46 protein-coding genes, 4 tRNA genes and 1 pseudogene (1 of these 51 running past the window's edge) are annotated in these 57671 nt (G+C 66.2%); 23 read left to right on the top strand and 28 right to left on the bottom strand.

From position 1 onward, the window contains the following. The 4 genes from ASF16_RS07695 to ASF16_RS07680 form a co-directional block, all read right to left on the bottom strand. A protein-coding gene (locus ASF16_RS07695) for a PepSY domain-containing protein (RefSeq protein ID WP_056164981.1) crosses the window boundary here: on the bottom strand, positions 1-670 show its 5' portion. It extends 521 nt beyond the left edge of the window; the window shows 670 of its 1191 coding nt (coding positions 1-670); the start codon lies at positions 668-670; the stop codon falls past the left edge of the window. 192 nt (positions 671-862) lie between these two features. Continuing rightward, positions 863-3415, bottom strand: coding sequence for a TonB-dependent siderophore receptor (locus tag ASF16_RS07690; RefSeq protein ID WP_082516800.1), 2553 nt, complete (start codon positions 3413-3415; stop codon positions 863-865). A 184-nt stretch (positions 3416-3599) separates the two neighbouring features. Then, complete coding sequence (locus ASF16_RS07685) at positions 3600-4664, bottom strand: FecR domain-containing protein (protein WP_235507291.1); 1065 nt, start codon at positions 4662-4664, stop codon at positions 3600-3602. Continuing rightward, positions 4640-5149, bottom strand: coding sequence for a sigma-70 family RNA polymerase sigma factor (locus ASF16_RS07680; protein ID WP_056164978.1), 510 nt, complete (start codon positions 5147-5149; stop codon positions 4640-4642). The genes ASF16_RS07685 and ASF16_RS07680 overlap by 25 nt, the downstream gene beginning before the upstream one ends. A 362-nt stretch (positions 5150-5511) precedes the next feature. Here ASF16_RS07680 and ASF16_RS07675 point away from each other — a divergent pair, with 362 nt between their 5' ends. The 8 genes from ASF16_RS07675 (at position 5512) to ASF16_RS07640 (ending at position 14363) form a co-directional block, all read left to right on the top strand. Beyond that, on the top strand, positions 5512-6081 hold the full coding sequence (locus tag ASF16_RS07675) for a spore coat U domain-containing protein (RefSeq protein ID WP_369817123.1): 570 nt from the start codon (positions 5512-5514) through the stop codon (positions 6079-6081). A 100-nt stretch (positions 6082-6181) separates the two neighbouring features. Further along, positions 6182-6781, top strand: a complete 600-nt coding sequence (locus ASF16_RS07670; RefSeq protein WP_056164976.1) for a spore coat U domain-containing protein — start codon at positions 6182-6184, stop codon at positions 6779-6781. A 23-nt stretch (positions 6782-6804) separates the two neighbouring features. Beyond that, positions 6805-7602, top strand: coding sequence for a molecular chaperone (locus ASF16_RS07665; RefSeq protein ID WP_056164997.1), 798 nt, complete (start codon positions 6805-6807; stop codon positions 7600-7602). After that, complete coding sequence (locus ASF16_RS07660; protein ID WP_056164974.1) at positions 7574-10066, top strand: fimbria/pilus outer membrane usher protein; 2493 nt, start codon at positions 7574-7576, stop codon at positions 10064-10066. Before ASF16_RS07665 ends, ASF16_RS07660 begins: the two co-directional genes overlap by 29 nt. Further along, positions 10063-11154, top strand: coding sequence for a spore coat U domain-containing protein (locus tag ASF16_RS07655; protein ID WP_235507289.1), 1092 nt, complete (start codon positions 10063-10065; stop codon positions 11152-11154). Before ASF16_RS07660 ends, ASF16_RS07655 begins: the two co-directional genes overlap by 4 nt. A gap of 146 nt (positions 11155-11300) precedes the next feature. Continuing rightward, positions 11301-12098 carry a lectin gene (locus ASF16_RS07650; protein WP_056164969.1) on the top strand — a complete coding sequence of 266 codons (798 nt, stop codon included), beginning with the start codon at positions 11301-11303 and terminating at the stop codon, positions 12096-12098. A 17-nt stretch (positions 12099-12115) separates the two neighbouring features. Then, a complete protein-coding gene (locus ASF16_RS07645; RefSeq protein WP_235507288.1) occupies positions 12116-12691 on the top strand; it encodes an EF-hand domain-containing protein in 576 nt (191 codons plus the stop codon). A 238-nt stretch (positions 12692-12929) separates the two neighbouring features. Beyond that, complete coding sequence (locus tag ASF16_RS07640) at positions 12930-14363, top strand: TAXI family TRAP transporter solute-binding subunit (protein ID WP_056164967.1); 1434 nt, start codon at positions 12930-12932, stop codon at positions 14361-14363. 64 nt (positions 14364-14427) lie between these two features. Here ASF16_RS07640 and ASF16_RS07635 read toward each other — a convergent pair whose 3' ends face one another. Then, a complete protein-coding gene (locus tag ASF16_RS07635; RefSeq protein WP_056164965.1) occupies positions 14428-17058 on the bottom strand; it encodes a DUF1631 family protein in 2631 nt (876 codons plus the stop codon). A gap of 89 nt (positions 17059-17147) precedes the next feature. Further along, positions 17148-18809, bottom strand: a complete 1662-nt coding sequence (gene ettA, locus ASF16_RS07630) for an energy-dependent translational throttle protein EttA (protein ID WP_056164963.1) — start codon at positions 18807-18809, stop codon at positions 17148-17150. Positions 18810-19129: 320 nt separating this feature from the next. Here ettA and ASF16_RS07625 point away from each other — a divergent pair, with 320 nt between their 5' ends. The 4 genes from ASF16_RS07625 (at position 19130) to ASF16_RS07610 (ending at position 24806) form a co-directional block, all read left to right on the top strand. Continuing rightward, positions 19130-20956: a DEAD/DEAH box helicase gene (locus ASF16_RS07625; protein WP_056164993.1), complete on the top strand. Its 1827-nt coding sequence runs from the start codon at positions 19130-19132 to the stop codon at positions 20954-20956. 43 nt (positions 20957-20999) lie between these two features. Next, positions 21000-21563: a nucleoside-diphosphate sugar epimerase gene (locus ASF16_RS07620; RefSeq protein ID WP_369817122.1), complete on the top strand. Its 564-nt coding sequence runs from the start codon at positions 21000-21002 to the stop codon at positions 21561-21563. Positions 21564-21619: 56 nt separating this feature from the next. Next, entirely contained in the window at positions 21620-22789 is a 1170-nt protein-coding gene (locus ASF16_RS07615) for an endonuclease/exonuclease/phosphatase family protein (RefSeq protein WP_082516795.1), read from the top strand. Between the two features lie 130 nt (positions 22790-22919). Next, positions 22920-24806 (top strand): M14 family metallopeptidase, encoded by a 1887-nt coding sequence (locus ASF16_RS07610; protein ID WP_056164960.1) that lies wholly within the window; start codon positions 22920-22922, stop codon positions 24804-24806. Positions 24807-25160: 354 nt separating this feature from the next. On the opposite strand, the gene ybaL is transcribed toward ASF16_RS07610, so the two are convergent. Further along, positions 25161-26903, bottom strand: a complete 1743-nt coding sequence (ybaL, locus tag ASF16_RS07605) for a YbaL family putative K(+) efflux transporter (RefSeq protein ID WP_056164957.1) — start codon at positions 26901-26903, stop codon at positions 25161-25163. Between the two features lie 244 nt (positions 26904-27147). On the opposite strand from ybaL, the gene ASF16_RS07600 reads away from it, so the two are divergent. After that, positions 27148-27224: transfer RNA gene (locus tag ASF16_RS07600), tRNA-Arg, on the top strand. A gap of 326 nt (positions 27225-27550) precedes the next feature. Here the strand turns inward: ASF16_RS07600 and ASF16_RS07595 are convergent. The 6 genes from ASF16_RS07595 to uvrC form a co-directional block, all read right to left on the bottom strand. Continuing rightward, positions 27551-27626 (bottom strand) — tRNA-His (locus ASF16_RS07595). 49 nt (positions 27627-27675) lie between these two features. After that, positions 27676-29604 carry a SurA N-terminal domain-containing protein gene (locus tag ASF16_RS07590; RefSeq protein ID WP_056164956.1) on the bottom strand — a complete coding sequence of 643 codons (1929 nt, stop codon included), beginning with the start codon at positions 29602-29604 and terminating at the stop codon, positions 27676-27678. A 61-nt stretch (positions 29605-29665) separates the two neighbouring features. Continuing rightward, a tRNA-Val gene (locus tag ASF16_RS07585) sits at positions 29666-29741 on the bottom strand. 15 nt (positions 29742-29756) lie between these two features. Further along, on the bottom strand, positions 29757-30029 hold the full coding sequence (locus ASF16_RS07580; RefSeq protein ID WP_056164954.1) for an HU family DNA-binding protein: 273 nt from the start codon (positions 30027-30029) through the stop codon (positions 29757-29759). A 565-nt stretch (positions 30030-30594) separates the two neighbouring features. Then, the gene (gene pgsA / locus ASF16_RS07575) at positions 30595-31161 is read right to left on the bottom strand and encodes a CDP-diacylglycerol--glycerol-3-phosphate 3-phosphatidyltransferase (RefSeq protein ID WP_010460895.1); all 567 of its coding nucleotides are present in this window, start codon (positions 31159-31161) and stop codon (positions 30595-30597) included. A gap of 97 nt (positions 31162-31258) precedes the next feature. Next, complete coding sequence (gene uvrC / locus ASF16_RS07570) at positions 31259-33271, bottom strand: excinuclease ABC subunit UvrC (RefSeq protein ID WP_056164952.1); 2013 nt, start codon at positions 33269-33271, stop codon at positions 31259-31261. 225 nt (positions 33272-33496) lie between these two features. On the opposite strand from uvrC, the gene ASF16_RS07565 reads away from it, so the two are divergent. Next, complete coding sequence (locus ASF16_RS07565) at positions 33497-34318, top strand: NADPH-dependent oxidoreductase (RefSeq protein ID WP_056164950.1); 822 nt, start codon at positions 33497-33499, stop codon at positions 34316-34318. Positions 34319-34470: 152 nt separating this feature from the next. On the opposite strand, the gene ASF16_RS07560 is transcribed toward ASF16_RS07565, so the two are convergent. The 4 genes from ASF16_RS07560 to ASF16_RS07545 form a co-directional block, all read right to left on the bottom strand. Continuing rightward, positions 34471-35472: a tripartite tricarboxylate transporter substrate binding protein gene (locus ASF16_RS07560; RefSeq protein ID WP_056164949.1), complete on the bottom strand. Its 1002-nt coding sequence runs from the start codon at positions 35470-35472 to the stop codon at positions 34471-34473. Between the two features lie 206 nt (positions 35473-35678). After that, positions 35679-36680 carry a tripartite tricarboxylate transporter substrate binding protein gene (locus ASF16_RS07555; protein WP_056164947.1) on the bottom strand — a complete coding sequence of 334 codons (1002 nt, stop codon included), beginning with the start codon at positions 36678-36680 and terminating at the stop codon, positions 35679-35681. Positions 36681-36733: 53 nt separating this feature from the next. Further along, entirely contained in the window at positions 36734-37744 is a 1011-nt protein-coding gene (locus ASF16_RS07550) for a hydroxymethylglutaryl-CoA lyase (protein WP_056164945.1), read from the bottom strand. After that, the gene (locus ASF16_RS07545) at positions 37741-38970 is read right to left on the bottom strand and encodes a CaiB/BaiF CoA-transferase family protein (protein ID WP_056164943.1); all 1230 of its coding nucleotides are present in this window, start codon (positions 38968-38970) and stop codon (positions 37741-37743) included. Before ASF16_RS07545 ends, ASF16_RS07550 begins: the two co-directional genes overlap by 4 nt. A gap of 291 nt (positions 38971-39261) precedes the next feature. Here ASF16_RS07545 and ASF16_RS07540 point away from each other — a divergent pair, with 291 nt between their 5' ends. The 3 genes from ASF16_RS07540 (at position 39262) to efp (ending at position 42046) form a co-directional block, all read left to right on the top strand. Continuing rightward, the gene (locus ASF16_RS07540; RefSeq protein ID WP_056164942.1) at positions 39262-40146 is read left to right on the top strand and encodes a LysR family transcriptional regulator; all 885 of its coding nucleotides are present in this window, start codon (positions 39262-39264) and stop codon (positions 40144-40146) included. A gap of 10 nt (positions 40147-40156) precedes the next feature. Next, the gene (earP, locus tag ASF16_RS07535) at positions 40157-41329 is read left to right on the top strand and encodes an elongation factor P maturation arginine rhamnosyltransferase EarP (protein WP_056164938.1); all 1173 of its coding nucleotides are present in this window, start codon (positions 40157-40159) and stop codon (positions 41327-41329) included. 162 nt (positions 41330-41491) lie between these two features. Then, positions 41492-42046, top strand: a complete 555-nt coding sequence (efp, locus tag ASF16_RS07530; protein WP_056164937.1) for an elongation factor P — start codon at positions 41492-41494, stop codon at positions 42044-42046. Positions 42047-42320: 274 nt separating this feature from the next. Here efp and rimO read toward each other — a convergent pair whose 3' ends face one another. Together rimO and phaR are read right to left on the bottom strand one after the other, a co-directional pair. Next, positions 42321-43712 (bottom strand): 30S ribosomal protein S12 methylthiotransferase RimO, encoded by a 1392-nt coding sequence (rimO, locus tag ASF16_RS07525; protein WP_056164935.1) that lies wholly within the window; start codon positions 43710-43712, stop codon positions 42321-42323. A 188-nt stretch (positions 43713-43900) separates the two neighbouring features. Then, complete coding sequence (gene phaR / locus ASF16_RS07520) at positions 43901-44437, bottom strand: polyhydroxyalkanoate synthesis repressor PhaR (protein ID WP_056164933.1); 537 nt, start codon at positions 44435-44437, stop codon at positions 43901-43903. A gap of 237 nt (positions 44438-44674) precedes the next feature. On the opposite strand from phaR, the gene ASF16_RS07515 reads away from it, so the two are divergent. The 3 genes from ASF16_RS07515 to ASF16_RS26030 all read left to right on the top strand — a co-directional run bounded on the left by ASF16_RS07515 (position 44675) and on the right by ASF16_RS26030 (position 46365). Beyond that, positions 44675-44884: a hypothetical protein gene (locus ASF16_RS07515; protein ID WP_056164932.1), complete on the top strand. Its 210-nt coding sequence runs from the start codon at positions 44675-44677 to the stop codon at positions 44882-44884. Positions 44885-44989: 105 nt separating this feature from the next. Next, on the top strand, positions 44990-46072 hold the full coding sequence (locus ASF16_RS07510; RefSeq protein ID WP_056164930.1) for a mechanosensitive ion channel family protein: 1083 nt from the start codon (positions 44990-44992) through the stop codon (positions 46070-46072). A gap of 149 nt (positions 46073-46221) precedes the next feature. Beyond that, positions 46222-46365 (top strand): hypothetical protein, encoded by a 144-nt coding sequence (locus ASF16_RS26030; protein ID WP_156371981.1) that lies wholly within the window; start codon positions 46222-46224, stop codon positions 46363-46365. A gap of 138 nt (positions 46366-46503) precedes the next feature. On the opposite strand, the gene ASF16_RS07505 is transcribed toward ASF16_RS26030, so the two are convergent. The 5 genes from ASF16_RS07505 to ASF16_RS07490 form a co-directional block, all read right to left on the bottom strand. After that, complete coding sequence (locus ASF16_RS07505) at positions 46504-46704, bottom strand: hypothetical protein (RefSeq protein WP_056164927.1); 201 nt, start codon at positions 46702-46704, stop codon at positions 46504-46506. Between the two features lie 90 nt (positions 46705-46794). Next, positions 46795-46953 carry a hypothetical protein gene (locus ASF16_RS26025; RefSeq protein ID WP_156371980.1) on the bottom strand — a complete coding sequence of 53 codons (159 nt, stop codon included), beginning with the start codon at positions 46951-46953 and terminating at the stop codon, positions 46795-46797. Positions 46954-47203: 250 nt separating this feature from the next. Continuing rightward, positions 47204-47280: transfer RNA gene (locus ASF16_RS07500), tRNA-Val, on the bottom strand. A 113-nt stretch (positions 47281-47393) separates the two neighbouring features. Then, entirely contained in the window at positions 47394-49607 is a 2214-nt protein-coding gene (locus ASF16_RS07495) for a bifunctional (p)ppGpp synthetase/guanosine-3',5'-bis(diphosphate) 3'-pyrophosphohydrolase (protein WP_056164925.1), read from the bottom strand. Beyond that, positions 49604-50563 carry an alpha/beta fold hydrolase gene (locus ASF16_RS07490; protein ID WP_056164991.1) on the bottom strand — a complete coding sequence of 320 codons (960 nt, stop codon included), beginning with the start codon at positions 50561-50563 and terminating at the stop codon, positions 49604-49606. The genes ASF16_RS07495 and ASF16_RS07490 overlap by 4 nt, the downstream gene beginning before the upstream one ends. A gap of 72 nt (positions 50564-50635) precedes the next feature. On the opposite strand from ASF16_RS07490, the gene ASF16_RS07485 reads away from it, so the two are divergent. Beyond that, the gene (locus tag ASF16_RS07485; protein WP_056164923.1) at positions 50636-51418 is read left to right on the top strand and encodes a 3-hydroxybutyrate dehydrogenase; all 783 of its coding nucleotides are present in this window, start codon (positions 50636-50638) and stop codon (positions 51416-51418) included. Positions 51419-51548: 130 nt separating this feature from the next. On the opposite strand, the gene ASF16_RS07480 is transcribed toward ASF16_RS07485, so the two are convergent. Beyond that, a complete protein-coding gene (locus ASF16_RS07480; RefSeq protein WP_056164989.1) occupies positions 51549-52265 on the bottom strand; it encodes an SIMPL domain-containing protein in 717 nt (238 codons plus the stop codon). Between the two features lie 217 nt (positions 52266-52482). Here ASF16_RS07480 and ompR point away from each other — a divergent pair, with 217 nt between their 5' ends. Together ompR and ASF16_RS07470 are read left to right on the top strand one after the other, a co-directional pair. Then, a complete protein-coding gene (ompR, locus tag ASF16_RS07475) occupies positions 52483-53214 on the top strand; it encodes a two-component system response regulator OmpR (RefSeq protein WP_010460834.1) in 732 nt (243 codons plus the stop codon). A gap of 10 nt (positions 53215-53224) precedes the next feature. Next, positions 53225-54754, top strand: a complete 1530-nt coding sequence (locus tag ASF16_RS07470; RefSeq protein ID WP_056164921.1) for an ATP-binding protein — start codon at positions 53225-53227, stop codon at positions 54752-54754. Between the two features lie 139 nt (positions 54755-54893). On the opposite strand, the gene gudD is transcribed toward ASF16_RS07470, so the two are convergent. The 3 genes and pseudogenes from gudD to ASF16_RS07455 all read right to left on the bottom strand — a co-directional run. Then, positions 54894-56246: a glucarate dehydratase gene (gene gudD, locus ASF16_RS07465; protein ID WP_056164919.1), complete on the bottom strand. Its 1353-nt coding sequence runs from the start codon at positions 56244-56246 to the stop codon at positions 54894-54896. A 168-nt stretch (positions 56247-56414) separates the two neighbouring features. Beyond that, entirely contained in the window at positions 56415-57398 is a 984-nt protein-coding gene (locus ASF16_RS07460; protein WP_056164917.1) for a tripartite tricarboxylate transporter substrate binding protein, read from the bottom strand. 90 nt (positions 57399-57488) lie between these two features. Continuing rightward, positions 57489-57671 (bottom strand): annotated as a pseudogene (locus tag ASF16_RS07455) (5-dehydro-4-deoxyglucarate dehydratase); the annotation flags it as partial.

Here is a 57671-nt window from a genome sequence, read left to right as displayed (position 1 = left end):
CCGACGAGACGGCCAGCACCAGCATGAGCGCCCAGGTCCACACGCCGCCCGAGCGTTGCAGGTCGAAGTTGATCGCCTGCCCGCCCCGCGCCCACCGGAATCGCAGCGACTTGCGCCAGGCCGACAGGCGCGGGAACGACAGCCACAGCGCGATGAAGCAGTCCACCGTCCACAGCATCGCCACCGCGCCCAGAAACCACACCGCCCAGTCCACACCCCAGGCGCGCGGCAGGAACAGGGTGTGGTGCAGCTTGTACAGAAAGGGCACGATGTTCTCGCGCGCCAGCGATGCCTCGCCCCAGGTGCGCCGGCCCTGCACCTGCGCGGTGGCAGGGTGCACGGCGATCTGGTCGAACCCCAGCGTGTACGGCTTGCCGGTGGCGGGGTCGGTGCGGGGCTCCACCATCATCACCAGTGTCTGCCCCGGCGGCGCGGCCAGGGGCAGAAAGCTCACCTGCCATTGCGGGTGCGCGGCCTCCACGCGGCGCGCGACTTCGGTGGCGCTCAGCAGCGGCGCGTCCGAGGGGACCGCACGGTGAAAACCGGGGTTGAGCCAGCGGTCGAGTTCATGCTCCCACGCGATGACGGAGCCCGTGAGCCCGGCCACCGCCAGGAACACGGCCATGAACAGGCCCGCCCAGCGGTGCAGCAGTACCAGCAGCTTGCGCATCAAGTGGTCAGATAAAGGTCGCACCCGCCTGAGGCCTGCGCGCTGGGCGAGGCCCACGCCAGCGACCGCCGCGCAAGGGCGGCCCCAGCTGCACAGCAGCGCTTCACGTGCATGCACTGGCGGTGTTCCCTTCCCGAATGGCGCAGCCATTCGAGAGAAGGGGGAAGGCGCGAAGCGACTCAGGGGGATGCTTTAGAACCGGTACGCGGCGGCCACACGCACTTCACGCCCGAAGCCCAGCGCGCAGAACTGCGCACCGCCCCGGAAGGTGTTGCACTGGGTCTTGTAGCGCTTGTCGGCCAGGTTGGTCACGTTGACCGACAGGCGCCAGGCGCCGACGCCGTAGGCGGCCATGGCATCGAACAAGGTGTAGCTGTCATTCATAGGCAGCGGGCTGGTGGCCACGCGCAACTCGCCGGGCGCGGCGCTGATGTGGCGCGCGCCCAGGGCCAGCTCCAGCGGGCCGCGCTGGTACTTGCCCCACAGCGACGCCACGTGCTCGGGCGTGGCGCCGGGGCGCTCGCCCACCTCCAGCGCGTTGTTGCTGCGGGTGACCTTGGCGTTCAGGTACGTGTACGCGCCGATCACCGAGAAGCCGCCGCCCACGTCGCCCGAGCCCTGCAGCTCCAGCCCGCGGCTGCGCACTTCGCCAGTCTGCACATCAAAGCGCGGGTTGATGGTGGACGGCGTGCGCACGTTGCGCTTGCGCAGGTCGAACGCCGCGGCGCTGAGCGTGTAGCCCGCGTTGGCCGGCGCATAACGCACGCCCACCTCGGCTTGTTTCGCCGTCTCGGGCTCGTACGGCGCGCCGTTGGCGTCCACTGCCGTCACGGTGGTCAGCGGCGGCTGGAAGGCGGTGTTGAAGCTCACGTACGGCGCCAGGCCGTTGGGCGCCAGGTAGATGGCGCCGGCGCGGCCGGTGAAGGCGCTGTCGCGCCGGTCCACGTGCGTGGTGGCGAAGGGCGCGGTGCCGGTCAGCCGCGCGTCGTACTGCGTGTCGATGTGCGCCGTGTCGTAGCGGCCGCCCAGGCTGACCACCCAGCGCTCGGAGAGCTTGATCTGGTCCTGCAGGTACAGGCCCACCTGGGTGTTGCGCGCCAGGGCCCGGTCGCTCAGGAAGTTGTTGCCCCAGTCGGGCTGCACGTACACGGGGTTCACCAGTTCGATGGGCGCCACCGCGCCGTTGAGCGACTGGATGCGCCAGTCAAGCTTGGAGTGGTAGTAGTCCAGGCCCGCCAGCAGCTGGTGCGAGACATCACCGCTCTTCAAGCGCGCCTCGACGTGAGTGTCCACCACCAGGGTCTTTTCGGCATCGGGCCGCACCATGGCCAGGCGCGCCATGCTGCGCTGGTCGGCCAGCAGGCCGCGGTTGCGCATCTCCAGGCGGTGGTTGCTGCCGTCGAGGTAGCGCAGGTTGTGGCGCACCGTCAGCGCGTCGTTGAAGGAATGCTCGAGCAGGTAGCCCAGCGAGTACGCACGCTTGTGGTGGCCGGAGCCGGGGCCGTTGACGTTGATGCGCTCGTTGGCCGCGCCGAACGGCGTGTTGCGGTAGTAGGGAATGATGTAGCCGGTGTCGTCGTCCTGGTAGTGCGCCAGCAGCGTGAGCGTGGTGCGGTCGCCCTGCAGGGTGAGCGCGGGGGCCACGTAGGTGCGGTCGGCGCGCAGGCCGTCCCATTGCGTGCCGGCCTCACGCTTGAGCACCGTGAGGCGGCCGAGCACGGTGCCCGATGCGTTGAAGGCGCCGCCGATGTCGGCAGTGACCTGGCGCCGGTCATGGCTGCCCAGCTCCAGCCCCACCTCGCGCTGCATGCCGGCACGCGGGCGCTTGGTCACCGCGTTGATCAGGCCGCCCGGGGCCGACTGGCCGTACAGCACCGAGGCCGGGCCATGCACCACTTCGAGCCGCTCCAGTCCATAGGGCTCGAGGTTGGTCATGAAGCCGTTGTGGATGAGGCGCATGCCGTCGCGGTACAGGCCGGTGCCGGTGAGGTAGAAGCCGCGCACGGACACATCGTCGTCGGTGATGCCGTAGTCCGCCGGGCGCACGCCCGCGCTGTACCGCACGGCCTCGGCCACGCTGGAGATGGCCTGGTCGCGGATCTGCGTGGCACCGATGGTGGAGACCTGCTGCGGGGTCTCCAGCACGGGCACGTCCATCTTGGTGGCGCCCGCGCCGCGCGTGGCACGGTAGCCCTCCACCGGGCCCCAGGCGGATTCGCGCTCGGCCGTCACGCGCACGGCGGGCAGCTGGGTGTCGGTGCCGGATGGCGACGACGCTGCGGCCGGACTGGCGGCTGCGCGGCGCAGCGTGTAGCCGCCACCCGAGCGCGCCACCGCCTCCAGGCCCGTGCCTGCCAGCAACCGAACAAAGCCTTGTTCCACCGCCACGCTGCCCTGCAGCCCGCCGCTGCGCAGGCCTTCGGTCAGCGCAGGCTCGAACGACAGCGTAACGCCTGCAGCCCCCGCAAAGCGCGACAGAGCCGGGCCCAGGGGGCCTGCGGGAATGTCGTAGGTACGCGGAGCCGGGGCGGCCACGGTGCCTGCAGCGCCGGCGCCAGATGACTGGGCACCTTGGGCCATGGCGTGGAATGGCAGTGCGGAGGCCGTCAGCGCCAGGCCGAGACACAGTGCCTGCGCGGCGCGTGCGGGCGCTGTGGCAGCAGCAGGGCGTGGATGGTGGTGGGCCAGTTGCGGCTGGCCGCGCAAGGCGTGTGGCCGGTGCGATGGGTGCGATGGGTGCGCCATGCGCGTTCTCCTCGGAGGTTGGTATCGGTCAGAAAGCGGTGTTCCGATACCTGCCGTGTGAACGCGAAAAAAGTGACACGGTTTGACCGATATTTTTCAAAGACCGTTCATGGCGATGGACCCAAAAGCCCTGAACGCCCCTCCCCTCGCCGTAGGCTTCGACCGCTCGCAGGGCCGGGCCCCGTCAGGCCGGCAGCAGCGTGACCCAATAACGCGTGCGCATGACCACCTGCACGGGCAGGGTCTCGCGCAGCATGGCCAGGATGTATTCGGTGTCCTGCAGTTGGAACGCGCCGGAGATGCGCAGCCCGGCCACCTGCGGGTCGCAGCGCACCACGCCCGGACGGTAGCGCGAGAGCTCGCTCGCAAAGTCGCTCAGCCGCATGCCGTCCGCATACAGCACGCCCTGCGTCCATGCCAGCGCCTGTTCGCTCAGCGCCGCCACGGCCTGCACGCCATCGTGGGTGAAGCTGCACTGCTCTCCAGCCCGCAGCACCCGGCCCGTGCCCTGGTGCGGCGTGATCTCCACCGCACCCTCGGCCACCCCCACGCGCGCCTCGCCGGCATCGCCCAGGCGTACGGCAAACCGCGTGCCCAGCGCCCGCAGCCAACCCTGGGGTGTCTCCACGCGAAAGCTGCGGTGGCCGCCCGCATCGGCCCCGGTGGTAATGAGCACCTCGCCCGCCCGCAGGCGCACCAGGCGCTCCTGCGGGCTGAAGGCGGCGTCCAGTGCGGTGGCGGTATTGAGCATGACGCGCGAGCCGTCGGCCAGGACCACGCTGCGCTGCTCGCCGACCGCTGTGCGGTGGGCCGCCGTCCATTCCTGCCAGGGCAGGTGGCGCCAACCCAGGAAGGCGGCGGTGGGGGCCGTGCCCACCCATGCCAGCACGCGCAGTGCGGCGCGCCGGTTGGTCCCGCGCCGCGCGGTGGCCAGCACGGGCATCCCCAAAGGCGCGGGCACTGCGCCAAAAGTGCGGGACATCCGCTCTGCCCGCTGCCAGGCCATTTCGTGGGCAGCGTCCTGGGCGCGCCAGTGTGCAAGCGCCTGCCAATCGGCCGGCTGGGCCTGGCCCGAATGAAGGCGCACCAGCCATTGCGCGGCCTCTCGCAGCACGGCGCGGCCAGGCGCGCTGGGGTCGTTGTCTAGCGGGCGGGCATGGGATGCGCCCGGCCCTCGCCCTGCTCCTTGCGGGTCTGCGTGTGGCGGCCCGCCGGCGCGGCCGTTCATGCCATCGCGAGCAGGCAGCATTCAAACCCCTGCGCCATGTAGCGCTTGACGGTGCGCTCGCTCACCTGCAGCTCCTGCGCGATCTCGGCATAGCCCAGGCCTTCGAGTTGCGACAGCAGGAACGCGTGCCGCGCCTTGGGTGCCAGGCTCTCCAGCATGGCGTCGATGGCATGGAGTGCCTCCAGAATGAGCGCGCGCTCTTCGGGAGATGGCGCCATCGGTTCGGGCATGAGCGCCAGCGCATCCGCGTAGGCCAGCTCCAGCGCCTGGCGGCGCCAATGGTCGGACACCAGGCCCTTGGCGATGGTGGTGAGGTAGGCCCGCGGCTCCCGCACGCCCTGCAGCACCTGCGGGCGCAGCAGCACCCGCACAAACGTGTCCTGCACCAGGTCGGCCGCCTCGTCCCTGCAGCCGAGCCGCCGGTACAGCCAGGCACGCAGCCAGCCGCTGTGGTCGCTGTACAGGGTGTGCGGGGAGTGAACCTGGCTGGCGTCGGCGGCGGTCATGCAGATCCAAGTGCAGGGGTGGTGATGACGCCATTATATTGAGAATAATTCTCAATACCAAATGATATCAAACTCCTACTTCACCCTCTGCATGTAAACGCACGGAATATTCGAGCAAACAAATGTAAAAAACAATACAAACAACTGATTATTCGCCGCAACTATCAATTAAAAACTGGACGTACGCACCGTTGCAGTGCACCCTGAGGCTGGACAGGTTCACCACGCAGGGCGCGCATCACGTGTGTCTTGGCGTTTCTTCTTCAATTTTCCTTGAGGAGAAGGCAATGCAAGCATCACGACGAGCGCAACCACCGGTTGGTTCATCAACGACAAGCGCTAGCGCGCACGGTCTGCACACAGTGCAGAAGCTGCGGGGGGCCGGCATCATCCTGGCCTGCTGCGCATGGGCTTGCACCGCTGGCGCGGACACGCTCACCGGCACTCTGCAATCCCAGATCCAGCTTACGGCCGGCTGCATGATTGCCGGCAGTTCCGGGGCGGCATCGGGGGTCAACTTCGGTACGCTGGACTTCGGCACACGGCCCAGCACGTTTACCGGCACGGTGCAGGCCACCGCATCCGGCGGCGAAAGCGTGTCGGGCCCCACACAGCTGGTGTGCTCGCCGGATGTGCTGGGTATCAGCATCCAGGTCGGCCCTGGCAACTATGCGGGCCTGGGCGGTGCCATCGGTGCCGGCACCCGGGCCATGCGCAACGGCAACACCGCCGCGTACATCCCCTACGACGTGTACCGCGACTCCGGCCACACGCAGGTCTACCCGCTGGCCGCAGCCATCGCAGGTATCGCGGTGCCCGCCAATGGCGCGGCGTTTCCGCTGCCGATCTACGGCCAGATCAACAAGACCGACCCCACGGCACTCCCAGCAGGCATGTACATGGATACGCTGCAGGTCACTGTGACCTACTGATTCTTTCGCGCCTCTTCCACCGCAGGGCACGGGCGGGACCGCCCACCACCCAGCCCGCGGCAACACCACGGCTGCGCACAACAGCCACAGGGAGATCCCGATGAAGAAAATCATGCAAGCCATTGCAGGGGTGAGGCTGCGCGCGAAGCGCCTCACCACTGCGCAAACACCGCTCAAGCTGGTGCGGGCATCCCGCCTGGCGCTGCTGCTGCTTCCAGCGGCTGCCCTGGCGGCCACCATCCCTACCAGCCCTACGTTCACGGTGTCGGCGTCCGTGGTGCGTGGCTGTGTGGTCTCCGGTAGCACCAGCCAGGTTAGCGGTATTGCGTTTGGCAGCATCAACTTCGGCAGCCACCCCGCGCTGCAGACGGGCAGCATGCAAACCATGGCCGGCAGCAGCATGGGGGGCCAGGCCAAGCTGGTGTGTACCCCGGGGACGGCCGTGCAGATCAGCATCGATGGCGGGCAGCACGGACAGGGTGTGCAGCGGCGCATGTCCAACGGCGCAGGCAAGTACGTGCCCTACCAACTCGATCTCGTGCAGGGCGTCACCGCTCCGCTGGTGCCCAATGTGCCGGTGGGCCTGGTGATCGACGCCACGCCGCTGGCCCTGCCCGTGCGCGGCACCGCCACGCTGCCGGGCTCTACGGCCGCAGCGGGCATCTATGCGGACACCGTGCAGGTGACGCTGTCATGGTGAGCGCAAGCACCACCAATAGCCGCTTGCGCCCGTGGCACGCCGCGGCGCCGTGGCTCTGCGCACTGTGGCTGGCCCTGGCCTCTGCGGCGCCCGTGAATGCCGCCACGCCGCTGATGATCTGGCCGGTGGACCCGATGATCACCGAGGAGCAGCAGGCGGTGGCCGTCTGGGTGGAGAACCGGGGCGTGGCTGCGGTGTCGCTGCAGGTGCGTGTCATGGACTGGAGCCAGACCGAAGGCGAGGAGTTTCTCTCGTCCCAGAAAGAGGTCGTGGCAAGCCCCCCGATCAGCGTGATCCCGCCGGGCAAGCGGCAGATGGTCCGCCTGATCGCGTCGCAGCCGGTGCCACCGGAACTGGAAGTGGCCTACCGCGTGCTCATCGACGAGCTGCCCGCGCCCGATGACCAGGCTGCATCGGATGCGCAGAGTGACGCGGGCATGGGCATACGGCTCAAGGTGCGCTACGCCATCCCGCTGTTCGTATACGGCCGCGGCGCGCAGCCATTCAGGGCCACGCATTCGCAGGCACAACGCGGCAGCAAGGGCAAGCCGCTGCCACCGGACCTGACCTGGAACACGGTCAAGGACGGCAAGGCGCACCGCCTGGTGGTGCGCAACAAGGGCAAGGGGCACGCGCGCATCACGGCCGTGCGCTGGGGCACCCGCGCACCGCGGCCCGATGTGACCGTCAATGAAGGGCTGATGGGCTATGTGCTGCCCAACAGCCTGATGCGCTGGGAACTGGAGGCGCCACCGCCCGGCGACCCGGTGCTCAAGGCCAACATCAACGGGCATGAGACCCTTGTGCCCCGTGGCGAGTAGTGAGCGCGCCTCCCTGTGGATCCGCGCCGGGCGTGCCCTGGTGGCCAGCAGTCTCGTGCCGGCGCAGATATCGGCCGGCACCGTGACGGCACCGGCCCCGCCCGCGGGCCACCCTGCTGCGGCACCGGTGCAGCATGCGCTGGCGGTGCCGCCCGCCATGCCGTCCGCTGCATCGCCCCAGTCGCCGTGGGATGCACCTGCGACCGCGTGGCCGCCGCCTCCGGGCGCTTCGCTGCTGTACCTGGATGTGCAGATCAACGGGCAGCCCCAGGGGCAGCTGGTGGAGGTGGTGCAGAACGGGGACGACTTCGAGATCGAGGCCGAGACGCTGCGGCGCATGCACATCCACAACGCGCAGCCCCGCAACACGCGCCTGGCCGTGAATCGGCTGCCCGGTGTGTCGGTGGAATACGAGCCGCTCACCCAGCAGCTGTCGCTGACGGTGCCGCCGCAATGGCTGCCCATGCAGCGGCTGGCCGACGAAACGCCGCAGGAGTCGCCCGACAGCACGACCGGCAGCGGCTGGCTGTTGAACTACGACATCTACAGCACGCATTCGCGCAGGCACTCCCTCACATCGCTGTGGTCGGAGCAGCGGTACTTCAGCCCCGACGGGGTGGTCTCCAACACTGGGCTGGTGCGCCTGCAGGTGCGCGACGCCACCCGAGGGTATGTGCGCTACGACACGCGCTGGACGCGCACCGACACAGGCACCGCCACCGAGGCAATCTACGGCGACATCGTCAGCGGCTCCCTGCCCTGGAGCACGTCGGTGCGCCTGGGCGGGGTGCAGTGGTCGCGCAACTTCGGGGTGCGGCCCGACCTGGTGACCTACCCCCTGCCCCAGTTCGCCGGGCAGGCCGCAGTGCCGTCGGCGGTGGACCTGTTTCTCAATGGATTCAAGGCCTTCAGCAACCGGGTGGCACCGGGCCCTTTCACGCTCAGCGAGATGCCGCTGGTCAGCGGCGCGGGCACTGCGTCGGTGGTCACCACCGACGCGCTGGGCCGACAGGTGTACACCACCATCCCGTTCTATGTCCACCGCGAACTGCTGCGGCCCGGGTGGACGGACTATTCGCTGTCGCTGGGCGCGCTGCGCCGCGACTACGGCGTGCGCAGCTTCTCGTATGGTCGGCCCGTTGCCACGGGCGTGTACCGCCAGGGGCTGTCGGATGTACTCACGCTGGAGGCCCAGGCCCAGGTGGGCAAGGGCCTGGGCGTGGCCGGTGTGGGGGGGCTGGCGGGGCTGGGCATGATGGGCATCGCCAACGCGTCGATCACCCGCGGCTACACATCGCGCTCAGGCAGCGGCTGGCAGTACAGCACCGGCTGGCAGTACAACACGCAGCGCGCGGGCATTTCGCTGCAGCAAAGCGGGCGCACGGCGCGCTTCGGCGACGCCAGCACCTATGCGGACGACGGCTATCAACTGCCCCGGCGCACCCGCCAGTTGAACCTGAGCTGGACGCTGGGCAACGGGGCCATTTCCGCAGGCTGGATCGACACGCGCAGCGCCCGCAGCGAGCGCAGCCGCATCGCGTTTGCGAGCTACAGCGCACCGGTGCGCAGCAACACCTACCTCACCGTGACGGCGGGGCGTACGCTGGAAACCGGCGAGAACCAGTTGCGGCTTCAGCTGACCTACTTTCTCGGCAACAACGCCACCGTGCAGGTGGCGTCCGGCAGGACGCGCGGGTCGACGCAGACCTATGCCAGCTACCAACGCTCTCTGCCCACGGAAGGCGGGTGGGGCTGGAACGCGGCGCACACGCTGTCGGGCGGGCCAGAGCGCTACGGCCAGGCCGCGGTGCAGTACCGCAACGGCACCCTTGCGGTGGAAGGCGGGGTCAGCACCAGCGCGGGCCAGACCACGCAGTGGGGAGGATTGGCCGGATCGCTGGGCGTCATCGACGGGCACCTGTTTGCGGCCAACCGGGTGCACGACGGTTTTGCGCTGGTGTCCACCCAGGGCATGCCCGACGTGCCGATCATGTACGAGAACCAGCTGGCGGGTTACACCAACGCCCAGGGCTACCTGCTGGTGCCGAGCGTGCCCGCCTACTACCCAGGTCGTTACGCCGTGGACCCGCTGACGCTGCCGCCCGACGTGGACATCCCGGCGCTGGAGCGGCGCATGGCAGTGTCGCGCAATGCGGGCATGCTGGTTCAGTTGCCGGTGCTCAAGATGCGCACCGCCACCATCACCCTGGTAGACCAGGACGGCAAGCCTGTGCCCGCTGGAAGCGCAGTGCACCATGCGCCCGGGGGCACCCACACCGTGGTGGGCTGGGACGGCGTGGTCTACCTCACCGTGCTTCACCCTCGCAACCAGCTGGTGGTGCGCACGCCCGAAGGCGCCGAGTGCCGGGCCGAATTCAGCGAGGCCGACTACGCCGCGGCCCGCGACCTCGTCGTGCCATGCGCAAAGCCCACGGGCGCTGCGCAGAAAGGAGCCACCCGTTGACCCGACCTGCCGCCCCGCTTGCCCCGCCCGCCCGGCCCATCACCACAGCCGCTGCGCACACGCCGCATGGCAGCCCCGCACGTCCGCCGGCCGTGAGGGGATGGCTAGCCGTGTGGGTGGGCCATGTCTTGCGCAAGGCCTGTTCAGCGCACTGGTGGCGCCTCGGGCTTGCCGCGGCCCTGGCGATGTGCTCGCTGCAGGCCGCCGCCGTGTGCACGCCGGTGGAAAGCAGCGGCGTGCTGGGTTCACACCCTTCGCAGCGCGTGCGCACGGGCTCGCCCATCACGTCCACGGCGGAGTTCCGGTTTGGTTGCGGCGCAGTGGTGCTGGCGCTGCTGTCGACACCGACCCTGAAGGCCAAGATCACCACACCCGTGACCGGACTGACCCTGAAGAACACCACGAACAGCGCCATCACCGTGCCCTATGAAATATCTCCTTTGGGCGGTGGCACGTTCACATCAGGGCTGCTGATCCTGGACCTCAACAACATCAACGTGGTGTCCTTGCTGAGCAACAACCAGGCGATCATCGGCATCAAGATCAGCACGCTCCCGGGCGCCAACGTGCCGGCCGGTACGTACACCGACAACATCACCGTGAACTGGACGTACGCCAACATCTGCGAGGGCATTGCGGTGGGCAACGCCTGCGTGGGCAACCTGCGCACGGGCAGCACGGACCGCACCATCACTGTCACGCTGGTGGTGACGAACGACTGCACCATCACGGCGCCCAACGTGCAGTTCGGCTCGGCACCGCTGCCCAGCGCCTTTGGCACCGTCTCGCAGAGCATCACGCTGCTGTGCACCAAGGGCATCACCTACACGGTCGGGCTGGACATGGGCTCCTATGCCAGCGGCGCGCGGCGCCAGATGGCCAGCGGGGTCAACCGGCTGCAGTACAACATCTTCAGGCAGGACCAGTCGGTCTGGGGGCCACTGGCCGGCGCACGCGTGCCCAGCTTGGGCGTGGCCGACGGGCTCACGCCCCAGGTGATCCCGTACACCGCCACCATCTATGCCGACCAGCCCGCCGTGCCGCAAGGCAGCTACAGCGACAGCGTGAAGGTGGACGTGCAGTTCTGAACGCCGCGTGGTACAGAACTTTCAACAAGGCCCGCGAACCGCAGCACAATAGCCAGACCGAACCTCGGCCCGATGCGCCAGCACACAGGCCCTGCGCAACGCATCGTGATGGCCTCCCCCCACAGACTGCAAAGAAGGAGAACTCCATGAAAGACCCCGCTCTTCGGAAACACGCCTGGCTGCTGTGCCTGCCCTTGCTGGTGAATCCTCTGGGCGCTCAGGCCCAGGACCAGCTGGTGGATCTGCGCTCCAACGGCAGCTACACCTCCTACCGCCTTGCAGACGACACCACCCAGGTGGACCTGGTGGAGCAGACGCAGGGAGCGTGCCGCTTCAACCGCACCTGGGGCTACGACCTCACCAACCGCGAGCTGTGGACCAACGGCGGCTGCGGCGGGCGGTTCAAGGTCTCGCGCAGCTATGCGTCCGGCAACAGCAACGGCAGCGGCTCCAACGCCGGTGCCGCGGTTGCCGCGGTGGCTGCCATTGCGGGCATCGCCCTGTTGGCCAACCACAACCGGCACGACGACGACCGGCGCCCCGAGTACCCGGACCCTGGCTACGGCGGCCGCGGTGGCGAAATCCGCGTCGACGGGCGCCTGTGCCTGGACGTGCGGGGCGGCAAGTTCCAGCCCGGCACCTCGCTTCAGGTGTATGAATGCAACGGCACCGCGTCGCAGCGGTTTGCCGTGGGTCGCGGGGGTGAGATCCGCGTGCGCGATTTGTGCGTGGACGTGGACCGTGGCGACCCGCGCGATGGCGCACGGGTGGTGCTGTGGTCTTGCTCGGGCTCGCGCAGCCAGAGCTGGACATCGCGCGGCGGCCAGATCGTGAGCAACCTCAACGGCAAGTGCCTGGACGTCGAAGACGGCCGCGTGCGCCAGGAAGCGGCTGCCATGGTGTGGTCCTGCAACCGCAGCCCCAGCCAGCGCTGGTGGTGGTGAGCGAGGAGACAAACACCATGAAAAGCACCCAGACCATGACTTACTCTTCCCTCCGGGCGGTCCGCGCAGGCCGCGCAATTCAACTGAGCATCGGTGCTCTGGCGGTTGCGACAGCGTGGCTTGCCCTGTCCGGCGCAGCGCGTGCTGCAGACGCCCCGGTGTCGTCCCCTGCAGTGCCACAACGCACCGCCGCCGTAGCCCCAGGCCATGGGCATGGGCACGGCCACAAGGCGCCCGCCAAGCCGCGCGGGCAGCGGCTGCAGGCCATCTGCTCTGCAGCGGACCTGAACCACGACGGCAGCGTGTCGCTCGACGAGTTCCACCAGGACATCGTCCAGAGCTGGCACAGCCTGTCGCCCGACGCCACAGGCTATGTGCAGCTTGCAGATCTGGCCCAGGTGCCGGGCATGGGCAAGGGCCGTGTGAAGCGGCTGGCCGCCAGCGACAAGGACGGCGACGGCAAGCTGTCGTTCAAGGAAGTGGTCGAAACCCGCATGGCTTACTTCGAAGCGGCGGATACGAACCAGAACGACGAGTTGTCGATTGACGAGTGCGTGGCCTACGAGCGCCAGCGGCGCGGCAGCAAGCAGTAGGCGAACTCTGGGGCGGCACCGCCCCCCCTCCCCGCCTCCGCCCCTATCGCCTCTCGGGACTTGCGCGCAGCTCACGCCGAACTGGAGTGGCCCCGTGTTCTTCAAGGCACGGATAATCCCAGCAACCCGCCACACCTCGCGGCTCCGTAGCCCTGCCTGCGCCGCATGAGCCACCCGCAGCCAGGCTGGCAGCGAAACCGCCGCTCAGAGATCGCGCTCCAATCTCCATCTGACACCCATGCCCCAGGCTTTTCGAAATACCTTTCTGACCTTGCGCGATCTCATTGCTTCGGCAGGCCCGCTGGCCTTTCTGGCGATCGGGCTGCTGATACTGGCGTACTGGTGGCTCAACCCCAACCCGCCCAAGACCGTCACCCTGGCCACCGGCCCTGCGCAAAGCGCGTACGAGGAATTCGGCAAGCGCTACCAGAAGGCACTGGCGGCCGACGGCATCGAGGTCGTGCTGCTGCCCAGCGACGGTTCTTCGCACAACCTGCAGTTGCTGCGCGACGGCAAGGCGGACGTGGCGTTTGTGCAGGGCGGCACGGCCCAGTTGCTGCCCGACGATGCGGATCAACTCGTGTCCCTGGGCAGTTTGTTCGTGGAGCCGGTCTGGCTGTTCTACCGCGCCGATGCCGCTGAGCGCGCCTACAACACGCCCCGTCTCGACAGCCTGCGCCAGTTGCGCGGTTGGCGGGTGAATGTGGGCTCTGAAGGGAGTGGCGTGCCCAAGCTGATGGAGACGCTGCTGGAAGCGAACAAGGTGGAGCCCGGCACCGTGAGGATGTCGCGGCTGGAGCAGACGCCGGCTACCGTGGATTTTTTGGCTGGCAAGCTGGATGCGCTGGTGTTCGCCTCGGCCCCTGAATCGCTGATGGTGCAGATGCTGCTACAGACGCCCGGCGTCCAGTTGCTCGATTTTGCGCAGCACGAGGCGTATGCCCGGCGCTTTCCGTTTCTGACACCCGTGACGCTGCCGCGCGGTGTGGTCGACCTGGCCTCCAACGTGCCTACGCGGGACGTGCGCCTAGTGGCGTCCACCACGTCTTTGCTGGCGCGGGATGGCACGCACCCGGCGCTGCTCACGCTCTTTGCGCAAAACGCGCAAAAGCTGCACGGCGGCTCGGGCTGGTTCAACCGCGCGCGGGAGTTTCCCAACTCTCGCGCGAGCGAGCTGCCCATCGCCAAGGAAGGCGACCGCGCGATGAACGAGCCGGTCCCGATGCTGCAGCGCTACCTGCCGTTCTGGATTGCCAACCTGATCGATCGCATGTGGCTGGTGATGGGTATCTTGCTGGCCGTGATGCTGCCGCTGTCGCGCGTGGTTCCGCCGCTGTACCAGTTCCGGGTGCGCTCGCGGGTGTTCCGGTGGTACGGACGGCTGCGTGAGATTGAAAACGACATGGAAACCGGACGGACGGACCCTGCGGACCTGCTCACGGCCCTGGATGCGCTGGAGACACAGGCGGAGAAGGTGAGCGTGCCTCTGTCCTATGCCGACGAGCTGTACGCGCTGCGCAGCAACATCCACCTCATCCGCAAGAAATTGCTGCGTCTGCAGGCCGGTGGCAGTGCGGCCCAGGCGCCGACGCCTGACGCTACCCCAGGGGCGGCCAATGCTGCGTTGGCGGCAGGGACAGCCGCGGCGTCATCACCCACACAATCCCGCTGAAGAAGCAGCGCCAGCGCTGCATGCAAGCCCGGCAGGGCTGGACCGCTCTGCCGGAACGGCAGTCTCAGCGCCCTTTGCTGGCCGACTTGCCGCCGCTCGACAGGGGCGCGGCCTTGGACAGGGGCGCTGACTTGGACAGCGGGGCCAATTTGGAACTGGAGGCTGAGCGGCTGGACGACGAACGCCGTGAATCGCCCCCCAGATCCGCCAAGCCGGTGTCGACGCTGCGATTGCCGGCGGGCCTGGCTGCCGGGGCCGGTATCACCCGCAGCGCGCCCTCGGACGCCAGCTTGTCCCGCATGCGCCGCGTCATCGACTGTGTGCTGGCGTCTGGCGCTGTGAACAAAAACAGCGTGCCGTGCGGGCTCGACCAGGTGAGCTGGGTACGCACCAAGCGACCGTTGGTCACCAGCTCGACCCAGGCACCGATCACGAAATCAGCGTATGGGTCGGGCAGTGCTTCTGCGGGCGCCTGGGCGCTGTCCTGCGGCTCCCCGGCCACTTCAGGTGCAGGGGCTGGCTCCTGCTGCAAAGCATCCTGCACGGCAGGCTCGGCCACAGGCTCTGGTTCAGGCTTGGCAACGGCCGCCGGGGGGGCCTTTTCGAAAGCCTCCTGGTGCAGCCCGACCAGCCGCTGCAGCAAAGCACTGGTCTGCACCGCGGGGTAGCCGATGGTTTTCAGGCCCTTGCGCAGCTTGGCCAGCAGACCGGGAATGGAATCGTTGAGGCGGTCGGGGTCCTGGCGGGTGAGGTCCGGTTGCGAGCTCCACAGCAACACAGGCACCAGGGCAAGATAGCCGCCCGGGTCGTCGTCTGGCGAATCGGCGGGCTTGAGCACCTGGGCCAGGGCCACCACATCGGCCCACGGCCCGGCAGCAAAATCGACGATGTCAGCGGGAACAGAGGCCACATCGGCCAGCTTGCGGATGTCGGCAGCGATCTTTTCGGCCAGCATCTCGCGTTGCTCCGCATGCAGCAGCGCCTTTTGCTGTGCCTCCTGATGGGCCTTGAGTTTCTTTTCCTGGGTGTCCCAGGCCGACTGCAGGGCCTTGAGCACGGTATCGAATGGCCCCGCATCCTTGATCTCTGAACTGGACAGATGATCGACCGCGCCTTTGACCAGCCGCATGAAGCTGCTGAAGCCGGGCGCCGTTTCGCCGGTGAAGGCCAGACTGCGCTGGGTCAGCTCGTCGAGCAGACGGCGCGCCGGGTGGTTGCTTTCCGTGAAGAAACGGGCATCGTGCTGCACCAGTTGCTTGAGCGCGGGCTCCAGCGTCTGCACGGCCTTTTGCACCGGCGGGAGCAGCCGCGCATCCTGCGCGATGTTGAACATCATGCGCCCCACCACCTCGGTCGCAACGGCGGTGGACTGCGCGACCCCATCCATGGGCATGGTGGCGTACACCACCGGCGCCACGCCGGGCGGCAACCGCCAGCCGGACAGCGGCACCGACAACGAACCCGGCTGGCTCATGCTGCCGCTGCCGGAGGCACCGCCTGCCAGACGGCCGACCAGCCGCTCCAGCTGGGCCATGTCTTCCATCGCCTCTGCTGCCGCGCCGGCAGGGTAGTACGCCCCGCCTGCACCCGCTGCACCCACAGCGCCAACAGGACCGGCAGGAACGCCAGCGCCAGGGTACGAGCCGTTGACAGGCACAGCCGCAGCTTGCACTGGCACGCCCCCTGCAGGCATGGCGCCATAGGACCGCGGATCGAAGGGGTCACCGCCCGCCAGCATCTGCCGCAGGATGCCCACCGTCAGCAAGGCTTCTTCGGCAGAAGGCATCATGCCGCCCTGCTGCGAATCGCCGCTCCATCCGGTATTCGGCCCCATGCCGCTGCGCCCGTAGCCACCATTGGCCGGATCACCCATGGGGCCGTTCATCGAAGGGCCGTAACCCGAGTAGCCGCTGCCATACCCAGTGCCTGGGCCGCCATAGCCGGTCCCTGCACCGGAGCCCATGCCGTTGCCGTAACCCGTACCGGCGTACCCCGACCCGCCACCGCCTACAGGTCCGCCCCGTCCACTGCTTCCAGGGGTGCCGAGCACGGCATATCCGACGGGCTGCACGCCATGCTCACGCAGGCTGGCTGCGGTGCGGCGGTATTCTTCGACCAGAAGTTTGCCCAGCAGGTCGCGCATGTGCTGCATCCACAGCTGGCGCACCTCCGGCGACACGGTGGTATCACCCACCACCTGCTGCAGGGCGCGAATGTAGCTTTCGGGCCGCAACGGGTTGCGCTCCGGCTGAACGCTGCGCAGGCCCTGCGCAGAGCTCACCAGGGTATTGAGTTCGGCCAGCACGGCATCTGTGGCGTGCAGGGCCGATTGCTGTGCTTTGGACAGCTCGACCTGCGCCTGCATCTCGTTCTCGTCCATGAGCGAGAGCTCGCCGAAGTCCATGCCGGTGTCTTCGGCCGTGCTGCGGCCCTTGGCGATGGACGGGCCTTCGGCAAAAGTCTCCAGCAGCGCCATGGGATACCCCTTGACCATGGCGGCTTCGTGCTGGTTCAGCAAGCGCAGGCTGTCACTGACGAGGTTGCGCTGCTGAATGTTGCGGACGCTCGATTCTTCCTCGGTCAAGGCGCTTTGCGTCACCTTCACCAACTGCTGCATCAACGCTTCGCCCCCGCGCACGGCGTTGACGACGCAGGCACGGAAGACGGTTCTCGACTGAGAAGCAGGCTGGGACATGGTGGGGAAGAATCGGGCGAGAGGTTTCCAGATGCAATCCTACTTGACCTGAAAGCTTATTTCAGGTCTTCGAACCAGCTCCTGACGGCTTATTTCAGGGCTTTGTAGCGCATGCGCTTGGGTTTGGCGCCTTCTTCGCCCAGTCGCTTCTTCTTGTCGGCCTCGTACTCCTGGTAATTGCCGTCAAAGAACGTCCACTGGCTGTCACCTTCGGCCGCGAGGATGTGGGTGGCGATCCGGTCGAGGAACCAGCGATCGTGGCTGATAACCAACATGGTGCCCGCAAATTCCAGCAGCGCATCTTCCAGCGCCCGCAGGGTTTCCACGTCCAAGTCGTTCGACGGCTCATCGAGCATGAGCACGTTGCCGCCAGCGATCAGGGTCTTGGCCAGGTGCAGACGGCCGCGTTCACCGCCGGACAGCATGCCCACCTTCTTTTGCTGGTCGCTGCCGTTGAAGTTGAAGCGGCCGCAATAGGCGCGGCTGGCCATCTGGAACTTGCCCACGTTGAGGATGTCCAGGCCGCCCGAGACGTCTTCCCAGACCGTCTTGTCGTTGGCCAGGTCGTCACGGTGTTGGTCCACGAAGGCCATCTTGACGGTGGAGCCGATGACGACTTCGCCCGAATCGGGCTTTTCCTTGCCGGCGATCAGCTTGAACAGCGTGGACTTGCCGGCGCCGTTGGGGCCGATGATGCCGACGATGGCGCCCGCAGGGATGTTGAAGCTCAGGTTGTCGATCAGCACCCGGTCGCCGAAGGACTTGGTGACGTTCTTGAACTCGATCACCTGGCTGCCGAGGCGGTCGGCCACGGGGATGAAGATTTCGTTGGTTTCGTTGCGCTTTTGGTATTCGAAGTCGCTCAGTTCTTCAAAACGGGCCAGACGGGCCTTGCTCTTGGCCTGGCGGGCCTTGGGGTTCTGGCGCGACCATTCCAATTCCTTCTTCAGGGCCTTGGCGCGGGCTTCTTCACCCTTTTGCTCGGCCTCCAGGCGGGCGCCCTTCTGGGTCAGCCAGTCGGAGTAGTTGCCCTTGTACGGAATGCCGGAGCCACGGTCCAGTTCCAGAATCCATTCGGCGGCGTTGTCCAGGAAGTAGCGATCGTGGGTGATGGCCACCACGGTGCCGGAATAGCGCTGCAGGAATTGCTCGAGCCAGTCGACCGATTCGGCGTCCAAGTGGTTGGTAGGCTCGTCGAGCAGCAGCATGTCGGGCTTGGACAGCAGCAGGCGGCACAGCGCCACACGGCGCTTTTCACCACCGGACAGCACGCCGATGTTGGCGTCCCACGGGGGCAGGCGCAGCGCGTCGGCTGCAATCTCCAGCTGGTGCTCGGAGTCGGTACCGGCCGTGGCGATGATGGCTTCGAGCTCGGCCTGCTCGGCCGCCAGCGCGTCAAAGTCAGCGTCTTCTTCGCCATAGGCGGTGTAGACCTCTTCCAGGCGCGCCTTGGCGGAGTACACCTTGCCCATGGCGGCTTCCACGCTTTCGCGCACCGTCTGGGTCGGGTCGAGTTGGGGCTCCTGGGGCAGGTAGCCGATGTTCAGGCCCGCCATGGGAATGGCTTCGCCTTCGATTTCCTTGTCCAGCCCCGCCATGATCTTGAGCAGCGTGGACTTGCCGGAGCCGTTGGTCCCGAGCACGCCGATCTTGGCGCCCGGGAAGAAGCTCAGGGAGATGTCTTTCAGGATTTGCCGCTTGGGCGGCACGATCTTGCCGACGCGGTTCATGGAGAAAACATACTGCGCCATTACATGATCCTCCGCGAGCAAACCGAGTGGGCGCCGCCGAAGGCGGGCAGTTGTGTCGACAAAACGTATTGGGCCATTGAGTGTCTAACCTGCAAAAGTGAGCAGAAATTCTGCGTGCAAACCGAGATTATCAGGCCATGCGACAATACGCCTCGTGACGGGCTCCAGTTGCCCGACGCATCAGCACGCTGCTGGGGACGAAGGAAGCACCCAAACTTCCGGGCTCCCACTCATGAACCTCATCGGCTTGAGACTGGCTCGGCAACCTCCGGTTGCACGACAGGCCGATACCAGCGCCCCGGATGGGCGCATTCAACGACATGACATTTGACGAATTGAACCTGGCTCCTGCCATCCTGAAGGCCGTGCACGAAACGGGCTACGAGACCCCCACGCCCATTCAGGCCCAGGCCATCCCCGCCGTGCTCGCAGGCCACGACCTGCTGGCCGGCGCGCAGACAGGCACCGGCAAGACCGCCGCGTTCACCCTGCCGCTGCTGCACCGCCTCTCGCAAGGCGCTGCCCCCAAGAACAAGTTCGGCGGCAAGGGCATCCGCGCCCTGGTGCTGACGCCCACCCGCGAGCTCGCCGCCCAGGTGGAAGAGTCCGTGCGCGAATACGGCAAGTACCTCGACATCAACTCCACCGTGGTCTTCGGCGGCGTGGGCATGAACCCGCAGATCGACCGCATCAAGCGCGGCGTGGACATCCTGGTGGCCACCCCCGGCCGCCTGCTGGACCTGCAGCAGCAGGGCTTCCTGGACCTGTCGACCGTGCAGGTGCTGGTGCTCGACGAAGCCGACCGCATGCTGGACATGGGCTTCATCCACGACGTGAAGAAAGTGCTGGCCCTGGTGCCCCGCGAAAAGCAGAGCCTGCTGTTCTCGGCCACCTTCAGCGACGAAATCCGCGACTTGGCCAACACACTGCTCAAGAACCCCCAGAGCATTCAGGTCACGCCCAGCAACACCACGGTGCAGCGCATCACCCAGGTGATCCACCCCGTGGGCCGCGGCAAGAAGAAGCAAGTGCTGCTGCACATCATCCAGCAGCACAACTGGAGCCAGGTGCTGGTGTTCACCCGCACCAAGTTCGGCGCCAACAACGTGGCCGAGTTCCTGACCAAGAACGGCGTGAACGCCATGGCGCTGCACGGCAACAAGAGCCAGAGCGCCCGTACGCAAGCCCTGGCCGGCTTCAAGAGCGGTGACATCCGCGCCCTGGTGGCCACAGACATCGCTGCCCGCGGCATCGACATCGACGAGCTGCCGCACGTCGTGAACTACGAAATCCCGAACGTCTCGGAAGACTACGTCCACCGCATCGGCCGTACGGGCCGCGCCGGCAACAGCGGCGAAGCCGTCAGCCTGGTCTGCATGGACGAAGAAGGCTTCATGATGGACATCGAGCGCTTTACCAAGCAGCAGATTCCCGTGCAGGTCATCGAAGGCTTCGGCCCCGACGCTGGCGAAAAAGCCGAGCCCATCGCCATGGGCCGCCAGACCATCTGGGGCGGCGCAGGCAAGCCCCCGAGCCGTGACGTGATGCAGGCTGCCGCCAAGGCCGCCCGCAGCGAAATGATGGAACGCATCCGCACCAACAAGGCCGGCCAGGGTGCCGGCGGTGGCGGTGGTGGTGGCGGCGGCGAGCGTGGCCCCCGCCCTGCGGGTGGCGGCAACGGTGGCGGCCGTGGTGGCCGCGCTGGCGGCGGTGCCAGTGCTGGCGCTGGTGGCGGCGGCGGTGGCAACGGCCCGCGTGGCGGCCGTGCCGGTGGCGGTGGCGGCGGAGCACGCGCCGGCGGCCAGGCACCTGCACGCGGTCGCTCCGGCGGCGGCGGTGGTGGCGGCTATGGTGGTGGTGGCGCCCCCCGCTACGACGACTCGCAGCCCCCGCGTCCAGACGCACACCTCGGTACGCATTCGGGCCACAGCAATCCGGGCAACCGCGCGTCCGGCCATGGCGCTGGCGCCGGCGGCCAGCCCGACCCGATGCGCACCAGCGTAGACAGCATGGGCGGCCGCCGCGGCGGTGGTTATCGTGGTGGTAATGGCGGAGGAGGCGGCTATGGCGGAGGCGCGGGTGGCGGTGGTGGCCGGGGCAACGGGCCTCGTGGGCCAGGCGGTCCTCGCGGCTCTTTTAACCGCTGATACATCCCCTTCAGGAAACGCGGCAGCACCCGGTGCGGTGCATGTGCTGCACGCCCAAGGCCGGCGCGCTCCCGCGCTGAGCCATCCACGGCTGCACCTGCACGCCGTGGACTTTGCGGCACTGCCCGCGCTGCCGCCGGTGGATGATGTCTACATCACCCTGGGCACCACCATGGCTGTGGCGGGCAGCCAAAGTGCTTTTCGGGCGGTCGACTACGACGCCGTGCTGGCCACAGCACGTGCAGCGCGCGCAGCTGGCGCCACACGCTGTGGCGTGGTCACGGCCATGGGCGCCGATCCTCACTCTCGCATCTTCTACAACCGCGTCAAAGGCGAGGTCGAACGCGACCTGCAACGGTTGGGTTTCGAGACCCTGGTGATTGCACGCCCTTCGCTGCTCATCGGTGAGCGCCATGCGCTGCAGCAGGCGCCACGCCGTGCAGAGTCGCTGTCCCTGACGCTATTTCGCTGGCTCGACCCCATCGTGCCTACCAACTACCGCGCCCGCCCGGGTGCGGATGTAGCCCGCGCACTCGTGCATGCCGTACAGTCACTCCCTGCCGGGTTGCATGTGCTGTCTGGTCGCGCGTTGCAACCCATGGGCTGAGCGGCTTCGGACGGCCAGGGGTGCAAGCGGCATTCGCTTCACCACCCCGCCATTCCATGCGCCCCACCGACACTCCCGTACCCCTGGCCACCCTGATGGTGGCCACCTGCAACACGCTGAACCTGGCCAACCCCGGGCGTGTGTTCTATGACAACCAGGACCCCTACACCCAGGCCGAATTCGACCGCAAGCTCACCTGGCTGGGCGATCGTTTTCGCACGCTCAATGCCGATGTGCTGGCGGTGCAGGAGGTGTGGGACGACGCGGCATTGAAGGGGGCCCTGGCCCGCAGTGGGCTGCGCTATGACTTTGTGGCCGTACCCGGCGCCGAGAACCAGGGGGCACAAGGCGGTGCACACGGAACACCCCGCGTGGGCATTGCCACGCGGCTGAAGGTGGACGCCTTGCAGTCGTTCGCAGAGTTCCCACCAGGCTTCGAGGTCGAGGTGCCGGGCCTGGGCCGGCATTCGCGCTTCGAGCGCCCTCCCCTGGTCGTGACCTTGCACATGAAGCACGGGCAGACACTCAACGTGCTGACCGCCCACCTCAAGTCGAAGCGGCCCAAGTTCCTGCAGGATGGGCAAGGCCATGCGCTGGAAGACCGCAGCGACCCCAAGGTGATGGCACTGGCGTCGCTGCGCTCGCTCATGATGCGGGGCGCCGAAGCCATGGCGCTGCGCTGCCTGGTGATCGACCTGCTGCACCGCACCAGCGTGCCACTGGTGGTGATGGGCGACTTCAACGACACGCCCGACAGCGTGACCACCCAGCTGATCTGCGCCACCAACGAAATCGCCTATGACCGCGGAGCGCGGGACGTGGCACTGTTCAACGCGTACGAACTGCAGGGAGACGCCGCGCTCAAGAAAGACGTGGCGTACTCTCACATTCACCAGGGATCGCCCAGCGTGCTGGACCAAATCCTGGTGAGCGAAGAGTTTTTGCACAATGGCCGCAACAGCATCGGCGACGTGCGCAGAGTGGACTATTTCAATGACCACCTGCACGAGGGGCGTGACCGCTCACGGTCCGACCATGGCTTTGTGCGCGCGCTGCTGCGGCTGAGGATGCAGGCAGACACCCGGCAGGAACCGGCAGCTGCTGCAGCGCAGGCGCCCGTGCCGCCGTATTCGGCTGGACTCCAGACACCGGGTGCGACAGCCGCCTCGGGGATGCCCGGGCATATCGCTCCTCAACCCCACCCGCACGCAGTGACAAAACCGTAGCGTCCAGCCCGGCCCGACGTGTCAACGACAGGTTTGCAACGGGATGTACGCTGACACCGGCTCCCGCAGGCGCGCAGGTAACATCGCCGTAACAAAGCCGCCCTGCGGCCCCTCACTGGCAGAAAACACCATGACCATGCATACCTTCTTCCGGCGCACGTCGCGCGGCTCGGAGCCCCAGCCTTTCTCCGCGCTATTGCCGCAGACTCCCTGGAAGGTCTCTGCCGCGCTGGCAGCCGTGCTGCTGAGCGCCTGCTCCAGCACGCCGCTCCCGCCATGGCCGTCGTCCGGCCCCACAGCGCGCACCACGGCACCCGCACCACTGCCCACCCGCGCCCAGAAGGGCACGGTGGTACCTGCTCCTCTGGGCCAGCCACCTGCGCGCTTGCCAGCACCGGCCCCGCGCGAAGGCGCTGTCGCCAGCCCGCTGCCCCCATCCGCCCCGCTGGTGGTGCAGAACGAAGGGCCGATGGCGCCGCCCTATTCCGCGGCCGTGGCTGCACGGTTCCCGGACCCCGCCGTGGCGTATGCCACCCCGGGGCTTGGTGCGGACCGACGGTCTTTCACCACGAACGCTGAACTGGGCCAGTGGCTCCAGTCGCTGGACGATCCGGCCCAGCGCGGCGCCACCCGCACCCGGCTGCTCAATCTGGGCATGTCCCAGCGCGGCGAGCCCATCCTTGGCCTGCTGGCCACCCGCGCAGCCGGCACCGACCCCATGCAGCTGGACAACAGCGGTCGCCCCACGGTCGTTCTGATCGGCCAGCAGCACGGCGACGAACCGGCAGGGACCGAAGCGTTGCTCGTCATCAGCCGTGAACTGACCCAGGGGCTGCTCGAGCCCCTGCTCGACCGCATCAACGTGGTGATCATCCCCCGCGCCAACCCCGACGGAGCCGCGGCTGGCACGCGCGTCACCGCCAATGGCGTCGACATGAACCGCGACCACCTGCTGCTGAACACCCCCGAGGCACGCGCCCTGGCGCGGGTGGTGAATGAGTACCGCCCCATCCTGGTGGTGGACGCGCACGAATACACCGTGGCAGGCCGTTACCTGCAGAAGTTCAACGCCATCCAGCGCTACGACGCGCTGCTGCAGTACACCACCACGGCCAACTATCCAGAGTTTTTGACCAAAGCCTCGCAGGAGTGGTACCACCAGCCCATGGTCGCGGCCCTGAAGGCCCAGGGATTGGCGAGCGACTGGTACTACACCACCTCCAACAACCCCGACGACAAGAGCATCTCGATGGGCGGCACGCAGCCTGACACGGGCCGCAATGTGAATGGCCTGAAGAACACGGTGAGCCTTCTGATCGAAACGCGCGGCGTGGGCATCGGCCGCATGCACATCCAGCGCAGGGTTCATTCGCAAGTCACCGCCATCACGAGCGCGCTGCGCAGCACGGCCGAGCGCGCCAACAACTTGGAGCAGGTGCGCTCTTTCGTGGCGCGCGACATCAGCGCGCAGGCCTGCCGCGACCAGGTCGTGGTGGAGGCTGCCGCCACACCTACCCAGCGCGAACTGGAGTTCCTCGACCCCGAAACCGGCGCCACGCGGCCGATTCGTGTCGAGTGGAACTCGTCCCTCACGCTGCGCCCTACCAAGACCCGCGCCCGGCCGTGCGGCTACTGGCTGTCGGCCAGCTCCACAGCTGCCGTCGAACGCCTGAAGCTGCTGGGCCTGCAGGTCATGCGCGTGGCCGAGCCCGGCTCCGCACTGGCTGATACTTACCGCGAAACCTCGCGGGAGTCTGGCGACCGTCAGGACGTGATCGGCACCATCGCCGGAGGCACCGGCATCGTCCGTGTGCAGGTAGCCCCCATGCGCAGCGCCATCGACGTGCCTGCCGGCAGCTACTACATTCCTCTGAACCAGCCGCGCGCCAATCTGGCAGTGGCAGCGCTGGAGCCCGACACGCAAAACAGCTATTTTGCGAATCGCCTGATCGACGAGTTGGGACAGACGGCGCGCATCATGAGCAATCCGTCGCTGGTGTTTGAAGAGACGGACTGAGGAGCGGACCGCGCTGCAGATGCGCGCTGTGAATTCAGCAGGCTTGGCGCAAGATTGCTATGCCGAAGCATCTGCCGATCTGTGCGGCAGTCCGCCAGCGAGCTTTGCGCGCTGCCTGCACCGCTTCACATGACACCCTGCTGGAGCGCCCTTCCAGCGCCTCAGCCTGCCCTGGGCAAGTGCTTCAGGTCCATGATGGACAGGCAGCACAAGCTGTTGTGGGTTCAGACGGGAAACAGTGTGCGCGCCAGTGCTCAGCAGGCCCGCTGAGGAAGCGCAAACCGAATTACTATTAATTCAATAGCAACGAAATACCGCCCATCCAGCGGTAGCACGGTATTTCGGCAATTTCAATCAAATGCGACTGTGCAGCGCGGCAGGCGCTGTCGCTCGGGCACGGCGCGTCTCGGTGCGCTCCACAACGTAGCGCGACATGGCCTGGGCCAGCGCCTCGTCCGCCAGAAACACCGCGCTGTCGCACTCCTGCGTGAGCCTGCGTGCCTCGTCGCTGCTGTGGCTGCGCACGACGGTTTCGATGTGCGGGTTCAGCATGCGTGCGGTGCCGATGATCTGCCTCACGTTCAAGGTGTCGGGTGTAGCAATCACCAGCATTGCCGCGCGGGCGATGTGCGCCTGGATCAGCACAGCCGGGTCCACCGCATCGCCAAACACAGCCGCCACGCCGGACTCGCGCAGCGACTCCACCAGTTCGCGGTTCTGCTCGGCCACCACGAACGGAATGTCGTTGGCCGCCAGGGCGGCGGCCACGCGGCGCCCTACCCGGCCGTAGCCGACCAACACGACCTGCCGCGCGAGGTAGCGCGAATCGGTGGTCATGGGCAACTCGGCCAGCGGGTCGTCCCGCTGCTCCAGCCGCCGCGCCAACGCGGAGCGGGCACGCAACCAGTCCTGCAGCGGGGCAATGGCGCGAAAGAGCATCGGGTTCAGGGCCATCGATATCAACGCACCGGCCAGCACCAGGCTGGCACCCTCCACCGGCAAGAGCCCCAGCGACGAACCCAGCGCCACCAGGATGAAAGAGAACTCGCCGATCTGCGCCAGGCTGGCAGACACCGTCAGCGCAGTATTGAGCGGGTAGCGGAACGCCAGCACCAGGGCCGCGGCCGCCAGCGTCTTGCCCAGCATGATGATGGCCACCACGGCAAGCACCTGCACGGGCCTGTCCCACAGGACAGATGGGTTGAACAGCATACCCACGGAGACGAAGAACAGCACGGCGAAAGCGTCGCGCAGCGGCAATGACTCCTCCGCGGCGCGGTGGCTGAACTCCGACTCGCGCATCACCATGCCCGCAAAGAAAGCACCCAGCGCAAACGAGACGCCGAACAGCGCAGCAGACCCGAACGCAATGCTGACCGCAGCCGCCACCACGCACAGCGTGAACAGCTCGCGCGACCCTGTGCGCGCCACCTGCCACAACACCCACGGGAACAGCCGCCGCCCCACCAGCAGCATCAGCGCCACAAAGCCGCCAACCTGCAGCAAGGTCCATCCCAGCGTCTTCCACAGCGCTGCGCCGTCCACAGCCTGGCCCTGGGCACCGTGGCCCCCCAAAGAGCCAGCCAACGGCGGCAGGAGCACCAGCACCAACACCATGGCCAGGTCTTCGACCACCAGCCAGCCCACCGCGATGCGCCCGGTATGGCTGTCGAGAATTCCCAGCGTCTCCAGCGCGCGCAGCAGCACCACCGTGCTGGCCACCGACAGCGCCAGGCCAAACACCAGCGCACCGCCCCAGCTCCAGCCCCACCACACGGCCAGCGCCATGCCGAGCGCGGTGGCCACCATCATCTGCACCACCGCCCCGGGCACCGCGATACGGCGCACCGCCAGCAGGTCGCCGAAAGAGAAATGCAGGCCCACGCCGAACATCAGCAGCATCACGCCGATTTCGGCCAACTGGCTGGCCATGGCCATGTCGGCCACAAAACCGGGTGTATACGGGCCGATCACCACCCCAGCCAGCAAGTAACCCACCAGCGCAGGCAGCTTGAGCCGCGCCGCCACGAATCCCAACGCCAGCGCCAGTCCAAGCGCAGCGGCAATGGTGCTGATGAGATTGACGCTGTGTGGCATGGGCTGAGTTGAAGTGGGAAGCAAACAGAGACAACAGGCGCACGGTGCGAGCGCCACTCCGTTATACCCGCATCCGCCATCCCCTTGCCATGACAACCCCGCAAATGCCGCCCGATGACGACAACAAGCCCAGCCGCCGCAGGTATGATCCAGGGTTCGCGCAGCGGCGTGCGGCAATGACGGTTTCAATTCATTGCCCGTACCGTGCCCAGCGCTTCGGCCCCCGCGGCCGACATCCATCCATCTGCCCGTAGCTCAACCGGATAGAGCAATTGCCTTCTAAGCAATAGGTCGGGGGTTCGAGTCCCTCCGGGCAGGCCAATCATTGGCCCCTCATCCCTTCTTCGTCGCCTCGCCAATGGGCGTGATTGCGGCTTGCCGCCGCAAGCAGCGCTCAAGTGCGGCGCTGTACAGGTCTGTGTGGCTGCTGAAGTTTTTCGACTCGAAGCCCAGGGGCATTGGCACTCGCGCTGTGGCTAGGACGTGGGTGTTTGCAAAACACGCCATCCTTGACTGGATTTGCTGACGCCTGCGCGGGCCGAAACGATCAGCGCGAACTTCGTGAAAAGATCAAGGCCATATTCCCACGGTGGGAATAAAAGACAAAAGCCGCTGCAACCTTGAAAGTTGCAGCGGCTTTGCTGATTTGGGGTGGCTGATGGGGCTCGAACCCACGACAACAGGAATCACAATCCTGGACTCTACCAACTGAGCTACAGCCACCGAAGCTTCGTATTATAGCCCGAGATTTTCACGTCTCGGGCCCAACTATTCAATTTTCTGCAGTTGCCTGCGCGGTGGTTTCCGGACGCGGTGCCTTGATCTGGACCTTGAAGCGCTGCTTGAGCAGTTCGTAGTACGCAAGGCCTTCGGCCGTGGTCCACCACTGCACATACTGCTGGCGCTCTTGCTGGGCGCGCTGCGCGTCCGGTGCCTGGCGTGGCACCACACGGTTCACCTTGACCACCACATAGCCTTCGGTGCCCAAGTCGACACCGGCCCAGCCTGGCAGGCTGTCCGACGGCGCGCGCAGGGCGGCGTCGATCACCTGGCGCGACTGACCCTGGGGCTGCTCGCGCGAGATCTCCACGGCCGCAGGCAGGCCGGTGGCAGCTGCGGGGTTGGCCTTCCAGGCGGCCAGCTTGGCCTCGCCTTCCTTGCGGGCTTGCTCGGCAGCGCGCTGCGCGATGAACAGCGACTTCACGCGTGCGCGCACTTCGTCGAGCGGCAAGGTGCGGGCAGGGGTGTAATTGGTGATGCGGCCTGCGGCCATCTGGCTCGTGCCGACTTCGACCGCCTCAGTGTTGCGCTTGTTCTGCACCGAGTCGTTGGAGAACAGGGCTTCCAGGAACTTGCTGTTGGCCAGCGGGCCCTTGGCGCCAGGCGTGGGCGTGCGTGTCACGCCGGTGGCGGTCTGCACCTTGAGCTTGAGCTTGTCGGCCACGGGCTGCAGGCTGTCGGCCTGTTCATACACACCGTTGGCAAACGACTCCGCGACTTCCGCGAACTTGGCTTGCGCCTGCTGCTGCTTGAGCTCGGCCTCCATCGAAGGACGCAGTTCTTCGAAGGTGGGCTGGCGAGGCGTTTTGATGTCGGTCAGCTGGATGATGTGGTAGCCGAAGTCCGACTCGACCACATCGCTGATCTCGCCCTTCTTGAGCGCAAACGCTGCGTCTTCGAACGGCTTGACCATCGCATTGCGACCGAAGAAGTTCAGATCGCCGCCAGCGACGGCAGAACCCTTGTCGTCGGACGATTTCTTGGCCACTTCGGCAAAGCTCGACGGCGTCTTGCGCACCTGGGCCAGCAGTTCTTCTGCGCGGGCCTTGGCTTTTTCGCGGTCGGCTGCCGGGGCATCCTTGGATGCGTTGATGAGGATGTGGCTGGCGCGGCGCTCTTCCTTGCCCGACAGGCGCGTGAGATTTTCCTTGTAGTACGTGCGCAGGTCGTCTTCGCTCAGCGAGATGCCGGCACGCACGCTGTCCAGGTCGAGCACCACATATTCGACAGCGGCCTGCTCGGTTTGCTGGAACTGCGCGGTGTGGGCCTTGTAGTAGGCCTCCAGGTCCGCGTCTGCAGGCTCTGCCTTGGATGCGAAGTCCGTAGCCTTGAAGCGCAGGATCTGCACTTCGCGCCGCTCGTACAACGGGTCCAGCGCCAGCTTGATCTGAGCATCGGTACCAAAGGCCGAACCCATCACGCCGCCCATGACCTGGTTGACCGACAGGTCGCGGCGCACGTTGGCTTCGAAACCTTCGGGCGTGAGGCCCTGGCTTCCGACCAGCGCGCGGTAGGCCTCGGCGTCGAGCGTGCCGTCAGCGCGCTTGAGGCCGGCGATGGCAGGGATCTCCTGCAGGCTGCGGGCCAGACGTGCATCGCTGGTCACAAGGTGCATGTCTTTGGCTGCTGCAGCCAGCACGCGGTCGCGCACCAGGCGCTCCAGCGTGGAATAGCGGGACTGCGGCGAGTCCAGCAGCTTGGGATCGACCGTGGGAGACTGAGCGCGGATGCGGTCGGTTTCCATGCGATGAGCATTGTCCCAATCGGTTTGGTTGATCTTGTGGCCATCGACGCGGGCAACCACCGGGCTCTTTTCAGAGAAGTAGTTGCTGTCGATACCTACCAGCACAAACGATGGAATGATCAGCAAGAACAATAAGATCATGACGATCTTGGAGTGCTTGCGGATGGATTCAAACATGGTCGATCTTTCAGAAGACAAAAAACAAAAGGCGAACTTGCGTTCGCCTTTGTTCGGTGGGTGGTGGGTCCTGACGGTCTCGAACCGCCGACCTACTCCGTGTAAAGGAGCCGCTCTACCAACTGAGCTAAGGACCCCGCCTAAACTGATCCTCAGTTCAAGGCATCTTTCAATGCCTTGCCAGGACGGAACTTTGGAACTTTAGCAGCTTTGATTTTAATCGTATCGCCCGTACGGGGATTGCGACCGGTACGAGCGGCCCGCTTGCCAACTGCGAAAGTGCCGAAACCGACGAGCGAAACAGTGCCGCCCTTCTTCAGGGTCTTCTTGACGGCCTCGATCGTGGATTCCAGGGCACGCGCGGCAGCGGCCTTGGAGATGTCGGCGTTGGTAGCGATGTGCTCAATCAGTTCGGTTTTGTTCACAAGAAGCCTCTCGGGAAAGAGTTGATGGAATGTCTCGCGGATATCTGGTCTTCACACGTCCCAAAGCGCAGCCTGAAGGAGACTGGTTGAAAGCAGACGGGGGAATGACTGGCATACACAGCAGTGGCTGCTGCATCAGATTAAAGCCATCGAGTTTCCGGGTGTCAATACAACACGCTGTTTTGCGGCAGCGTAGCGATGAATTCTAGTCGTATTTCGTGCTGCGACTGGGCGTGCGGACCGTTTTGTCTCATACATGCCGTATGGGCAGCATTCCGTATTGACACCCCTCTTGCGGCAAGGCACGCGGGCGCAAAAGGGCTTGAAATCCAGCGTAGAAAGGCGTTTGTGGTGCACGTGGAGCGCGTATCGGGCGCCGCAGCACCATCCAGGGCAGACGTTCGCACCACGGCAGTGCGCAGCAGACCATGCCGCCGCATCGATCACCGGCACCATCCGCCAACATGCCTTTTCGAACAGCATGGCAGCAGCCCCAAAAACCGCTGCATGACTGAACTCAAAACAGCAGCACCCGGCCCAGCAGGCGCAGGCAGGCCCGACAGAGCTACTTCACGCGGGCCCGGATCTCGGGCAGTGCCTTTTGCAGGTAATACACCATCGACCACACCGTGAGCACGGCAGAGGCCCAGATCAGCCAGGTGCCCCACACCCCGGTGTCGATCACGCCGAACAGCCGGGCGTCGTACAGCAGGAAGGGGATGGCCACCATCTGCACGGTGGTCTTGACCTTGCCGATCATGTGCACCGCCACGCTCTTGCTCGCGCCGATCTGCGCCATCCACTCGCGCAGGGCCGAGATGGCGATCTCGCGGCCGATGATGATCAAGGCCACGAACACATCGGCGCGCTGCAGGTGCACCAGCACCAGCAGCGATGCGCACACCAGGAACTTGTCGGCCACCGGGTCCAGGAAGGCGCCGAAGGACGAGGTCTGGTTGAGCTTGCGTGCCAGGTAGCCGTCGAGCCAGTCGGTGGCCGCGAACACCACGAACATCACCGTGGCGATGAGGTTGCGGGTGGCAGGATCCAGCGGCGCATAGAACACCCCCACGATCAAAGGTATCGCGACAATGCGCGTCCAGGTCATCAGCGTGGGGATCGTCCAGAACATGGCGGCGATTGTGTCACGGCCCGGGGTGGCCCCACGCGCCGCATTGCATGCACGCACCGCCTTTGCGGCGAATGTGATCGTGCAGCAACGCTCCGGCTCAGCGCAGCGCCCGGTAGATCTCTTCCGCGAGCTCGCGCGAAATGCCGTCCACCGTGACCAGGTCTTCGACGCTGGCCGAGGCCACGCCGCGCACACCGCCAAAGCGCTGCAGCAGCCGTGCACGCTTCTTGGGGCCCACGCCGGCAATCTCCTCCAGCTGCCCGCCGCCCACCCGCACCTTGGCGCGCGCGGCGCGCATGCCGGTGATGGCAAACCGGTGGGCCTCATCGCGAATCTGCGCCACCAGCATGAGGGCCGCTGAGTCCTTGCCCAGGTAGACCTTCTCGCGGCCGTCGGCAAACACCAGTTCTTCCAGGCCGACCTTGCGGCCCTCGCCTTTCTCGACGCCGACGATGCGCGCGAGGTCGAGCCCCAGGGCCGTGAAGACCTCCCGCGCCACGCCCACCTGGCCCTTGCCGCCGTCGATCAGCACCAGGTCGGGCAGGCGCGCCACGCCCTTGGGCTTGACGGCACCTTCGGCGGACTCAGTGTCGGGCGGCGGGGCGGCCGCAAAGTCGATGCCCCCGGCTTCGCGTGCGGCCTCCACCACCTTGCTGTAGCGGCGCGTGAGCACCTGGCGCATGGCGGCGTAGTCGTCGCCGCCGGTGATGCCTTCGATCTTGTAGCGGCGGTACTCGCTGCTTTGCATCTTGTGGTGGTGGAACACCACGCACGATGCCTGCGTAGATTCGCCCGCCGTGTGCGAGATGTCGAAGCATTCGATGGTGAGCTGGTCCAGGTCCTCGGGCGGCAGGTCCAGCGCCTCGACCAGCGCGCGGGTGCGGGCCTGCTGCGAGCCCTCTTCGGCCAGAAGGCGGGCCAGCTGCAGGCTGGCGTTCTTTTGCGCCATGTCCAGCCAGGCCCGGCGCTGCTCGCGCGGCTGGTGCACCGCCGTCACGCGCAGGCCCGACTGCACGGTGAGCGCTTCCATCAACGCCTTGTCCACGGGCTCGCTCGTCACCAGCAGCGGCGGCACCGGCACACCGATGTAGTGCTGGGCGATGAAGGCTTCCAGCACCTGCACCTCCACAGGCCGCGCGGGGGCTGCCACGGCGTGGTCAGGGTTGTCGTCGTCCGCCTCCTCCGCAAAGATGGCCGCCGCGTCTTCCACATGCACCGGAAAGTACGGCCGGTCGCCCAGGTGGCGCCCGCCGCGCACCATGGCCAGGTTGACGCAGGCGCGGCCGCCTTGCACCCGCACCGCCAGGATGTCCACGTCCTTGTCGTCCGCGATCTCGATGGACTGCTGGTGCAGCACGCGCGACAGGGCCTGGATCTGGTTGCGCACCTCGGCGGCCTGCTCGAACTCGAGCTTGCCGGAGTGCGCCATCATGCGAGTCTCCATGGCCTGCAGCACCTCCTGCGTCTCGCCGCGCAGCAGTGCCTCGGCATGCTGCACATCGGCGGCATAGGCCTCGGGCGAGATCAGGTCTACGCAGGGGCCCGTGCAGCGCTTGATCTGGTACAGCAGGCAGGGCCGCGTGCGGTTGGCAAACACCGTGTCCTCGCAGGTGCGCAGCCTGAAGACTTTCTGCAGCAGCTGGATGGTTTCCTTCACCGCCCAGGCGCTGGGGTATGGCCCGAAGTAGCGGTGCTTCTTGTCGACCGAGCCGCGGTAGTACGCCATGCGTGGAAACACCTGCCCCGGCGCCTCGCCGCGCGCAGCACCGCCGGCCACGCCGGTGATCTTGAGATACGGATAGCTCTTGTCGTCCCTGAACAGGATGTTGAACTTGGGGTTCAACGTCTTGATGAGGTTGTTTTCGAGCAGCAGCGCCTCGGCCTCGGAGCGCACCACCGTGGTCTCCATGCGCGTGATCTTGCTGACCATGTGGCCGATGCGCGTGCCGCCATGGTTCTTGGTGAAGTAGCTCGACACGCGGCGCTTGAGGTGCCGCGCCTTGCCCACATACAGCAGCGCGCCCTGGGCGTCGAAATAGCGGTAGACACCGGGCAGCGCGGGCAGCGCAGCCACCTGCGCCAACAGTTCTTCGGAATGCACATCAGACATGGGCCGTATTGTGGCGGCTCTGCGGCGGCCCTTGCACTACCCCGGTCCACCCGCTCCCGACTTGATCCGGTCGATGCATGCCCGTGCAATGGGCGCAGCATATGAGGCCAGGGCATGCCGATATGCGGTAAGCGCGCAAACGAACGCAGTCACGCTGGCTACAGTGGGCCAGGGCCGTACCTCCCCCGTACGACCACCCGCCCCACCCCACATCCGAAAACGCCCATGTCCCTTGCCGCCCCACTCCTGCAGGCCCGCTACGGCGCCCACGCCAACGCCCTAAACGTGCCCGACAGCCCCGTGCTGGAGCACCTGCTGTCGCACCGGTCGGTGCGCCACTTCCTGCCCGACGCGTTGCCCGAACACACCATCACCACGCTGGTGGCCGCAGCGCAGTCGGCCGCCAGTTCATCCAACCTGCAGACCTGGAGCGTGGTGGCGGTGCAATCCCAAGCCAGCCGCGACAGGCTGGCCGACCTCGCAGGCCACCAGGCGCACATCCGCACGGCGCCGCTGCTATTGGTGTGGCTGGCCGACCTGTCGCGCATTGCCCGCATCGCGCAGTACAAGGGCGCCCAGGCCGACGGCCTGCCGTACCTGGACACCTACCTCATGGCCGTGATCGACGCCGCCCTGGCTGCGCAGAACGCCGTGGTGGCCGCCGAAGCGCTGGGCCTGGGCACCGTGTACATCGGCGCGCTGCGCAACCAGCCCGAGGCAGTGGCCGAGGTGGTGGGCACGCCCGAAGGCGTGTTCCCGGTGTTCGGCCTGGTGGTGGGCCACCCGGACCCTGCCCGGCCCGCCGCGATCAAGCCCCGCCTGCCGCAGGCCGCCGTGCTGCACCGCGAGCGCTACACCGCACCCGGCAATCTGATTGAAGAGATCGGCGACTACGACGCGCAACTGCGCAGCTTCCAAACCCGCGAAGGCCTGCCGCCGGCGGACTGGAGCGACGTGGTGCTGGAGCGCCTGCGCGACGCCCAGGCGCTCAAGGGCCGCCACCGGCTGGTCGAGGCGCTGCACGGGGCGGGGTTTCCGCTGCGCTGAGCCCCCGCAGCGGCTGCCGATGACCGATTGCTATACTAAATATAGCTGCTAGCGCTTATCCAGCAAGCGGTAGAGCCTGTTTTTACTTCAATGGACTGCAATGATTCTAACTGTTATGGCTATTCAGCTGTTCCAGCACTGCAACCATCCTGCTACTCCGCCTCGATCTTCGACGTCTTGACCACGCTGGCCCAGCCCGTCAGGTCGGCCTTGACCTTGTCGCCCAGCTGCTGCGGGCTCTGGTAGTCCGCCGTGGCGCCCTGCTCCTGCGCCTTTTGCTTGAACGCGGCGCTCTGCACCACGGTGCGGATGTCGGCGGTGAGCTTGTCGACCACGGGCTTGGGCACGGCAGCAGGCACGAACACCGCAAACCAGGAGGTCGCGTCCACCTTGGGGTAACCGGCTTCGGCGGTGGTGGGCACATCGGGCAGGCTGGGCAGGCGCTCCTTGCCGGTGACGGCCAGCACCCGCAGCTTGCCGCTGGCGATGTGGGGCATGAAGGGCGGCGCGGTGCCGAAGGTCAGGTCCACCTGGCCGCCCAGCAGGTCCTGCAGCGCGGGGCCGGTGCCCTTGTAGGGCACGTGGACCATCTTGATGCTGCCCTGCTGCTCCAGCATGGCACCGGTCACGTGCTGCAGCGAGCCATTGCCCGACGACGCGTAGTTGAGCTTGCCCGGGTTGGCCTTGGCATAAGCCACCAGTTCGGCCAGTGTCTTCACCGGCAGGTCGTTGCGCACCACGATGATCTGCGGGGCCGAGATCACGTTGGCCACCGGCTGGAAGTCGCCCTGCTCCCACTGCTTTTGCTTGGTCAGGTGGGGCGAGATCACGTGGTAGCCCGAGTACTGCATCAGCAGCGTGTAGCCATCGGCCTCGGCGCGCTTGACGGCCGCCGCCGCAATGCTGCCGTTGCCGCCGCCCTTGTTGTCCACCACCACGGACTGGCCCAGCACCGGCGTGAGCGCCTGGGCGAGCATGCGGGCCGACAGGTCGGTGGTGCCACCGGCTGCGGTGGGCACGACCATGTTGACGGGCTTGCTGGGGTAGGCCCCCTGGGCCCAGGCAGAAGAGGATGCACCGAGCGCCAAGATGGCCAGGGTGGTGGCGCCCAGGGCGGCCCGTGCCGTGAAAGGCCTGCGAGAGAAGGTGGTCATAAAGGTGTTGTCTCCGTTGTTGTGACTGTCAAGAAATGGTGTCGCTGACGGGGGCCCACGATCGAGTCGGCGCCTATCAACTGCAACCGTTCACGCCGGGCTTGTCGAAGCGCCGCGCAGGGCTTCGACCAGTTCAACCCGAACGGTGGGTTCGAGTTCAAAGATGCCGACGCAACATGCGCGCGTGCCGGCCGGCGTGCGGGGTTTCAATCCACCGTGGCGCCGGTCTCCTTCACCACGCGCTGCCAGCGGACCAGATCGTCGCGCACCAGCGCGCCGAGCTGGGCCGGCGTGCCCTTGAAGGGCTCGCAGCCCACGGCGGCGAGCTTGTCGACCACGTCCTTGTGATCCAGAGCCTTGGCCACCTCGGCCTGCAACTGCGCCACCACGGGCGCGGGTGTGCCGGCCGGGGCGAACATCGCGTACCAGGGCGCCTGGCCGAAGCCCTTCAGGGTCTCGCCGATGGTGGGCGCGTCGGGCAAAGCCGCCACGCGCTTTTCATTGACCACGCCCAGCACCTTGAGCTTGCCGGCCTTGATGAACGCAATGGCCGACGGCAGGCTTTGCACCGACAGCGGCACCTGCCCGCCCACCACATCGGTCGCTGCCGCGGCCGAGCCCTTGTAGGGGATGTGCTGCAGCTGGATGCCCGCGGCCTTTTGCAGCATCTCGCCGATCAGGTGGTTGAGCGTGCCGTTGCCCGCCGACGCGATCGAATACTTGCCGGGGCTGGCCTTGGCCAGCGTGATCAGCTCGGCCACGTTCTTGGCCGGGAAGGATGGGTGTGCCACCAGCACGTAGCCGGCGGTGGCGATGGGCGCCACGGGCTCGAAGTCCTTGACCGCATCGAAGCCCGCGTTCTTGTACAGCGCGGGGCCGATGACGTGGGCGCTGTCGGCAGTGACCAGCAGCGTGTAGCCGTCGTGCTTGGCACGCGCCAGGCCCGCGGTGGCCAGCGTGCCGCCTGCGCCGGGGCGGTTGTCCACCACCACGCTCTGGCCCATCTGCTCGGACAGGCGCTGGGCCAGCACGCGGGCGATGGCGTCGTTGGCACCGCCCGCGGCCTGGGGCACGACCAGGGTGATGGGTTTGGATGGGAACTTGTCTTGTGCGTGCGCGCCAAGCGGCGCGCCGCACGCCATGGCGCCCACGAGCGCGCCCAGCAGCAGGGCGGCGTGTCGGCGGTGGAGGGTGATGGTCTGGGGCATGGTTGTCTCCTGTCGTTGTGTTGTGGTCTTTGCCGCGGTCAGATCAAATCAGGTCACGCTCTGCCACGCTCGCGCTGCAGCGCGCGGTCGCGGATGGCCGCGAAATCTGCAGGCACCGGGTGCAGGTGCAGCCGGGGGCCGGCCTTGACGATCTGGCTCGGGATGTCGTGCCCGATCAACCCTGGCAGGCGTTCCGCCGCCGCCACCAGCGCGGCCAGGTCCACGCCGGTGTCGTAGCCCATGAGGCCGAGCGCATGCACGATCTCTTCGCTGCACACATTGCCGCTGGCGCCCGGCGCATAGGGGCAGCCGCCCAGCCCGCCCAGCGATGCGTCGAACCGGTCCGCGCCCGCATCGATGGCGGCCAGCACATTGGCCAGCCCCATGCCGCGCGTGTTGTGAAAGTGCAGTGTGAAATCCACGCCCGGCCAGCGCGCACGCGCCGCCGCCGTGATCTGCGCCACCTGGGTGGGAAAGGCCATGCCCGTGGTGTCGCACAGCGTGATGCCGCCCACACCCAGGTCCACGAACCGCTGCACCCAGCCGAGCACCGCAGCCTCGGGCACGTCGCCCTCCATGGGACAGCCGAACACGCAGGACAGCGACACGTTGACCGCCACGCCCGCAGCCTGGGCCACGGCCACCACCTGCGCCAGCGAAGCGAACGATTGTTCTTGCGTCATGCGCAGGTTGGCGATGTTGTGCGTGGCACTCGCGGACATCACCAGGTTCAGCTCGTCCGTGCGCGCCTCGATGGCGCGCTCGGCCCCGCGCAGGTTGGGCACCAGCGCGGTGTACACCACGCCGGGGCGCCGCTCGATCTCGCGCATTACGATTTCGGCATCGCGCAGTGCGGGGATGGCGGTGGGCGACGTGAACGAGGTGGCCTCGATCTTGGCCAGCCCGGTGGCCGACAGCGCATTGACGAGCGCGATCTTGTCGTCGGTGGGCACGAAGGCCTGCTCCATCTGCAGGCCGTCGCGCGTGCCGACCTCCTGCATGTGGATACGGCGGCCATGGCCCTGCCAGACGCTGGCGCCGGTCGAACGGGTGGTGGTGGTCATTGGATCACTCCCTTGCTGCGCAGCAGACCGATCTGCTCTGCCGTCAAACCGGCCTCGGCCAGCACCGCATCGGTGTCGTCGCCCAGGTGCGGCGCGCTGCTGCGGATGCTGCCCGGCGTGCCCGAGAGCTTGGGCACGATGCCCGGCACCTGCACGCTGTAGCCGTCGCGCGTCTGCTGGGTCAGCAGCATGTCGCGGGCCTGGTAGTGCGGGTCTTCGGCAATGTCCCGGGCTGTGTAGACCTTGCCCGCGGGCACACGGGCACCGCCCAGCGTCTCCATCACCTGCTGCACCGAGCGCGCGGCGGTCCAGCTGCCGATGGCGGCGTCGATTTCTGCCACCCTTGCCACGCGGCCTGTATTGCTGCCCAGATCGGGCGCGTCGGCCAGGTCCTGCCGGCCGATGGCCGCCATCAGCCGCTTGAAGATGCTGTCGCCATTGCCGGCCACCAGCACCCAGCCGTCGGTGCAGGGGTAGGCGTTGCTGGGCGCGATGCCCGGCAGTGCGCTGCCCGCGGCCTCGCGCACCGCGCCGAACGCGCTGTACTCGGGGATCAGGCTTTCCATCACGTTGAAGACGGCCTCGTGCAGCGCCACGTCGATCACCTGGCCCTGTCCGCCGTTGACCTTGCGGTGGTACAGCGCCGTCAGCACGCCGATGGCGCCGTGCAGCGCGGCCAGCGTGTCGCCGATGGACACGCCCACGCGCACCGGCACGCGGCCGGGCTCGGCCGTCAGGTGGCGCAGGCCGCCCATGGCCTCGCCGATCACGCCGAAGCCCGGCAGGTCGCGGTAGGGGCCGGTCTGGCCGTAGCCCGAGATGCGCAGGATCACGAGGCCCGGGTTGAGCGCGTGCAACTCGTCCGGCGACATGCCCCAGCCCTCCAGCGTGCCGGGGCGGAAGTTCTCGATCAGCACGTCGGCCTCGGCGATCAGGCGGCGGGCGATATCCTGGCCCTCGGCCTGGCGCAGGTCCAGCGCCACCGAGCGCTTGTTGCGCGACTGCACCTGCCACCACACCGACGTACCCTCCTTGATGAGGCGCCAGTTGCGCAGCGGGTCGCCGCCGGGCACGCCGGGCCGCTCGGGGTCGGCCGGGGCTTCGATCTTGATGATCTCGGCGCCGAACTCGCCCAGCGTCTTGCCGCAGAAAGGGCCGGCGATCAACTGGCCCATCTCGATCACGCGCACGCCGTGCAGGGCGGACGACGAAAAGGGTGAATCCATGGAAATAGGTGTCTCCTCAAAGGTGGGGGCGCGACGCGCCAAGCCCCCCAAAAACCCCCCAAACGTTCACGCTGAACTTGTCGAAGCGTGGTGCAGGGCACGGCTTCGCCAAGCTCAGTCCGAACGGCGGGTGTATGGGCCAGCGCCGGGCGTGGCTCTCTGTATGTTGGCGCGAATGATGCGCACAGCCTGCCCGTCTGCAAAACGCTGATGCACGAAGCTGCCATCGCAAACCGGCATGGTGGCGCAGCACCAGCGTTACCATCGACACCCCCGCCCACCCGCACCGCCATGAAGCTCGACCCCGTTTCCCTGCGCCTCTTCGTTGCCGTGATGGAAGAAAGCACCATCGCTGCTGCTGCCGCGCGCGAGCACCTAGCGGCCTCGGCCGTGAGCCGGCGCCTGGCGGACCTGGAGGGCACGCTGGGCGTGGAGCTGTTCACCCGCAGCAACAAGGGCACCGAGCCCACCGCGGCCGCCTACGCGCTGCTGAACCTGGCGCGCGGCGTGCTGAACGACCTGGACGGCATCGCCAGCCAGATGCGCGAATACGGCGCCGGCGTGCGCGGCCATGTGCGCGTGGTGGCCAACATCTCGGCCATCACGCAGTTCTTGCCTGCGCAGTTGCAGAGCTTCATGGCGCTGCACCCGCAGGTGGACGTGCGGCTGCAGGAGCAGATCAGCACGTCGATAGCCCAGTCGGTGGCCGAGAACGCGGCCGACGTGGGCATCCTGAACCAGGGCCAGTATGGCGACCGGGTGGTGCAGCTACCCTACCGCACCGATGAGCTGGTGCTGCTGGTGCCCACGGGCCATGCGCTGGCACGCCGCAAGAGTGCCCGCCTGGCCGACGCCCTGCCCTACGACTTTGTCGGCGCGCACCCCGGCAGCGCCATCAACAACCAGCTGACCCGGGCTGCGTCCGAGGCCGGCCTGCCGCTGCGGCTGCGCATGCAGGTCACCAGCTACGACGCCCTGTGCCTCATGGTGGCCGCCGGCCTGGGCGTGGGCGTGATGCCGCGCGGCAGCGCCGCCCTGTACAAGGGCACGCAGCCGATCCGCGTCGTGACGCTGGACGAGCCCTGGGCGCACCGTCAACTGGTGCTGTGCGTGCGGTCGGAAGAATCGCTCTCCAGCGTGGCACGGCTGCTGGTGGACCACCTGCGCGCGGGATGAGGCGGCACCGATGACCTCATCCCAACCTCCCACCTTGCCTGCCGAGCCCGCCCTGCAGTGGGACGTGTTTTGCCGCGTCATCGACAACTTCGGCGACATCGGCGTGTGCTGGCGCCTGGCCACGCAACTGGCAGCCCACGGCCAGCAGGTGCGCCTGTGGGTGGACGATGCGTCGGCCCTGGCGTGGATGGCGCCCGGCGGCTGCCCCGGCGTGGAGGTGCGCGACTGGCATGCCCCGCCGCCCGCAGCCACCGATCGTGCGCCGGATGTGATGGTGGAGGCCTTCGGGTGCGAAATTGCTCCTGAATTCATAGCTTACAGCGCGCTCTCAGCAAGCGGTAGCGGCCAAAAACCTGTGTGGATCAACCTTGAGTACCTGTCGGCCGAAGGCTATGTGGAGCGCAACCACCGCCTGCCGTCGCTGATCATGTCAGGCCCGGCGTCAGGGTGGACCCGCTGGTTCTTCTACCCCGGTTTCACGCCTGCCACGGGCGGCCTGCTGCGCGAAGACGACCTGATGGCCCGGCGCGATGCGTTTGACCGCACGGCCTGGCGCGCGGCGCACGCGGCCGCCCCAGGGCTTGCCTCTGCAGACGGGGTGGATACCGCCACCTGGATCTCGCTGTTCTGTTACGAGCCCCCGGCCCTGCCCGAAATGCTGCGGCAACTGCTGCAGCAAAGCCAGACCCAGCCCGTGCAGTTGCTGGTAGCCCCGGGCCGCCCTGCGGCAGCCGTGCAGGCGGCCCTGGCAGACATTGAGGATCAAAATGGCCCCCAGCGCTTGCCTGACAAGCGCGACCAGCTATCAATTTCATACCTGCCTGCCCGGCAGCAGCCTGCCTTTGACGCCATGCTGTGGGCCTGCGACCTGAACCTGGTGCGCGGCGAGGACTCGCTGGTGCGGGCCCTCTGGGCCGGGCAGGCGCTGGTCTGGCACATCTACCCACAAGACGACAACGCCCACCACGACAAGCTGCAGGCGTTTCTCGACTGGCTGCAGGCACCCGCTTCGCTGCGGGCCTTCCACGCGGCGTGGAACGCCATCGACGACACGCCCTTGGCCATGCCCGACACCGCAACGCTCGCCGAATGGACTGCCTGCATACAGGCCGCCCGTGCCCGGCTGCTGACGCAGGACCACCTCGTCGCGCAACTTTTGGGGTTTGTCGCCGAAAAACGGTAAAATCCAAGGCTTTGCGCAAAACAGGTGCGGCACATTGGTGCACAGCACTTGCGCATTCCCGCCGCGGAACATGCATTGGCACGGCGCGCCTTCTGCCTTTCAGAGAGAAAGCAGAAAGCCACCGGCCCGCGCGTTGAGCGGCCCCAACCCAAGCAACTCGCTATGAAAATCGCTCAAGAAATCCGCGCCGGCAATGTGATCATGCACGGCAAGGACCCCATGGTTGTCCTGAAGACCGAATACGCCCGTGGCGGCCGCGGTGCAGCCACCGTGCGCATGAAGCTCAAAAGCCTGATCGGCAATTTCGGCACGGAAAACGTGTTCAAGGCCGACGACAAGATCGACAACGTGATCCTGGACAAGAAGGATTGCACGTACTCGTACTTTGCAGACCCCATGTACATCTGCATGGACACCGAATACAACCAGTACGAAGTCGAAGCCGAAAACATGGGCGACGCACTGAACTACCTGGAAGACGGCATGGCCCTCGAAGTGGTGTTCTACGACGGCAAGGCCATCTCGGTCGAACTGCCCACCAGCGTCGAGCGCGAAATCACCTGGACGGAACCCGCCGTCAAGGGCGACACGTCCGGCAAGGTGCTCAAGCCCGCCAAGATCGCCACCGGCTTTGAAGTGCCCGTGCCGCTGTTCGTCAGCCAAGGCGACAAGATCGAAATCGACACCCGCACCGGCGAATACCGCAAGCGCGTGTAAGGCGAAGAAAGGAGCTGGCCGGTGTGCCAGCTTCTGTCTCCGGCCCGGCCGATGTGCCGGCAAAACAAAAGGCTTCCCTCGGGAAGCCTTTTTTGTGTCTTTTGAGCCGCTACCGCTTGTCTGATAAGCGCGATCAGCTATCGTAATGATAGCAAATGGAATGTGGCAATACTGACAACGCCGCTATCACCAGTACCACCCTTACCGCCAGGACGACCAGACCACGGGCCCGCCAGTCCCATCAGCCCATCACAGCCTAACCAACCGCCAGCCGTCAGATCGGCACGGCCACCAGGTCATGCCCCTGCGTGCCGACGATGCGCGCACGGGTGAACTCGCCCACTTTGAGCTGCTTGCTGATCTTCTCAGGCGGCAGCAGGTGCACCACGCCGTCGATCTCGGGCGCATCGGCATAGCTGCGGCCCCGGCCGCCCTTCTTGCCCAGCGCAGGGGCGTGGTCCACCAGCACCTGCATGGTCGCACCCACGCGGCGCTGCAGCTTGGCGATGGAGACTTCTTCGGCCACGGCCATGAAGCGGGCGCGGCGCTCTTCGCGCACTTCCATGGGCAGCATGCCGGGCAGCTCGTTGGCGGCAGCACCGTTCACGTCGCTGTAGGCAAAGCAGCCTGCGCGGTCGATCTGCGCTTCGCGCACGAAGTCGAGCAGGTGCTGGAACTCTTCTTCGGTCTCGCCCGGAAAGCCCGCAATGAACGTGCTGCGGATCACCAGCTCGGGGCACACCTCGCGCCAGCGCTGGATGCGCTCCAGGTTGCGCTCGCCGCTGGCTGGGCGCTTCATGCGCTTCAGGACATCGGGGTGGCTGTGCTGCAGGGGCACATCCAGGTACGGCAGCACCTTGCCGGTGGCCATGAGCGGCAGCACCTCGTCCACGCTCGGGTAGGGGTACACATAGTGCAGCCGCACCCAGGCGCCGTAGGGCTCGGCGATCCCGCCCAGCGTCTGCACCAGCTCCAGCATGCGGGTCTTGACGGGCTTGCCATCCCAGAAGCCGGTGCGGTACTTCACATCCACACCATAGGCGGAGGTGTCCTGGCTGATCACCAGAAGCTCCTTCACGCCGCCCGCAAACAGGGCCTTGGCCTCGCTCAGCACATCGCCTATGGGCCGCGAGACCAGGTCGCCGCGCATCGACGGGATGATGCAGAACGTGCAACGGTGGTTGCAGCCCTCGCTGATCTTCAGGTACGCGTAGTGCTTGGGCGTGAGCTTGATGCCCGCAATGCCGAAGCCGCCCGGCACCAGGTCGATGAAAGGGTCGTGCGGCTTGGGCAGGTTCAGGTGCACCGCATCCATGACCTCCTGCGTGGCATGCGGGCCAGTCACGGCCAGCACGCTGGGGTGCATTTCGCGCACCAGGTTGCCGCCGCCCTCGGACGCGCGTGCGCCCAGGCAGCCGGTGACGATCACCTTGCCGTTTTCAGCCAGGGCCTCACCGATGGTGTCCAGGCTCTCCTTGACGGCATCGTCGATGAAGCCGCAGGTGTTGACGATGACCAGATCGGCGCCGTGGAAGGTTTTGGAGGTCTCGTAACCCTCAGCGCTCAGTTGCGTGAGGATAAGTTCGGAGTCGGTCAAAGCCTTCGGGCATCCGAGGGATACAAAGCCGACTTTGGGTGTTTTCGTGGGGGAGAGTACTTCGCTCATCCCCGTATTGTCCCAGTTCCGGCGTTGCACCGGTGGAGGAACCGCTCCACAGGTGTATTTACGATGCCCCCGACTTCAAAAAACTGGCGCTCCGCAAACCAGTGCCACCGTGGATCCGCCTCTGCCGGTCCACCGGAGGCGTCCCCTTGGAGGAAGCCGCGCAGCGGCTCAGGGGGTCTTCTCTCTATTTATCGTTTTATTCCAAACGCCCCCAGCATCTGCTCCGTCTGCTTTTGCATCTGCTCCTGCATCTGCGTGAGCATGGACTGCGACTGCTCGACATAGCTGCCCATCATGCCCTTCATCATGGGCGACTGCAGGCTCATGAACTGGGCCCACATCTCGGGCGTCACGCTTTGCGACTGCTCGGCCAGCTTGGCTTGGATATCGGTGAAGGCCTGCACGTTCTTTTCAAGGTAAGCACCCATGAAGCCCTGCATCGCGTGGCCGTAGAACCGGATGATGTTGGCCAGCACGGTCTCGGTGAACATCGGCGCACCGCCGGCTTCCTCCTCCAGAATGATCTGCAGCAGGATGCTGCGAGTCAGGTCATCACCGGTCTTGGCGTCGCGCACCACCACGAGCTCGCGGTCCATGACCAGCTGGCGCACTTCGGCCAGGGTAATGTAGGTGGACGTTGTGGTGTCGTACAGGCGGCGGTTGGGGTACTTCTTGATCACGCGCTGGGTGGTCTTTGCGGCAGCGGCGCTTTGCGAATCGGGCACGACGGACTCCTCGGGGTTGCACCCCTTGTATTGCAGTGCAGCAGATTCTAGAAGTCGAAGCCCTGCAGACGGCGCAGGATAACCCTAATGGGGCCAGCAGGCGGCCTCTCAGCCGACGGTGGTGCAGGGAAGGCCTGACCGCCATGCGCCCGAGCAATATCGGCCTTGGCTGACATCGCCGTGCAGTGAGCCTGCCGACAATGTCAACAGGTCCACATCACGCGAGAGAGCACCACCATGGCTGACAGCAACACGTCCAAAGTCGACAAGGCCGAGAAGGAAATCGGCAACGTCCTCGCGGATCTGGAAAACGATACCGATTCGGAAGTCCAGAAAATTGCCCTGGAAGACATGGTGGAGGTCGACCCCGCAACTGGCAAGCCTGCGGTACACAAAGGCGTGGATGTCACCGTCACACCGCGCCCCAAGCGACAGTGGATTCGCTAGGCATGCAGTCCAGTCATTTCCACTTGACGCCATACCGGTCCCACTTTTCCCTCCACTCCAGCGGACCCAACGACAGGCCCGCCGACCTTGCTCGGCGGGTGTGTGATGGTTGAGTTTCCGTCGCTCACTCCCTGGTCATCGACGGCGCTGATCGCTCTGGCGGCTGCACTCGTCGCCGCCATCGTCCACCGCATCACGGCCGTCGTGCTGCGCCGTGTGACCGCCCCACTCCCCCTGGTGCACACCGTGGTCGTGGCATGCATTCCGGTCATGCGTGTGCTGCTGCCGCTGGTTGCACTGCAGGCCGTCTGGCAAGGGGCCAGTGACGACATCAGGCACATTGCGGGTGTCCGGCACCTGAACGGGTTGGCACTGATTGCAGGTACCTGCTGGCTCGCCATCAATGCCATACAGGCGCTGGCCAACGGCATCGTGGCGCGCCACCCTGCCGATGTGGAAGACAACCTCACTGCCCGCCGCATTGCCACCCAGGCCCGCGTGCTGGCACGCACGGCGATGACCGGCGTGGTGATGGCGGGCGTGGCGCTCATGCTCATGACCTTTCCGGGCGCCCGGCAGGTCGGCGCCAGCCTGCTTGCATCGGCGGGGGTGGTGGGCATCGTGGCGGGCATCGCAGCCCGGCCTGTTTTCAGCAACATGATTGCCGGGCTGCAGATTGCGCTGGCACAGCCCATCCGCATCGATGACGTGCTCATCATCGAAGGCGAATGGGGGCGTGTGGAGGAGATCACGTCCACCTACGTGGTGCTGCGCATCTGGGATGAGCGGCGGCTGATCATTCCTCTGCAGTGGTTCATCGAGCACCCTTTTCAGAACTGGACGCGCACAAGCTCTGAAATTCTGGGCACGGTGTTTTTGTATGCAGACTACCGGTTGCCGCTGGAGCCACTGCGGGCGGAGCTTCAACGCGTGCTGGACGCCGCGCCGGAATGGGACAAACGGGTGAGCGTTCTGCAACTGACCGACGTCACCGAGCGGACCATCCAGATCCGCGTACTGGTGTCGGCACGATCGTCGGGGCTGGCGTTCGATTTGCGTTGCCGGGTGCGTGAGGCGCTCGTCACTTTTATCCAGAGGGAATATCCGGACTGTTTGCCGCAGGTGCGCATGCCTGTTGATGCTCGCTCACCCATTGCAGGCACGTCAAACCTGGGTGAGGGCTTGTGACGGTGGTCTACAAGCTTCGCACATTGGGTGTCATCCTGCCACTGCGGGTTGATCGGGGTGTTCTCTGGCACCAAGCCGCCGCCGTCATCCGTAAGGTTGGCTTATTGAAAGCAGTTCTTCATCCCCTCAACACCACAAGGACCCCAGCCATGGAAACTCCAGCTCCTTCCCCTGTTCCACCGTTTCCGCCCGTGGACAACCCCGTTCCCTGGACGCCTGACTCGCCACAAGGCGACCCTCCAGCCCAGCCCGGAACTCCGCCGGTGCAGGACCCACCGCCGCATTTCAACTGAGATTGATGTGTCGTAGTTCCATGCCAGCTCTTACGCTGGCATTCACCCGGCTTGACGCTGCTATAGATACCTGCGAGCCAACTGCTGACTTGGGGACGCAGGTGTTGAGTTGACCTTGGGATGAACCTAAGCGCCGTCTCACTTTGAAGACGATGCGCCTGCCAAGGCGGCATGGTTGATGGCAATCACCTGCGCGATGCCCAGAATATCTGCGCGAGAAATAGCCGCCGTCGGGAACAACTCAGTGGCCAAGCTTTGGGCTTCCTGAATCTGGGCGGCCGCCAGTACGCACGATTGATGCAGTGTGCGCGCCAGCGCGATGTTCGGGTCCTGGGCCATGTGCGTTCTTCCTTGAAATGATCAGCGAGTATGAGGGCTGAGCACCTGACCGATCAACAGGCAATGGACCGAAGGACCCTGTTTTTACGATCAGAACTGATAGCCCATCTTGAAATAGGCCACCATCAGCACTGCCAGCACCGACGCAAAGGCAGCAAACCAGAACACCCGAATGTCATACATGCCCATTTCAGGGTCAGTGTCCACGACACGTTGGCCTGCGGCTTGCGGATTGGACGAGATATTCATGATGTAACCCTTCTCTGTAGAGCATTGAAGGTACCGTGGCACCCCTGCCAGACGTGTCAGACAAAAGCCAATCGTGAGGAAGAGTTACTGCTGATGGAAGAGGTACACGCGAGCCTTCAGCACAAAGGACGAACCTGGCAAAGGCCGTCACTGAATCTGGCGAGGGAAACAAAAAAGCCGCTCTGTGAGAGCGGCTTGTGTTGCCAAGTTTTCAGCGGCTTCGAAGCCTGGTCTGCTTCGATTGAAAACTTGGTAGGCGCGATTGGACTCGAACCAACGACCCCCACCATGTCAAGGTGGTGCTCTAACCAGCTGAGCTACGCGCCTGTCGTTGTACAGCTTTCGATTATAGCCATAAAAATCGGCTCTACCGGAACTTGGAGCGAAATCGGTGCAAGTCAGTGGTGGAGTCGTTCACCCACATCGCGCCCAGCCCCCTATCAACGCCGGCGCGCTGAACGCACCCCCGGCACGGCGGCGACTATACCCAGCACCTTGTTCAACCGCCCCGAGTCGGCGACCTCGACCGTGAATGTCATCCAAGCCGTGCCTTTGACCGACTGTGTCTGCACGCCGATCACGTTGGTTTTCTCGCGGGCAAAGACTTCCGAGATGTCACGCAGCAGCCCTTGGCGGTCTGCGGCTTCCACGGCCACATCGACGGGATAGACGGCAGTCTGGGCAGCAGTTTTGGGCACGCCCCACTCCACCTCGATCACCCGCTCCACACTGCGTGCCGCCATCTCGCGAAAGTTGCTGCAGTCCGCGCGGTGCACGCTCACGCCTTTTCCGCGGGTGACGAAGCCGCGGATGTCATCCGGCGGCGCGGGCTTGCAGCACTTGGCCAGCTGCGTCATCAACGAATCGATGCCTACCACCAGCACACCGCCTTTGGGGGCCGACTCGTTGGTACGGGTTTTCTTGAGCAGCAGATAGTCATCGGGCTGCCGCACCGGCTCGGGCGGGCGCAGCACGGTCTCTATGTTGCGCAGCGAAAACTCATCCTTGCCCACCACTTCGAACAATGCGTCGGCAGACTTGAACCCGAGCTGCGCCGCCAGGTCGTCCAGCCTGATCGCGGTCTTGCCTTCGCGCTGCAGCAGTTTTTCGACCGACTCGCGGCCGCGGCCGATGGTTTCGTGCGTGGCCTGGGCGTTGAACCAGGCGCGCACCTTGGCCTTGGCGCGGTGGCTCGTCAGGTAGCCCAGGTCCGCGTTGAGCCAGTCGCGCGACGGACGGCCCTCCTTGACGGTGGAGATTTCGACCGTCTGCCCGTTTTGCAGCGGGGTGTTGAGTGGCACCATGGCGCCATCCACACGCGCACCGCGGCAGCGGTGCCCCACGCTGGTGTGCACCGCATAGGCAAAGTCCACCGGGGTTGCGCCCTGCTGCAGCTCGACCACGGCGGCGTCGGGGGTCAGCACGTAGATGCGGTCTTCAAAAAGGCCGCTGTTGGACTCATTGCCCGACAGGTCGCGCTCCCAGGCCAGCAACTGGCGCAGCACGGCGATCTTGGCGTCGTACTCGCCCGTGGCCGAAACGCCAGCGTAGCCTTTGCTGCCAGCCTCCTTGTAAGCCCAGTGGGCTGCCACGCCGTGTTCGGCATGGTCGTGCATGGCCTGCGTGCGGATCTGGATTTCGATGGGCTTGCCGTTGTCGTCACGCACGATGGTATGCAGCGACTGGTAGCCGTTGGGCTTGGGCTTGGCGATGTAGTCGTCGAACTCCTCGACCATGGGCTTGAACTGCTGGTGCACCCAGCTCAATGCGGCATAGCAGTCCTTGACGGTGGGCACGACCACGCGCAGCGCGCGGATGTCCAGCACCTGGTCGAAGTTGAGCGACTTGCCGCGCATCTTCTTGACGATGCTGTAGATGTGCTTGGGGCGGCCCTGCACGCTGGCGCTGATGCTGTGGGCGCGCAGGTCGGCCTCGACGCGCGAGCGCAGCTGCACCATGTAGACCTCGCGCTCGCCGCGTTTCTCGTCGAGCAGGCGGGCCACTTCCTTGTAGGTGTCGGGCTCCAGAAAGCGGAACGAAAGGTCCTCCAGCTCCCACTTGATTTGCCAGATGCCCAGGCGGTTGGCCAGGGGGGCAAACACTTGCAGCGATTCACGCGCCAAGCTGGGCGGCACGGGCCGTTTGCTGGCCGCATGAAAGCGCAGCGTCTGCAGGCGCGAGGCCAGTCGCAGCATGACCACCCGCAGGTCGCGCGAGAAGGCCAGCAGCATCTTGCGCACGTTCTCGGTCTGCAGTGCCTGGCCATCCGCCCGGTCTCCGGCGCGGGCCTGCTGCTGCACGCGCATGAGCTTGGTGGTCTCTACCGCCAGCGCCGCAAAGTTCTCGCCAAACGCTTTAGAGATGACTTCCTGCGGCTTGGTCAGGTGAATGCAGGCATGCACCAGATAGCTGGCCGCCTGCATGGCCTCGGAGCCACCAATGCCTTTGAGGATGACCGCCACGGCGTCTGCGTGGGCCAGCGTGTTCTCCCCCGAATCGAGTGTTTCGCCGGCCATCAGCGGCTCGGCGAAGGCCCGTGCGCGCACCAGCGCATTCACCTGCTCCGGCAGCGTGTGCGCGGTGGCAGCAATCAGCTGCGGAACGGCGTCTGGCTGGGGGGAAGCGATAGCAGAAGCGGAGAGATTGGTTTTCATCCAGCCGCTGCACCTTCTGCTGCCAGCAGGAAGCCTGTGACGGCTGCGACCTGGTCTGCTGCCACCAACGTGGGCGCATGCCCCACGCCTTCGAACTCGACCACACGCGCCCGGGGGCCCCGCTGCGTCATCGCCTGCGCTGTGTCGGGGGACAACAGATCCGACTGGGCACCGCGCAGCAGCAGCGTGTGTGCGGTGATGTGGTCATACAGCTGCCACAGCGCAGCCTCGCCCGCAGCCGCCATGTCTTGCGTCAACGCCTTGAAAGGCACCGCGATCTGGGGGTCGTAGTGCAGCGTCACGCCACCGTCTGGCAACGGCCGGACCATGGCACGAGACAATTCGAGCCACTGTGCCTGTGTGTGCGGCCCAAAGCTGGTGGAAACGGCCCACATCGCTTGGGCCGCCTGCTCCACCGATTCAAAACGGGCCATCTGTCCCAGGTACTGCCCGATGCGCTGCAGCGCCTGCCACTCGATGACAGGCCCGACATCGTTGAGCACCAGGCGCCGCACGGGTACCGGCAGCGGCAGGCCCGGCTGGCCCGCAACGCCCATGCCGATAAGGCCCCCCATGCTCGTGCCCACCCAGTCCAGCGTGGCGATGGGTGCCTGCTGGTGCAGTTGCGCCACCAGCGACAACATGTCGGCTGCGTACTGAGGGATCTGGTAAGACATGGGGTCTGCCAGCCAGTCGCTGCGGCCCCGGCCCACCACGTCTGGGCACACCACACGCGCATGCCGGGAGAGCGCTGCGGCCAGCGTGTCGAAATCGCGGCCCTGGCGCGACAGGCCGTGCACGCAGACCACCACATGCGGATGTGACGGATCACCCGTCGCGTTCCATTCCCAGTACGCCATGCGATGCTGCTGTGCAGGCGCAGGCGCTGTGCCTGCTGCCACCGGTGCCGCTGCGGGACCAGGGCACAGTACGTAGTTCAGCGTAGGTTCAATCATGGGGTGCGGAATCCGGGAGCAGCGCTTGATAATCAGCTGCGTTGCATCGTAATTCATTCGGGAGAGACTCTCATGCTGAAAGGCAAAACCGCCCTCGTCACCGGCTCCACCAGCGGCATTGGTCTTGGCATCGCCAAGGCCCTGGCCCGCCAGGGCGCCAACATCGTGCTCAATGGTTTTGGTGATGTGGAAGGCCCGCGCGCTGAGGTACTGGCCGCCGGCGAATCGGCAGGCATCCAGGTGGCCTACCACGGGGCCGACATGAGCCGTGCGGCGGATATCGAGGACATGATGAAGTACAGCGCCTCGCAGTTCGGGCGCGTGGACATCCTGGTCAACAACGCGGGCATTCAGCACGTGGCCAACGTGGAAGACTTCCCGGTCGAGCGCTGGGATTCGGTCATTGCCATCAACCTCTCCAGCGCGTTTCACACGTCCCGCCTGGCGCTGCCGGCCATGAAGATCGCGAACTGGGGCCGCATCATCAATGTGGCCTCGGTGCATGGCCTGGTGGGCTCAGCGCAGAAGTCGGCCTACGTGGCGGCCAAGCACGGCATCGTCGGGCTGACCAAGGTGACCGCGCTCGAGAACGCCACGACGGGCGTCACCTGCAACGCCATCTGCCCCGGCTGGGTGCTCACCCCGCTGGTGCAAAAGCAGGTCGATGCCAAGGCGCAGGAACATGGCCTGTCGAACGAAGAGGCCAAGAAGTTGCTGCTGGGCGAAAAAGAGCCGTCGATGCAGTTCACCACGCCCGAAGAACTGGGCGAGCTGGCGGTGTTCTTCTGCTCCCCTGCCGCCAACAACGTGCGCGGTGTGGCGTGGAACATGGACGGCGGCTGGGCTGCGCAATAAGCACTGCGGGCCTGATGCTCCCGCGCCGGGGAGCCTTCCCAGAAAAAAAGCGCCTGCCACAACGGCCGGCGCTTTTTCCATTGGCGCCCACCCCCCGCACGCCTTCGACGCGTGGCGGCGGGTGGTTCCGTCAACGCATCTGCACGGAGCCCGACACGTTCACGATGACCTGGGCCTTGCCCGCTTCCACCGGCACCGCGGAGTCCGAGAACGAACCCATCTTGGCCTCGGCAGCCATCATGCGGGGGCGCGGACCGGGCATCGACTCGTTGCTGTTCACCGCTACTTCGCGCAGGCTGTAGCCGCTGAAGCCGAAGCCCTTGGCCAGATCCGCCGCGCGCGCCTTGAACTGCTCGATGGCCTGGGTCTGGGCCTCGCCCTCCACCTTGGCGCGTGCTTCGCGCGACAGGCCGAACGCCACCTGACTGATGGCCATCGTCTGGATCTTGCCTGCGGTGGTGGTGATGCGCGAGAAGTCACGCCCTTCCAGTACCAGCTCTGCCCTGCCCTGCCAGCCGTTGATCTTGCCGTCCTTGCCATACCGCGGGTACAGGCCGAACGGGCCGGTGCGCACGTCCAGCTGCCCTGGCTGCGCATTGCGTTTGGCTTCGGTCAAGGCGGTGTCAAGCGCCTGCTTGAGTTGGGTCTGCACGGTGGCTGCATCTGCCGCCTCCTTGCTGGTGGCGAGGTTGAGTACCAGCAGGTCCTGCTGCACTTCGACCGTGCCTGTGGCCGACAACTGCACTACGTTGCGGGGCTCGGTGGCCGGTGCAGCGGTTTGCGCAAAAGCGGCTCCAGCGCAAGCCAGCAGGGCGCTGGCAGCTATCATTTTGGTAGTTTTTTTCATGGTCAGAAGGTCCTTCATGGCTGTACACAGCCTCCGTGTGGGCGTGTGCGGCCACCACCATAACCGCACGGCATGGCACACCGTTTGAAGCGCGCCGCACCAGCGTGCGAAGCTGGGCAAAACTTGTAACAGTTGGTCAAACCACCCCCCAAAACCCGAACTTCGGCGTTCCAAGTGGTCAGAATCGGCTCTGTTACAAATTGGACTTGAGATCTACATGGCCACAACAACCAATCGCACCGACAAAGTTCTCGTGGTGGACGACGACGCCCGAATCCGTGATTTGCTGCGCCGCTATCTGACCCAGGAAGGCTTCGAGGTCATGGTCGCGGAAGACGGCAAGGCGCTCAACCGCCTGCTCCTGCGCGAGACCGTGGACATCATCGTGCTGGACCTGATGATGCCGGGCGAAGATGGTTTGTCGATTTGCCGCCGCCTGCGCGCCGCCAATGACCGCACCCCCATCATCATGCTCACCGCCAAGGGCGAGGACGTGGACCGCATCGTGGGCCTGGAAGTGGGCGCCGACGACTATCTGGGCAAGCCTTTCAACCCCCGCGAACTGCTGGCCCGCATTCACGCCGTGCTGCGCCGCCGCCCCGCGCAAGAGGCTCCCGGCGCTCCGTCGGGCGACAACGAGGTCGTCACCTTCGGCCCGTTCACCTTTGACCTGGGCACGCGTGCCTTGCAGCGCAATGGTGAAGAACTGCCACTGACCACCGGTGAATTCGCGATGCTCAAGGCGCTGGTGCGCCACCCGCGCCAACCGCTGTCGCGCGAGAAGCTGGCCCTGCTGGCACGCGGCCGTGAGTTCGAGCCCTTCGACCGCAGCCTGGACGTCCAGGTCTCGCGCCTGCGCAAGCTGGTCGAGGTCGATGCGGCAGCACCGCGCTACATCCAGACGGTGTGGGGCGTCGGCTACGTGTTCGTGCCGGACGGAACCAGCTGAGCCCCTTTTCATGCGAAAGAATGACGGCAAGCCGAGACCCCCTTTCCGGCAATCCGTGACTGCCCCGGCAGACGCCACCAGCCCCGCGCCGCTCGAAGCCCTGCGCCTTGCCCGGGAGCAGCGCGCGCGCGTGGGGCTCAACCTTTTCTGGCGCACTTTCTTCCTGCTGGCCTTGCTGCTGGTGGGGAGCATCCTGGCCTGGCTGCAGACGCTGCGGGCGCTGGAGTTCGAGCCGCGCACCCTGCACACCGCCCAGCAGATCGCATCGCTGGTCAACCTGAGCCGTGCGGCATTGGTGCATTCGGACGCGATTGCACGCGTCTCGCTCATCAAGACCATGGCCGACCAGGAGGGTGTGCGCATTCTGCCGCGCGAGCCCAAGGACAAATTCGAGTTGCTCGAAGGCACGGCCCTGGGCAACCGCCTCACCGACGAGCTCACGCAGCGCCTGGGGCCCGACACCATCGTGGCACAGAACGTGAACGGCGAGACCGGCCTGTGGGTGGGCTTCAACATCAACGGCGACCCCAATTGGCTGCTGATGGACCGCTCGCGGTTCAGCCCGGCAGGTGGCCGCACCTGGCTCATTTGGCTCATCACCGCAGGCGCTTTGTCGCTGGCCGGTGCTGCAGCGATTGCGCGGCTGATCAATCGTCCGCTCAAGCAGCTGTCGTACGCTGCCAACCGCGTGAAGGATGGTGATTTTGCGGCCAGCCATCTGGATGAAGAGGTGGTGACCAGTGAGATCCGGGAGGTCAACATCGGCTTCAACCGCATGGCGCAAAAGCTGGCCAAGCTGGAGCAGGACCGCGCGGTGATGCTGGCCGGCATCTCGCACGACCTGCGCACGCCCTTGGCGCGCCTGCGGCTCGAAACCGAGATGAGCGTGAACGACGAAGTGGCACGCGAGCACATGGTGGCCGACATCGTGCAGCTTGACGCCACCATCGACAAGTTCCTGGACTACGCGCGGCCTGATCACGTCACGCTCACGCCGGTGAACCTGCATGCCGTGGTGTCGTCGTGCGTCTACGCGGTGCAGGACCACCGCGAGTTGCAGATCACGATGTCAGTACCCGAAGACCTGAACGTGCTGGCCGACGAGGTGGAGCTGGCGCGCGTGATCTCCAACCTGCTCGAAAACGCCCGGCGCTACGGCAAGGCCGAGGACACCGGCATCACCAACGTGGACATCGTCGCCAAGGGCCGTGAAAACTGGGTACTCGTCAAGCTGCGCGACCACGGCCCCGGCGTGCCGCCCGAGCAGTTGTCCAACCTGACCAAGCCCTTCTTCCGTGGCGACTCCGCGCGCACCGCCGCTGCGGGCGCGGGCCTGGGCCTGTCCATCGTGGACAAGACCGTGCAGCGCATGGGTGGCATCTTTGCGCTGGCCAACTCCAGCACGGGTGGCCTGGTGGCGCATTTGCAGCTGCAGCGCGCCACAGGGCTGCCGGATGGCGCCGACCCCAAGCAGCGGTTGCAGCGTCCGTCCGTCAAGCGCCAGCTGCCCCGGCGCCGGGCTGAAGACCGGACGGCCTGAGCGGCCCTACTCCCCGCCCAACGCAAAAAGCCCCGAACTTCGGGGCTTTTTGCTGGGTGTCGTCTTCGCGCTGAACTGGCTCGTCACGCGTTATTTAGCACCCTGGCTGTGCCTTGGCGATATGGCACAGCCTCTTCGTTCAACGCACCATGCACGGCGACTTGTTGTTGAACTTCCAGCCCGGAATCAGGTACTGCATGGCGATCGCATCGTCGCGTGCGCCCAGGCCGTGCTCCAGATACAGGCGGTGGGCACGCTCTACTTCATCCATGTCCAGCTCCACGCCCAGGCCGGGCTTTTTGGGGAGCTGGATGAAGCCGTCCTTGATCTGGAAAGGCTCCTTCGTCAGGCGCTCACCGTCCTGCCAGATCCAGTGCGTGTCGATGGCCGTGACCCGGCCGGGGGCGGCGGCGCCCACGTGGGTGAACATGGCCAGCGACACGTCGAAGTGGTTGTTGGAATGCGAGCCCCAGGTCAGGCCGAAGGCCTGGCACATCTGCGCCACGCGCACCGACCCGGCCATGGTCCAGAAATGCGGGTCGGCCAGCGGGATGTCCACCGACTGCAAGGCCAGGCTGTGGGCCATCTCGCGCCAGTCGGTGGCCACCATGTTGGTAGCGGTGGGCAGGCCCGTGGCGCGGCGAAACTCGGCCATCACCTCGCGGCCCGAGAACACGCCTTCGGCGCCGCAGGGGTCTTCTGCATAGGCCATGACGCCATGCAGGTCGCGGGTGATGCGGATGGCGTCTTTCAACAGCCAGCCGCCATTGGGGTCCAGCGTCACACGCGCTTCCGGAAAGCGCTCGTGCAGCGCGCGGATGGCCTCGACCTCTTCCTCGCCGCGCAGCACGCCGCCCTTGAGCTTGAAGTCGGCAAAGCCGTAACGCTCGTATGCGGCCTCGGCCAGGCGCACGATGCCGTCGGCGGTCATGGCCTTCTCGTTGCGCAGGCGGGACCATTCGTTGTCGGCACCAGGCTCGGTGCGGTAGGCCAGGTCGGTCTTTTGGCGGTCCCCCACGTAAAACAGGTAGCCCAGCATCTGCACCGATTCGCGCTGCACGCCATCGCCCAACAGCGCGGCTACGGGCACGTTCAGGTGCTGGCCCAGCAGGTCCAGAAAGGCTGATTCCACGGCGGTGACCGCGTGGATGGTGATGCGAAGATCAAACGTCTGCAACCCGCGCCCGCCTGCATCGCGGTCGGCAAACTGCGCGCGCATGGCGTTGAGCACGGCGTTGTGGTGCCCGATGGGGCGGCCCACGATCAGCGGCCGTGCATCCTCGATGGTCTGGCGAATCTTCTCGCCGCCGGGCACCTCGCCCACCCCGGTGTTGCCCGCGCTGTCACGCAGGATGATCAGGTTGCGCGTGAAGAACGGGCCGTGCGCGCCGCTCAGGTTCATGAGCATGCTGTCGTGGCCCGCCACGGGCACCACGCGCAGCTCGGTGACGACGGGGGTGCTGGCGGCAGAAGGGTTGGAAGAGGTGGTCATGGTGTTCTGGAATATGGGGGGAGCGCCCCCCGGGTCTTTCGTGTCAAAGCGGCTCACAAACCTCGGCGAAGCGGTTCTGGCCAGGCGCTACGTCGCAGGCAGTGCGGGTAAGTGCGGGTAGCACGACAAGACGGAGCAACAACGCCAGAAGAGCTTTTTGAGTCGCTCTCAATCGGCAGTGATCTTGCGGGTCTCGATGACTGTCTTCCATCGCGCAAATTCGCGAGCCTGGTAGGCGGTGAAGGCTTCGGGCGTGCTGGCCACGATCTCCAGGCCCTGGTCGAGCATCCGCTTCTTCACGGCAGGGTCGTTCATGGCGGCGATGGCAGCGTCCGAGAGTTTCTTTTTGACGGCAGGGGGCAGACCCTTGGGCGCGGCCATGCCTTGCCACGAGTACACCTCGGCACCGGCCACGCCAGCTTCTGCCAGGGTGGGCACGTCGGGCAGCACCGGGCTGCGCTTGTCGCCTGTCACAGCGATTGCATGCAGCTTGCCCGCACGAATGTGCTGCAGCACGGCGTTCACGTTCTGGAACGAAAACTCCACCTGCCCGCCCAGCAGATCGTTGATGGCCGGTGCGCCGCCCTTGTAGGGAATGTGCAAGCCCTCGGTACCGCTCTGCTGCCAGAAGACCTCGGCAGACAGGTGGTCTGACGAACCGTTGCCCGAGCTGGCGAAGCTCACCTTGCCAGGGTTGGCCTTGAGCTGCGCGATCACCTCCTTCACGGTGCGTGCCTTTTGCGCCGGCGAGGCCACCAGCACATTGGGCGCCTGCACAGGCACGGTGATGTAGTCGAAGTCCTTGAGCGCGTCGTACGGCACGCTCTTGAGCAGGTGTGGCGCGACGACGAAGGCGCCCAGGGACGACACCAGCAGCGTGTAGCCATCGGGTGCGGCGCGTTTGACGGCTCCCGCGCCCAGCGTGCCCGTGGCACCGGGGCGGTTGTCCACCACGAAGTTCTGGCCCAGCTTGTCGCCCATGTGCTGCGCCATGGCGCGGGCCACCATGTCGGTGGAACCGCCGGCCGGGAACGGCACGACGATGGTCACCGGCTTTTCAGGCCAGGCGGCGGGTGCGGTTTGGGCGGACACGCCCAGGGCCAGGGTGCAGGCGCTGGCGATGAGCAGCAGTGTCTTCGTCTTGATGAACATGGTGATGTCTCCAAAGGTGGATGGTGTCGACAGCCCTCTGCGGGGCCTGGGGTGGGCTCTTGCCTGGGTAGGAGGGATCGCGCGGCGGGTTTACTGCGGCCCGAGCTTCTGGATCAGCGCCTTGAGCTCTTCCACCTCGGCGGGCTTCAGGTCCGTCAGCGGTGCGCGCACCGGCCCACCGTCGTGGCCCACGATCTTGGCGCCCGCCTTGATGATGCTCACGCCGTAGCCTTCCACCCGGTTGCGAATCGCCAGGTAGGGCATGAAGAACTC

This window comes from Acidovorax sp. Leaf78, from assembly GCF_001422735.1.
GTDB lineage: Bacteria > Pseudomonadota > Gammaproteobacteria > Burkholderiales > Burkholderiaceae_C > Acidovorax.
Note: the sequence above shows the minus strand (reverse complement) of the source record. Positions and strands in the feature narration are given on the sequence as shown.

Coding starts and splice junctions, on each gene's coding strand:
- ybaL (WP_056164957.1), bottom strand. CDS start 26,903: ATGCCACACAGCGTCAATCTCATCAGCACCATTGCCGCTGCGCTTGGA.
- pgsA (WP_010460895.1), bottom strand. CDS start 31,161: ATGTTCTGGACGATCCCCACGCTGATGACCTGGACGCGCATTGTCGCG.
- rimO (WP_056164935.1), bottom strand. CDS start 43,712: ATGAGCGAAGTACTCTCCCCCACGAAAACACCCAAAGTCGGCTTTGTA.
- ASF16_RS26030 (WP_156371981.1), top strand. CDS start 46,222: ATGGAAACTCCAGCTCCTTCCCCTGTTCCACCGTTTCCGCCCGTGGAC.
- earP (WP_056164938.1), top strand. CDS start 40,157: ATGACCTCATCCCAACCTCCCACCTTGCCTGCCGAGCCCGCCCTGCAG.
- ASF16_RS07645 (WP_235507288.1), top strand. CDS start 12,116: ATGAAAAGCACCCAGACCATGACTTACTCTTCCCTCCGGGCGGTCCGC.
- ASF16_RS07685 (WP_235507291.1), bottom strand. CDS start 4,664: ATGCTGCCTGCTCGCGATGGCATGAACGGCCGCGCCGGCGGGCCGCCA.
- ASF16_RS07510 (WP_056164930.1), top strand. CDS start 44,990: ATGGTTGAGTTTCCGTCGCTCACTCCCTGGTCATCGACGGCGCTGATC.
- ASF16_RS07540 (WP_056164942.1), top strand. CDS start 39,262: ATGAAGCTCGACCCCGTTTCCCTGCGCCTCTTCGTTGCCGTGATGGAA.
- ASF16_RS07480 (WP_056164989.1), bottom strand. CDS start 52,265: ATGAAAAAAACTACCAAAATGATAGCTGCCAGCGCCCTGCTGGCTTGC.
- ASF16_RS07545 (WP_056164943.1), bottom strand. CDS start 38,970: ATGGATTCACCCTTTTCGTCGTCCGCCCTGCACGGCGTGCGCGTGATC.
- ompR (WP_010460834.1), top strand. CDS start 52,483: ATGGCCACAACAACCAATCGCACCGACAAAGTTCTCGTGGTGGACGAC.
- ASF16_RS07470 (WP_056164921.1), top strand. CDS start 53,225: ATGCGAAAGAATGACGGCAAGCCGAGACCCCCTTTCCGGCAATCCGTG.
- ASF16_RS07555 (WP_056164947.1), bottom strand. CDS start 36,680: ATGCCCCAGACCATCACCCTCCACCGCCGACACGCCGCCCTGCTGCTG.
- ettA (WP_056164963.1), bottom strand. CDS start 18,809: ATGGCGCAGTATGTTTTCTCCATGAACCGCGTCGGCAAGATCGTGCCG.
- ASF16_RS07565 (WP_056164950.1), top strand. CDS start 33,497: ATGTCCCTTGCCGCCCCACTCCTGCAGGCCCGCTACGGCGCCCACGCC.
- ASF16_RS07680 (WP_056164978.1), bottom strand. CDS start 5,149: ATGACCGCCGCCGACGCCAGCCAGGTTCACTCCCCGCACACCCTGTAC.
- ASF16_RS07625 (WP_056164993.1), top strand. CDS start 19,130: ATGACATTTGACGAATTGAACCTGGCTCCTGCCATCCTGAAGGCCGTG.
- ASF16_RS07550 (WP_056164945.1), bottom strand. CDS start 37,744: ATGACCACCACCACCCGTTCGACCGGCGCCAGCGTCTGGCAGGGCCAT.
- ASF16_RS07640 (WP_056164967.1), top strand. CDS start 12,930: ATGCCCCAGGCTTTTCGAAATACCTTTCTGACCTTGCGCGATCTCATT.
- gudD (WP_056164919.1), bottom strand. CDS start 56,246: ATGACCACCTCTTCCAACCCTTCTGCCGCCAGCACCCCCGTCGTCACC.
- efp (WP_056164937.1), top strand. CDS start 41,492: ATGAAAATCGCTCAAGAAATCCGCGCCGGCAATGTGATCATGCACGGC.
- ASF16_RS07590 (WP_056164956.1), bottom strand. CDS start 29,604: ATGTTTGAATCCATCCGCAAGCACTCCAAGATCGTCATGATCTTATTG.
- ASF16_RS07485 (WP_056164923.1), top strand. CDS start 50,636: ATGCTGAAAGGCAAAACCGCCCTCGTCACCGGCTCCACCAGCGGCATT.
- ASF16_RS07610 (WP_056164960.1), top strand. CDS start 22,920: ATGACCATGCATACCTTCTTCCGGCGCACGTCGCGCGGCTCGGAGCCC.
- uvrC (WP_056164952.1), bottom strand. CDS start 33,271: ATGTCTGATGTGCATTCCGAAGAACTGTTGGCGCAGGTGGCTGCGCTG.
- ASF16_RS26025 (WP_156371980.1), bottom strand. CDS start 46,953: ATGAATATCTCGTCCAATCCGCAAGCCGCAGGCCAACGTGTCGTGGAC.
- ASF16_RS07670 (WP_056164976.1), top strand. CDS start 6,182: ATGAAGAAAATCATGCAAGCCATTGCAGGGGTGAGGCTGCGCGCGAAG.
- ASF16_RS07650 (WP_056164969.1), top strand. CDS start 11,301: ATGAAAGACCCCGCTCTTCGGAAACACGCCTGGCTGCTGTGCCTGCCC.
- ASF16_RS07495 (WP_056164925.1), bottom strand. CDS start 49,607: ATGAAAACCAATCTCTCCGCTTCTGCTATCGCTTCCCCCCAGCCAGAC.
- ASF16_RS07690 (WP_082516800.1), bottom strand. CDS start 3,415: ATGGCGCACCCATCGCACCCATCGCACCGGCCACACGCCTTGCGCGGC.
- ASF16_RS07635 (WP_056164965.1), bottom strand. CDS start 17,058: ATGTCCCAGCCTGCTTCTCAGTCGAGAACCGTCTTCCGTGCCTGCGTC.
- ASF16_RS07515 (WP_056164932.1), top strand. CDS start 44,675: ATGGCTGACAGCAACACGTCCAAAGTCGACAAGGCCGAGAAGGAAATC.
- ASF16_RS07660 (WP_056164974.1), top strand. CDS start 7,574: ATGAGACCCTTGTGCCCCGTGGCGAGTAGTGAGCGCGCCTCCCTGTGG.
- ASF16_RS07490 (WP_056164991.1), bottom strand. CDS start 50,563: ATGATTGAACCTACGCTGAACTACGTACTGTGCCCTGGTCCCGCAGCG.
- ASF16_RS07505 (WP_056164927.1), bottom strand. CDS start 46,704: ATGGCCCAGGACCCGAACATCGCGCTGGCGCGCACACTGCATCAATCG.
- ASF16_RS07460 (WP_056164917.1), bottom strand. CDS start 57,398: ATGTTCATCAAGACGAAGACACTGCTGCTCATCGCCAGCGCCTGCACC.
- ASF16_RS07560 (WP_056164949.1), bottom strand. CDS start 35,472: ATGACCACCTTCTCTCGCAGGCCTTTCACGGCACGGGCCGCCCTGGGC.
- ASF16_RS07615 (WP_082516795.1), top strand. CDS start 21,620: ATGCGCCCCACCGACACTCCCGTACCCCTGGCCACCCTGATGGTGGCC.